At 55.9% G+C, this 49,573-nt stretch carries 53 protein-coding genes and 2 pseudogenes; 30 read left to right on the forward strand and 25 right to left on the reverse strand.

Annotation, left to right across the window (positions count from 1 at the left end; genetic code table 11):
* Both AC0TOF_RS01575 and AC0TOF_RS01580 read left to right on the forward strand, forming a co-directional pair.
* The coding region (locus AC0TOF_RS01575) for an autotransporter outer membrane beta-barrel domain-containing protein (RefSeq protein WP_473766966.1) at positions 1-234 on the forward strand (234 nt) is incomplete at its 5' end.
* A 613-nt stretch (positions 235-847) separates the two neighbouring features.
* A complete protein-coding gene (locus AC0TOF_RS01580; RefSeq protein WP_473766967.1) occupies positions 848-3,112 on the forward strand; it encodes an autotransporter outer membrane beta-barrel domain-containing protein in 2,265 nt (754 codons plus the stop codon).
* Positions 3,113-3,226: 114 nt separating this feature from the next.
* On the opposite strand, the gene AC0TOF_RS01585 is transcribed toward AC0TOF_RS01580, so the two are convergent.
* Positions 3,227-4,804 (reverse strand): ABC transporter substrate-binding protein, encoded by a 1,578-nt coding sequence (locus AC0TOF_RS01585; RefSeq protein ID WP_473766968.1) that lies wholly within the window; start codon positions 4,802-4,804, stop codon positions 3,227-3,229.
* 83 nt (positions 4,805-4,887) lie between these two features.
* Positions 4,888-5,466 carry a MarR family winged helix-turn-helix transcriptional regulator gene (locus AC0TOF_RS01590; protein ID WP_473766969.1) on the reverse strand — a complete coding sequence of 193 codons (579 nt, stop codon included), beginning with the start codon at positions 5,464-5,466 and terminating at the stop codon, positions 4,888-4,890.
* A gap of 191 nt (positions 5,467-5,657) precedes the next feature.
* Here AC0TOF_RS01590 and AC0TOF_RS01595 point away from each other — a divergent pair, with 191 nt between their 5' ends.
* From AC0TOF_RS01595 to AC0TOF_RS01610, 4 genes are all read left to right on the forward strand, one after another.
* A complete protein-coding gene (locus AC0TOF_RS01595; protein ID WP_473766970.1) occupies positions 5,658-6,359 on the forward strand; it encodes a creatininase family protein in 702 nt (233 codons plus the stop codon).
* Between the two features lie 213 nt (positions 6,360-6,572).
* The gene (locus tag AC0TOF_RS01600) at positions 6,573-7,544 is read left to right on the forward strand and encodes an ABC transporter permease (protein ID WP_473766971.1); all 972 of its coding nucleotides are present in this window, start codon (positions 6,573-6,575) and stop codon (positions 7,542-7,544) included.
* A gap of 1 nt (position 7,545) precedes the next feature.
* On the forward strand, positions 7,546-8,460 hold the full coding sequence (locus AC0TOF_RS01605; protein ID WP_162997287.1) for an ABC transporter permease: 915 nt from the start codon (positions 7,546-7,548) through the stop codon (positions 8,458-8,460).
* Positions 8,457-10,142: a dipeptide ABC transporter ATP-binding protein gene (locus tag AC0TOF_RS01610; RefSeq protein ID WP_473766972.1), complete on the forward strand. Its 1,686-nt coding sequence runs from the start codon at positions 8,457-8,459 to the stop codon at positions 10,140-10,142. The genes AC0TOF_RS01605 and AC0TOF_RS01610 overlap by 4 nt, the downstream gene beginning before the upstream one ends.
* 53 nt (positions 10,143-10,195) lie before the next feature.
* Here the strand turns inward: AC0TOF_RS01610 and AC0TOF_RS01615 are convergent, their stop codons facing one another.
* The 14 genes from AC0TOF_RS01615 to AC0TOF_RS01680 form a co-directional block, all read right to left on the reverse strand.
* Positions 10,196-11,596: a M20 family metallopeptidase gene (locus tag AC0TOF_RS01615; RefSeq protein WP_473766973.1), complete on the reverse strand. Its 1,401-nt coding sequence runs from the start codon at positions 11,594-11,596 to the stop codon at positions 10,196-10,198.
* Between the two features lie 736 nt (positions 11,597-12,332).
* Entirely contained in the window at positions 12,333-12,701 is a 369-nt protein-coding gene (locus AC0TOF_RS01620; protein WP_122000811.1) for a transcriptional regulator, read from the reverse strand.
* 132 nt (positions 12,702-12,833) lie between these two features.
* Positions 12,834-13,337 carry an RNA polymerase sigma factor gene (locus AC0TOF_RS01625; protein ID WP_473766974.1) on the reverse strand — a complete coding sequence of 168 codons (504 nt, stop codon included), beginning with the start codon at positions 13,335-13,337 and terminating at the stop codon, positions 12,834-12,836.
* Between the two features lie 69 nt (positions 13,338-13,406).
* Positions 13,407-13,592 carry a hypothetical protein gene (locus AC0TOF_RS01630; RefSeq protein ID WP_473766975.1) on the reverse strand — a complete coding sequence of 62 codons (186 nt, stop codon included), beginning with the start codon at positions 13,590-13,592 and terminating at the stop codon, positions 13,407-13,409.
* A gap of 116 nt (positions 13,593-13,708) precedes the next feature.
* Positions 13,709-14,338: a UdgX family uracil-DNA binding protein gene (locus AC0TOF_RS01635; protein WP_473766976.1), complete on the reverse strand. Its 630-nt coding sequence runs from the start codon at positions 14,336-14,338 to the stop codon at positions 13,709-13,711.
* Positions 14,335-14,550, reverse strand: a complete 216-nt coding sequence (locus tag AC0TOF_RS01640) for a hypothetical protein (RefSeq protein WP_473766977.1) — start codon at positions 14,548-14,550, stop codon at positions 14,335-14,337. Before AC0TOF_RS01640 ends, AC0TOF_RS01635 begins: the two co-directional genes overlap by 4 nt.
* Before the next feature lie 12 nt (positions 14,551-14,562).
* Complete coding sequence (locus AC0TOF_RS01645) at positions 14,563-15,168, reverse strand: hypothetical protein (RefSeq protein ID WP_122000806.1); 606 nt, start codon at positions 15,166-15,168, stop codon at positions 14,563-14,565.
* Positions 15,169-15,206: 38 nt separating this feature from the next.
* Positions 15,207-15,524, reverse strand: a complete 318-nt coding sequence (locus tag AC0TOF_RS01650) for a PepSY domain-containing protein (protein WP_122000805.1) — start codon at positions 15,522-15,524, stop codon at positions 15,207-15,209.
* 81 nt (positions 15,525-15,605) lie between these two features.
* Positions 15,606-16,334, reverse strand: coding sequence for an alpha/beta hydrolase family protein (locus AC0TOF_RS01655; protein ID WP_473766978.1), 729 nt, complete (start codon positions 16,332-16,334; stop codon positions 15,606-15,608).
* On the reverse strand, positions 16,324-17,403 hold the full coding sequence (locus AC0TOF_RS01660; protein ID WP_473766979.1) for a DUF3182 family protein: 1,080 nt from the start codon (positions 17,401-17,403) through the stop codon (positions 16,324-16,326). Before AC0TOF_RS01660 ends, AC0TOF_RS01655 begins: the two co-directional genes overlap by 11 nt.
* A gap of 38 nt (positions 17,404-17,441) precedes the next feature.
* Positions 17,442-17,945 (reverse strand): YciE/YciF ferroxidase family protein, encoded by a 504-nt coding sequence (locus AC0TOF_RS01665; RefSeq protein WP_121980902.1) that lies wholly within the window; start codon positions 17,943-17,945, stop codon positions 17,442-17,444.
* A gap of 118 nt (positions 17,946-18,063) precedes the next feature.
* A complete protein-coding gene (locus AC0TOF_RS01670; protein WP_473766980.1) occupies positions 18,064-18,204 on the reverse strand; it encodes a hypothetical protein in 141 nt (46 codons plus the stop codon).
* A gap of 21 nt (positions 18,205-18,225) precedes the next feature.
* Positions 18,226-18,414 (reverse strand): DUF3008 family protein, encoded by a 189-nt coding sequence (locus tag AC0TOF_RS01675; protein WP_473766981.1) that lies wholly within the window; start codon positions 18,412-18,414, stop codon positions 18,226-18,228.
* An 18-nt stretch (positions 18,415-18,432) separates the two neighbouring features.
* Positions 18,433-18,702 carry a hypothetical protein gene (locus AC0TOF_RS01680; protein ID WP_122000802.1) on the reverse strand — a complete coding sequence of 90 codons (270 nt, stop codon included), beginning with the start codon at positions 18,700-18,702 and terminating at the stop codon, positions 18,433-18,435.
* 166 nt (positions 18,703-18,868) lie between these two features.
* Between AC0TOF_RS01680 and AC0TOF_RS01685 the strand changes: the two genes are divergently transcribed.
* Positions 18,869-19,156: a DUF3175 domain-containing protein gene (locus AC0TOF_RS01685; protein WP_473766982.1), complete on the forward strand. Its 288-nt coding sequence runs from the start codon at positions 18,869-18,871 to the stop codon at positions 19,154-19,156.
* Positions 19,157-19,194: 38 nt separating this feature from the next.
* Positions 19,195-19,446: a chitin-binding protein gene (locus AC0TOF_RS01690; protein WP_473766983.1), complete on the forward strand. Its 252-nt coding sequence runs from the start codon at positions 19,195-19,197 to the stop codon at positions 19,444-19,446.
* Positions 19,447-19,473: 27 nt separating this feature from the next.
* On the opposite strand, the gene AC0TOF_RS01695 is transcribed toward AC0TOF_RS01690, so the two are convergent.
* Positions 19,474-19,686, reverse strand: coding sequence for a hypothetical protein (locus tag AC0TOF_RS01695; protein ID WP_473766984.1), 213 nt, complete (start codon positions 19,684-19,686; stop codon positions 19,474-19,476).
* A 180-nt stretch (positions 19,687-19,866) separates the two neighbouring features.
* Here AC0TOF_RS01695 and AC0TOF_RS01700 point away from each other — a divergent pair, with 180 nt between their 5' ends.
* From AC0TOF_RS01700 to AC0TOF_RS01710, 3 genes are all read left to right on the forward strand, one after another.
* Positions 19,867-20,223: a hypothetical protein gene (locus AC0TOF_RS01700; protein ID WP_473766985.1), complete on the forward strand. Its 357-nt coding sequence runs from the start codon at positions 19,867-19,869 to the stop codon at positions 20,221-20,223.
* 292 nt (positions 20,224-20,515) lie between these two features.
* Entirely contained in the window at positions 20,516-20,680 is a 165-nt protein-coding gene (locus AC0TOF_RS01705; protein WP_162997285.1) for a hypothetical protein, read from the forward strand.
* A 5-nt stretch (positions 20,681-20,685) separates the two neighbouring features.
* Complete coding sequence (locus AC0TOF_RS01710; RefSeq protein ID WP_473766986.1) at positions 20,686-20,940, forward strand: hypothetical protein; 255 nt, start codon at positions 20,686-20,688, stop codon at positions 20,938-20,940.
* Between the two features lie 11 nt (positions 20,941-20,951).
* Here AC0TOF_RS01710 and AC0TOF_RS01715 read toward each other — a convergent pair whose 3' ends face one another.
* The gene (locus tag AC0TOF_RS01715; RefSeq protein ID WP_473766987.1) at positions 20,952-21,239 is read right to left on the reverse strand and encodes a hypothetical protein; all 288 of its coding nucleotides are present in this window, start codon (positions 21,237-21,239) and stop codon (positions 20,952-20,954) included.
* On the opposite strand from AC0TOF_RS01715, the gene AC0TOF_RS01720 reads away from it, so the two are divergent.
* Positions 21,238-21,612, forward strand: coding sequence for a hypothetical protein (locus AC0TOF_RS01720; protein WP_473766988.1), 375 nt, complete (start codon positions 21,238-21,240; stop codon positions 21,610-21,612). The two genes, AC0TOF_RS01715 and AC0TOF_RS01720, sit on opposite strands and share 2 nt — an antisense overlap.
* A 228-nt stretch (positions 21,613-21,840) precedes the next feature.
* On the opposite strand, the gene AC0TOF_RS01725 is transcribed toward AC0TOF_RS01720, so the two are convergent.
* A complete protein-coding gene (locus AC0TOF_RS01725) occupies positions 21,841-22,923 on the reverse strand; it encodes a PAS domain S-box protein (RefSeq protein WP_473766989.1) in 1,083 nt (360 codons plus the stop codon).
* Between the two features lie 164 nt (positions 22,924-23,087).
* Here AC0TOF_RS01725 and AC0TOF_RS01730 point away from each other — a divergent pair.
* Positions 23,088-23,275: pseudogene (locus AC0TOF_RS01730) on the forward strand (IS6 family transposase); the annotation flags it as partial.
* Positions 23,276-23,498: 223 nt separating this feature from the next.
* Here AC0TOF_RS01730 and AC0TOF_RS01735 read toward each other — a convergent pair.
* Positions 23,499-23,612 (reverse strand): annotated as a pseudogene (locus AC0TOF_RS01735) (IS3 family transposase); the annotation flags it as partial.
* Between the two features lie 164 nt (positions 23,613-23,776).
* Positions 23,777-24,379: a class I SAM-dependent methyltransferase gene (locus AC0TOF_RS01740; RefSeq protein ID WP_473766990.1), complete on the reverse strand. Its 603-nt coding sequence runs from the start codon at positions 24,377-24,379 to the stop codon at positions 23,777-23,779.
* 206 nt (positions 24,380-24,585) lie between these two features.
* On the opposite strand from AC0TOF_RS01740, the gene AC0TOF_RS01745 reads away from it, so the two are divergent.
* Together AC0TOF_RS01745 and AC0TOF_RS01750 are read left to right on the forward strand one after the other, a co-directional pair.
* On the forward strand, positions 24,586-25,263 hold the full coding sequence (locus tag AC0TOF_RS01745; RefSeq protein WP_473766991.1) for a response regulator transcription factor: 678 nt from the start codon (positions 24,586-24,588) through the stop codon (positions 25,261-25,263).
* On the forward strand, positions 25,260-26,642 hold the full coding sequence (locus tag AC0TOF_RS01750; protein WP_473766992.1) for a sensor histidine kinase: 1,383 nt from the start codon (positions 25,260-25,262) through the stop codon (positions 26,640-26,642). Before AC0TOF_RS01745 ends, AC0TOF_RS01750 begins: the two co-directional genes overlap by 4 nt.
* Positions 26,643-26,717: 75 nt before the next feature.
* Here AC0TOF_RS01750 and AC0TOF_RS01755 read toward each other — a convergent pair whose 3' ends face one another.
* Positions 26,718-27,722, reverse strand: coding sequence for a DUF535 family protein (locus AC0TOF_RS01755; RefSeq protein WP_473766993.1), 1,005 nt, complete (start codon positions 27,720-27,722; stop codon positions 26,718-26,720).
* 2 nt (positions 27,723-27,724) lie between these two features.
* Positions 27,725-28,588, reverse strand: a complete 864-nt coding sequence (locus AC0TOF_RS01760) for a phosphatase PAP2 family protein (RefSeq protein ID WP_473766994.1) — start codon at positions 28,586-28,588, stop codon at positions 27,725-27,727.
* A gap of 201 nt (positions 28,589-28,789) precedes the next feature.
* Between AC0TOF_RS01760 and AC0TOF_RS01765 the strand changes: the two genes are divergently transcribed.
* The 3 genes from AC0TOF_RS01765 to AC0TOF_RS01775 all read left to right on the forward strand — a co-directional run bounded on the left by AC0TOF_RS01765 (position 28,790) and on the right by AC0TOF_RS01775 (position 31,140).
* Positions 28,790-29,482, forward strand: a complete 693-nt coding sequence (locus AC0TOF_RS01765; RefSeq protein WP_122000984.1) for a response regulator — start codon at positions 28,790-28,792, stop codon at positions 29,480-29,482.
* On the forward strand, positions 29,479-30,654 hold the full coding sequence (locus AC0TOF_RS01770) for an ATP-binding protein (protein ID WP_473766995.1): 1,176 nt from the start codon (positions 29,479-29,481) through the stop codon (positions 30,652-30,654). The genes AC0TOF_RS01765 and AC0TOF_RS01770 overlap by 4 nt, the downstream gene beginning before the upstream one ends.
* Before the next feature lie 315 nt (positions 30,655-30,969).
* Positions 30,970-31,140 (forward strand): hypothetical protein, encoded by a 171-nt coding sequence (locus tag AC0TOF_RS01775; protein WP_473767010.1) that lies wholly within the window; start codon positions 30,970-30,972, stop codon positions 31,138-31,140.
* A gap of 277 nt (positions 31,141-31,417) precedes the next feature.
* Here the strand turns inward: AC0TOF_RS01775 and AC0TOF_RS01780 are convergent, their stop codons facing one another.
* A complete protein-coding gene (locus AC0TOF_RS01780) occupies positions 31,418-32,392 on the reverse strand; it encodes a sugar-binding transcriptional regulator (RefSeq protein ID WP_473766996.1) in 975 nt (324 codons plus the stop codon).
* A 338-nt stretch (positions 32,393-32,730) separates the two neighbouring features.
* Between AC0TOF_RS01780 and AC0TOF_RS01785 the strand changes: the two genes are divergently transcribed.
* The 10 genes from AC0TOF_RS01785 (at position 32,731) to AC0TOF_RS01830 (ending at position 43,411) form a co-directional block, all read left to right on the forward strand.
* Positions 32,731-33,681: a sugar ABC transporter substrate-binding protein gene (locus AC0TOF_RS01785; RefSeq protein WP_473766997.1), complete on the forward strand. Its 951-nt coding sequence runs from the start codon at positions 32,731-32,733 to the stop codon at positions 33,679-33,681.
* Between the two features lie 92 nt (positions 33,682-33,773).
* Positions 33,774-35,288, forward strand: coding sequence for a sugar ABC transporter ATP-binding protein (locus AC0TOF_RS01790; RefSeq protein ID WP_473766998.1), 1,515 nt, complete (start codon positions 33,774-33,776; stop codon positions 35,286-35,288).
* Positions 35,285-36,289, forward strand: coding sequence for an ABC transporter permease (locus AC0TOF_RS01795; protein ID WP_473766999.1), 1,005 nt, complete (start codon positions 35,285-35,287; stop codon positions 36,287-36,289). The genes AC0TOF_RS01790 and AC0TOF_RS01795 overlap by 4 nt, the downstream gene beginning before the upstream one ends.
* 58 nt (positions 36,290-36,347) lie before the next feature.
* Complete coding sequence (locus tag AC0TOF_RS01800; protein WP_473767000.1) at positions 36,348-37,376, forward strand: thiamine pyrophosphate-dependent dehydrogenase E1 component subunit alpha; 1,029 nt, start codon at positions 36,348-36,350, stop codon at positions 37,374-37,376.
* Positions 37,376-38,350 carry an alpha-ketoacid dehydrogenase subunit beta gene (locus AC0TOF_RS01805; RefSeq protein WP_473767001.1) on the forward strand — a complete coding sequence of 325 codons (975 nt, stop codon included), beginning with the start codon at positions 37,376-37,378 and terminating at the stop codon, positions 38,348-38,350. Before AC0TOF_RS01800 ends, AC0TOF_RS01805 begins: the two co-directional genes overlap by 1 nt.
* Positions 38,347-39,960: an acetoin dehydrogenase dihydrolipoyllysine-residue acetyltransferase subunit gene (locus tag AC0TOF_RS01810; protein ID WP_473767002.1), complete on the forward strand. Its 1,614-nt coding sequence runs from the start codon at positions 38,347-38,349 to the stop codon at positions 39,958-39,960. Before AC0TOF_RS01805 ends, AC0TOF_RS01810 begins: the two co-directional genes overlap by 4 nt.
* Entirely contained in the window at positions 39,953-40,291 is a 339-nt protein-coding gene (locus AC0TOF_RS01815; RefSeq protein ID WP_473767003.1) for a carboxymuconolactone decarboxylase family protein, read from the forward strand. Before AC0TOF_RS01810 ends, AC0TOF_RS01815 begins: the two co-directional genes overlap by 8 nt.
* 62 nt (positions 40,292-40,353) lie before the next feature.
* Positions 40,354-41,847 (forward strand): FGGY-family carbohydrate kinase, encoded by a 1,494-nt coding sequence (locus AC0TOF_RS01820; RefSeq protein ID WP_473767004.1) that lies wholly within the window; start codon positions 40,354-40,356, stop codon positions 41,845-41,847.
* A 22-nt stretch (positions 41,848-41,869) separates the two neighbouring features.
* Positions 41,870-42,640: an SDR family NAD(P)-dependent oxidoreductase gene (locus AC0TOF_RS01825; protein ID WP_473767005.1), complete on the forward strand. Its 771-nt coding sequence runs from the start codon at positions 41,870-41,872 to the stop codon at positions 42,638-42,640.
* 15 nt (positions 42,641-42,655) lie between these two features.
* The gene (locus AC0TOF_RS01830; protein ID WP_473767006.1) at positions 42,656-43,411 is read left to right on the forward strand and encodes an SDR family NAD(P)-dependent oxidoreductase; all 756 of its coding nucleotides are present in this window, start codon (positions 42,656-42,658) and stop codon (positions 43,409-43,411) included.
* 69 nt (positions 43,412-43,480) lie between these two features.
* On the opposite strand, the gene AC0TOF_RS01835 is transcribed toward AC0TOF_RS01830, so the two are convergent.
* Positions 43,481-44,464, reverse strand: coding sequence for a TetR/AcrR family transcriptional regulator (locus AC0TOF_RS01835; protein WP_473767007.1), 984 nt, complete (start codon positions 44,462-44,464; stop codon positions 43,481-43,483).
* Between AC0TOF_RS01835 and AC0TOF_RS01840 the strand changes: the two genes are divergently transcribed.
* Positions 44,457-46,517: an oxidoreductase gene (locus AC0TOF_RS01840; protein ID WP_473767008.1), complete on the forward strand. Its 2,061-nt coding sequence runs from the start codon at positions 44,457-44,459 to the stop codon at positions 46,515-46,517. The genes AC0TOF_RS01835 and AC0TOF_RS01840 overlap by 8 nt on opposite strands.
* A 620-nt stretch (positions 46,518-47,137) precedes the next feature.
* On the forward strand, positions 47,138-49,573 hold a 2,436-nt coding region (locus AC0TOF_RS01845), incomplete at its 3' end, for an autotransporter-associated beta strand repeat-containing protein (protein ID WP_473767009.1).

The following is a 49,573-nucleotide window of genomic DNA, read 5'->3' on the forward strand; positions in this document are numbered from 1 at the left end:
GGCATTGCCAATCTCTATCAGGAGATGCTGGGTGGATCGTCGGTCAATGTGGCGGGCGTCGATTTTGACACCGACAATGACCGGACCTGGGGCGGCATCGGCGCTGGCGGTACCTATGCCTGGGCCGACAACAAATATGCCCTCTATGGCGAAGGCTCCATCAACACATCCCTCAATCACTTCGCCGACAGCTACACCCTCAAGGGCAATATCGGCTTCAAGGTCAAGTGGTAGACCAAAACATAGCCTCACACACATCAAGGCCCCGGTAACAACCGGGGCTTTCCTGCCGAAGCAAATCGGAACGTTCTGCCAGCGGCTCATATGTGATAGCTGCAAAAACCGGGCTGAAGTGGCCCGCATCGGTTTGTTGCGGTGAATGCATCCAGCAGTCGGCCAATATGCTAACTGTCTGCATGCTTGGCGGAATCTGGCCTGAATGAAGCGGGAATCGATAAAATTGTTCTTTTGAGAGAAAAGGCTAAAGCACCGATTTGATCCGATCAACCGCGCTCGGATGGTTGTCTATTATTCCAAAAGGGAGCATAAACAGGCGATTTGTATTAAAGTAATTATTAATTTAATTATTAATATTATACTGAAATTATTATCTTTTTACTTTACTTTGTTGCGTGATTTTGACATAAATAGATTACTTTAGTTTCGAAGTGGATTTTTATTTTCCATATTTTCGAGTTATTAATCGCTTCATTAGATCTATGGGTATCAATATTATTATATTATTGAATAATATATAGTTAATCATTTCTCTTGAAATGAAGGTTGAGTTCTATCTTATCATTTAAGGAAGATGAGAGAAATTTCTCAAGAAGGGTATATAATAGTTATGCATGTTTACAATCATCGTCATTCTCTGATCGCAATCGCTGCGGCACTTTTGCTCTGCTCCACGAGTTCAGCCGTGCTGGCGCGCGATCTTTCCAGAGGCAGTGCTGACGTCGAGCCGGGAGATCCGGTTGAAAACTGGATTTTGACCAACGGTGCGACCTTGAATGTGCATCCAGGCGGCGAAACTGACAGAATTCATGCCAATGCGTCGACGGTCAACATTGATGGTGGTATAGTTGACACTGAAGACGGCGTTCATGGCGGGGTAGATCTCGAAAATGGAAGTACCGCTAATATTTCTGGTGCGAGGATTTCCTCTATCGGTGGCTTAGGGACTGTGTCAGCCTGGCACGGGTCTGTCGCCAATATCGCCAACAGCAATATTTTCAACAGCACTGCGAACGCCGACTACGTTACTTACGGAACCGTGAATCTTTCAAGCTCCACCGCGCAGGGGACGTCCAACCCTGGTGTGGTGTTCACGAACGGCAAATTGAATGTCACAGATAAGAGCAGCCTTAAGGGCACTCAAGGTCTTTGGATTTTAACAGATCTACGTAATCGCGACCCTCTCGATATTGGGCGGAAGGCCGTTATCGATAATTCTACGGTTCAGGGGCAAGACGGCAGCGCAATTTTAGTGGAATCTCGCTATATACGTTCCAACACCAGTGCTGACATTCTGGTCGCCAATGGGTCTAAGCTGCTTTCCAGCAACGGGATTGCGCTGGAGGTAATAGGAGGCCGATGGTCAGACGGGACTCTTCTTCATTCTACTGTCAATTTCACGGTAGACAATAGCGCCATCGATGGCGATGTCGTTGTTGATGAACTTAGTACTGCGGACGTTACCCTTCGCAATAATGCGAGCCTGAAGGGGAAACTGTCGGGTGTCGGCAACCTGACGCTGAATTCGGGTGGAACCTGGAAGATGGTTGCCGACGGCGGCGTGACCAATCTTGCCATGAATGGCGGCGTGGTGGAAATCAGCGACGGGTCGGGCGACGCATTCCACACACTGACTGTCGGTACGCTGTCAGGTACAGGCACTTTTGCGGCGGGCACCCATCTCGGCGTAGCTGAGGGCGACAAGCTCGTCGTCACTGAGGCGGGCGGCGCTAACGGCGATTTCATGCTGCGCATTAAAAACAGTGGCGCGGAGCCGACAGTGGCAAATGCGCTGACCGTGATCGAAACCAATGGCGGCAATGCCAGGTTTGCCGTCGAAGGCGGCGCGGTTGATTTTGGAGCCTACAAATATTACCTGAACAAGGTCGGTGATAACTGGCAACTATGGGGTAAGAGGGGCGAGGGGCCGGTTGATCCTGTCGATCCAGTGCGTCCGGCAGAGCTGTCAGAAAGCGCGAAGACGGTCATAAGCCTGGATGCCGCGGCGGCCAACATCTGGTATGCAGAAACCGGGACGCTGCGCCAACGCCTTGGTGACGTGCGCATGGGCAAGGGCGAAAATGGCCTTTGGGGGCGTTCCTACGGCCGTGATCTCAACGGCAATGGTGCAGGCGGCACCGATTTCGATCAGTCTGTCTGGGGTCTGCAAGCCGGTGCCGAACGCGAAGTCAATCTTGGGGGCTTGCCACTCATCCTTGGTGTCTTTGGTGGTTACTCGAATTCCACCGTTGATCTGGACGGCGGCTCCAAGGGCGAAGTCGATTCCGGCTATGGCGGTCTTTATGCAACGTGGCTCGGTAATGACGGGCTCTATGTGGACGGTCTTTTCAAAGTCAATCGCTTCGCCAACGATGCGCGCGTGGTGATGAGCGATGGCGCGGGCGCGCAAGGCGATTACAGCGCCACTGGCGTCGGCGGTCAGATCGAGATTGGCAAGACCTATGAACTTGCTTCCGGCTGGTATGCCGAACCATTCGCCCAGTTGTCGGCACTGCGCATCGGCTCGTTCGATTATACCCTCGATAACGATATGTCGGCGCATGGTAACGCCTATGGTTCGGTGCAGGGCCGCATCGGCGCCACCTTCGGCCGAAATCTCAAGCTGGATAATGGCGGTATTTTCCAGCCCTATGTTCGTGTGGCCGTGGCGCAGGAATTCGTGGACTCCAACAAGCTGCGGATCAATACGGTCGACTTCAACAACGCCTTCAACGGCACGCGCGGTGAAGTTGGCGTGGGGTTTGCCTACCAGCTGCGCGATGCGCTGAGTGTGCATGCCGACATGGATTTCTCCGGCGGCAAGGATATTTCCCGTAATTGGGGCGGCAATATCGGCGTAAGCTACAAGTTCTGAAACCTGGCTCCCAAAGCGGGAGCCAATTCCATCCGCGCGGCTCCGGCGGGGCGGGGCGATATGCCGAAGCGCGGAGACTTCCGGCGGCCCTTAAGCCGCCGGCAGAGATTGTTCTTATTTCGGCTTGACGTCCATCGCCAAAGTGTCTTCATCAGAGCGCGGCGTATAGGAAATCTTGTCCTTTTTCACGCCCCATGCCGACATGTTCACGGCGAGCGGCAGGTCTGGCCTGTCTGTCGAAACAAGCAGATTGGCCTTTTCAAGGAGAGCACCGCGCTTGGCCTCGTCCATTTCACTGCCAGCATCTTCAATCAGTTTGTCCATTTCCGGGTTGGAATATCCACGCGTGTTGAAAGCGCCCAGTGATTTTTCCGGATCATTGGTATGCATCAGTGAAGAGAGCATGTAGTTGGATTCACCCGTCAGTGTGCCCCAGGAGGCCATGTAAAGCGAATAATCTCCACGCGTCTTGGCCGGATTGAACACTGCCGCAGGAACGCCGCTGACATCGACCTGAACATTGATCGCGGCCAACAACTGGGCGATTGTCGGTCCCAGTTCCATCGGCATACGGTCATTGGCATAGTTCAGCGACACCTTGAAACCGTCAGGATAACCGGCATCTGTCATCAACTTGGCAGCCTTCTCGACGTCATATGCAGCCGGAGCGATATCTTTGTTGTAGCCAAAGATATTGGAAGCCACCATTTGCGTCGGAACCGAGCCCATGCCTTCCAGCGCGACTTCCGTGATTGTCTGGCGATCAATGGCCAGATCGAATGCCTCACGCACACGCGGGTCGAGGAACGGATTCTTTTCCAGTTTCTTGCCGGACTTGTCCCATACCATCGGCGTTTCCTTGCGGAAATCGAACTCCAGATAGGGGATATAGACGGACTCATCCTTCACGACTTCCAGCTTCGGATCGGATTCCAATGCCGCAAGATCGGTCGAGGGGACCTTGGATATCAGGTCAACCTGCCCGGCCTTCAGCTGTGCGACGCGGGCGGCATCATTTGGAATCTCCTTGCGCACCACCTGGTCCCACGGCTGGACGCCACCCCAATAACCGTCGAACTTTTCCAGCACCAGATCCTGCGTGGGAGCCCATTTGACAAACTTGTAAGGGCCGGTGCCAATTGTAGCCTTGCCTGAATTGAAGCCGTCGGCAGCCGTTTCCTTGGTCGAATAATCTGCCGCAGCCTTGTGGGAAACAATAAACAGACGCACGAAATCATTTGGCAAAGTCGGCGCGGATCCAACTGTGGTCACACGGACAGTTAGCGGATCAACCACTTCCACACCCTTCACCCGGCGAACATAAATGGTGGAAGGATTTGGCCCTGTCACATTGGGAATGCGCTCAATCGAGAACTTCACGTCCTCGGCGGTGAAATCCGTACCATCATGGAATTTGACACCTTCACGCAGCTTGAATTCCCACGTCGTCTCATCGACTGGTTTCCAGCTCACAGCCAGTGATGGCTCCACTTCAAGCTTGTTGCCTGATTTCAAAAGCGTGTCGAAGACATGCTTGGTCGCTTCGGCGTTCGCGGAGGTTGCCGTAAAATGCGGGTCCATCGAAGCTGGCCCGGATTTCGTCGCAATGACGAGATCGGCTGCCATCGCAGACAGCGGCATCATCAGTGTTGATGCCAGCAAGGCGGTGTTGAATATCGCGCGAATGGTCATCCTATTCCCCTTTTCTCATTGTATTGATCATCAGTAAAATCCGCGGCCAGCGGGCTTGCCCTTATCGGTCGGTACAGGCTTTCTCAGCTATCTTCGCCCTCGGCCGCTTCTGAATCGGCAGCGAGCTGTTGCGGCCAGTTTTCAGAGGCCACCACCAGCTTGGTCAGAATTTCGGACAGGTTTAAACGTTCGGCGGGTGACAGGCATTCGAGCATGATCCGCTCGTGATCCATCATCCTGCCCTCGACAGCTTCAACGGCGGAGCGCCCTTTTTCTGTCAGCCTTAATGCAACGCGGCGCTGATCAATGGGGTCGAGATCGCGGCTGATCATACCCAGCGTGTCCAGCTTGTTCACGGCGCGGCTCAACGTATTTTTCGGAAAGCCGGACGAGCGCACGACTTCGGTCAGGGTCAGTTCGTCGCTCAGATAGAGCGACCAGAGCACAACAAATTCCGGTCGCAACAGGCCGAGCTGCTGCTGGATCAATCCGTAGACGGGATTGTTGAACCGCAACGCCAGATAGTTCAATCGGAAGGAAAGCCAGCACGGATTTCGCCAAAGCTTGGGATAAAGGGGGTCACCTTCCGAAAGGCTCGACAGCCCCGGTTCCTCCCTCCCGGCGCGCCCTTCATAAAGGGCTGTACGCAACAGATCGTCCATCGGCAAATCCTCGAAGATTTTCCAATTAGTACTATTTGGAACGATATTTAAAAATAATCTTGCGTCAACTCTATTTTTTTGTTCCTAATGGAACCGAATTAAAAATTAAAATATGGGGACGCCGTCGTACAGCCTCTTCTCAAGGGGTAAGCGCGCACTGGGTGCCAATCGGAAAATTGCAGGAGACGAAAATGCGTATTCAGGACATGCATTGGTCGCAGGTCGAAGCACGTGTGAAGGAGGATGATCGTTGTGTGATCCCGATCGGGTCCGTCGAGCAACACGCCTATCTGAGCCTTGCGACTGATATGATTCTGGCTGAACGGGTCGCCGTGGAGGCAGCCGAACCAACAGGCGTGCCGGTGTTTCCTTGCCTGCCCTATGGGATGGCCTCCGGCTTCGCTGATTTCCCCGGTACAATTACGTTGACGCTACGGACCTACATCAATGTGATCGAGGATATTCTGAACAGCGTTTACCATGCAGGTTTCCGCCGTATCCTGATCGTTAATGGCCATGGCGGCAATACGCCGATCAACCCGCTCCTTTCGGAATGGATGAACAGCCATCGGGATAGTTCGGTCAAGTTTCATGACTGGTGGCGCGCTCCGAAAACCATGACAAAAGTGTTGGAGATAGACCCTGCCGCCAGCCATGCCAGCTGGATGGAAAACTTTCCGTGGACCCGTCTGGAAGGTGCGCCGGTTCCCAATTTCCAGAAGGAGCGCATCGATTTTGCCGCGTCCGCACGGGTCGATGCAGGCAGAAAGCGCGAGCGTATTGCCGAGGGCAACTATCACGGCGTCTTTCAGCGGCCCGATCAGGACATGATGGAAATCTGGAAAGTGGCTGTTGAGGAAACTCGCCACGAGATCGAGCATGACTGGCATTAGGGCGCCATACGTCCATCTGGGTGTACGAATGTCGTTCCAGTTTTAAACCCATGCATCGGCTTTCCAAAATCGATCCCGATTTTGAGCTGGTGCGGCAGATCGGTTCCGGTCACCACGAAATCGCCGGAACCGGTCTGACTATTTGTTTTCGCATTATCCTACGCAAAGCCGCTTCGCACTTTTGCGGGAAATGCTCTAACCAGAGAAAAGCCAATGGCCTCATTCATTCTGCGCAGGTCAGGACAGGCGCTCATCGTCCTGGTAGTCATGTCCCTTCTCGTGTTCATTGGCGTTTACGTCATCGGCAATCCCATTGACGTGCTTATCTCGCCGGATGTGACGCAGGAAATCCGCCAGCGGGTTATCGAGGAATATGGTCTCAATCAACCGCTCTGGAAACAGTATGCCGACTTCGTCGCCAAGACCGTCAGCGGAGATTTCGGCAGATCATTCGTGTTCAACATGCCGGTCAGCGAATTGATTGCCCAGCGGCTACCCGCCACGCTGGAACTTGCTGTTATCGCCGTTTTGCTGGCCTCCCTGATCGGCATTCCTTTAGGCGTTTATGCTGGCTACAAACCGGACGGCATTGTTTCAAAGCTGATCATGGCCGGCTCGATACTCGGCTTTTCCGTGCCCACCTTCTGGATCGGATTGATGCTGATCATGGTGTTTGCGGTTCAGCTCGGTCTGCTGCCCGCTGGGGGCCGGGGAGCGACCGCCGATGTTTTCGGAATTCCGTTTTCGTTTCTGACCCGGGATGGCTGGTCGCATCTCCTGCTGCCGGTTTTCAATCTGGCATTGTTCAAGATGGCGATGATGTGCCGCCTGGCAGCAGCGGGCACCCGTGAAATCATGACCACCGACACGATTAAATTTGCCCGCGCCGCGGGCATCCCTGAACAAGTAATTCTGCGCCGGCATGTCTTGAAACTGATCTCCATTCCGCTCGTTACGGTGTTCGGTCTGGAACTCGGCTCGACGCTTGCATTTGCTCTCGTCACGGAAACCATTTTCAATTGGCCGGGACTTGGAAAGCTCATCGTCGACTCCATCGCGTCGCTCGATCGCCCTGTCATGGTCGCCTATCTGATGATGGTCGCCATACTTTTTGTCGTCATCAACCTGTGCGTCGATCTGGCTTATGCAGCCCTTGATCCGCGACTGCGCCAGAAAGGTCGCTGAGATGACTGAAACAGTATCAACTCAACCCATCGCTGCAACAGTCGGAACATCTCCTGTGAGGGAGTTCTGGCGGGCTTTTTCAAGAAACAAGGTGGCGGTTATCGCGCTGGCGGTGGTCACCATCATTGCATTGCTGGCCATATTTGCACCGTGGATTACGCCGCAAGATCCCTACGACCTCAAGTCGCTGGTGCTGCGCGATGCGCGCCGTCCTCCGGGTTATGTGGGCGCTGGCGGCATGCACTATCTGCTCGGTTCGGACAGCCAGGGACGCGACCTGTTGTCCGCTATCATCTACGGCTTGCGCATATCGCTCGAAATGGGGCTGATCGCAGGCGCTATCGCGTTCAGCCTCGGCGCGGTTGTCGGCTGCTTTGCTGCCTATCTCGGCGGAAGGACAGAGACGTTCATCATGCGTCTTGTCGATGTGCAATTGTCGTTTCCCGCGATCCTTTTGGCTTTCGTGGTTGCGGCTGTGCTCGGGCAGGGGAAATGGCAGCTTATTCTGGCCCTCGTCTTCGCCCAATATGCCTATTTCGTGCGCACTGCACACGGCGCTGCCTCTGCGGAACGGCAGAAGGATTACGTGCAGGCCGCGCTTTCGGTGCCAATGAGCGGCTGGCACGTGGTGACAAGACATATCCTGCCCAACTCCCTGCCGCCGCTTATTGTCGTTGCGACTGTGCAGGTCGCGTCAGCCATTTCGCTTGAAGCAACGCTCTCGTTTCTCGGCGTTGGTCTTCCTCCGACGGAACCATCCCTGGGCATGCTGATCGCCAACGGCTTCCAATATCTTCTGTCAGGCCGCTACTGGATTTCCATTTATCCGGGCGTTGCACTAATCGTTCTGATCATGGCCATCAATCTCATGGGCGACCAGATCAGGGATATATTGAACCCGAGGTTGCGCAAATGACCGCTCTGTTACATGTCGATAACCTGCGAACCTATTTCGAGACCGACCGCGGCATAGTGAAATCCGTCGATGGCATTTCGTTCCAGCTCGGCAGGGGCGAGATCCTCGGCCTGGTGGGAGAATCCGGGTCCGGCAAGTCGATCACCGGCTTCTCGCTTATCGGACTGATCGACAAGCCGGGCAAAATTCAATCCGGCAGCTCCATCCGGTTTGAAGGCAAGGAACTGGTCGGACTGCCGGAAAGCCAGTTGCGCCGCATGCGTGGCCGGGAAATCGCGATGGTCTTTCAAGACCCGATGATGACCCTCAATCCGGTTCTCAAGGTGATTGACCAGATCGCCATGGCGATCCGTGCCCATGAAAAGGCCTCGGATACGGAAGTGCGCCGCAGAGCCGTTGAAGCTCTGGCCCGCGTGCGCATCGTTGAGCCGGAAAAGAAGGTCGATCAGTATCCGCACGAATTTTCTGGCGGCATGCGTCAGCGAGTGGCGATTGCCATCGCTTTGCTTCACAAGCCGAAACTGGTCATCGCAGACGAACCGACGACAGCGCTCGACGTGTCTGTACAGGCTGAAATCCTGAAAGAGGTTAAGGCGCTCGTTGCCGAACTCGGCATTTCGATGATCTGGATCAGCCACGATCTCGCGACAATTGCCTCGATTTCGCAAAAGATAGCCGTCATGCGGCTTGGCAAGATCGTCGAGAAAGGTAATGTTGCCGATGTTCTGGGATCACCCCAACATCCTTACACAAAGGGACTGCTGGACGCCCTGCCGTCGCGAAAGCAACCCGGAGAGCTCCTGACCTCAAACGCAACCGAGAGCGTTGGGCATTTTTCTGCCGCGCAAGCAAAGATCGGCAAGCCGGCCGAACCCAATCCGAACTTCGTGACGGCCAAGGATGTCACAATGGTTTTCCAAAAGCCGGTCGGTTCGCTTGGCCGTTTCGCACAGCGGCTCGGTCTGGCGAAACCGCCGCACGCGGTCCGTGCAGTCCAGTCGGCAAATCTTACGATTGCGCGCGGCGAAGTGCTGGGTCTTGTCGGCGAATCCGGTTCGGGAAAGTCGACGCTGGGCCGCATCATTTGCGGCATCTCCACGCCCACATCTGGAAATGTTCAGGTAGATGGTCGCAAACTACGGGAGAATGAGCGCAAGATCGGGACGTCCGTCCAAATGATCTTTCAGGACCCCTTTGCCTCACTCGATCCGCGCCGCACCATATTTCAGTCGGTTGCCGAGGGACCCATCGCCCACGGGTTTTGCACCAAGAAAGACGCACGAGATTACGTCAATGGCTGGCTGAAATCGGTTGCCTTCGATCCTTCATTGGCCGACCGTTATCCTCACCAGTTTTCGGGTGGGCAACGACAGCGCATCGCCATAGCACGGGCGCTGGCAATGCAGCCGGAACTGATCGTTTGCGATGAACCCGTGGCTTCGCTTGATGTTTCGATCCAGGCGCAGGTTATCAACCTGCTGCTTGAGCTGCGGAAAAGCCTCAACCTGACTTTGCTTTTCATCAGCCATGATTTGTCCGTGGTGCGCCATCTTTGCGACCGGGTTGTCGTCATGCACCACGGCAAGATTGTCGAGGAAGGCGCTGTTTCTGATATATTCGCCGCGCCACGGCAACCATATACGCGCATGCTGTTGGACGCGGTGCCCAAGCTTGCCTGGTGACAAGCACACCGGGTCGAACGCAAGTTTCACATCGCAACCATGAGGATTCATGATTACGATGTTTGGAAACCGTCTGGGCCGATACGGGCTGTGTCGGTGGCGGCTCCGATATCGAGAAACAGATCCGTCATGATTTGCATGCCCTGTCGCGCGATCGAAAGTAGCGCATGTTCGTTTGGTCCGTGCTGACAGCACTCGGCATAACTGTGCGGCACCCATATGGTGGGCAAACCAAGAATATCGGTAAACATGTCATTTGGCAGTGAGCCGGCCAGATTGGGTAAAATATGTGGCCGTTGTCCGATGCTTCGCGCAATTGAGCTGCAGACGAAGTTCACCCAGGGGTGATCGAGCGCGGAACGCGTCGCCTTGAATGCTTCGCCACGGCACGAGACATCTACCCTGTTGAAGCCGTGTGCATCCAGATGACGTCTGAGAGCAGGCACGATGTCGTCCATGTCCGTTCCGACCACGAAACGCAACTGGCCGACAGCCCGCGCCGTTGTTGAAATTGCCGATTGGGGTGCATCGATCGTTCCCGAAGACAGGGCAAGAACCGCGAAGGAATTCCAGCCAAAGACCCGTTCTGAAGGGGTCAGGGCTTCTTCGCCCCATTCGGGATCATGCTGACGATAGGGTAGGTCTGCCAACGCAGCACGTACCTCGTTCGACAGGCTGTCTGGACGCCACTCGGGAATTTTTATCTGGCCCCGGCTGTCCGTAATGCTTGCCAGAGCATGCGCCAGAATGATCCCGGGATCGGCCAGAAGCCCGCCGAAGTTGCCGGAATGATGATCCTCGTCTCGTAGCCGCACCGTAAAGTCGATATCAACCGCTCCGCGGGAGCCCATGAAAACGGTTGGAATAGCAGGTGAAAGGCGCGGTCCATCGGAAGCGATCAATACATCTGCCGCGAGTTCGCCGCGCTTCATTTCAAGGAACTCTCGCAAGCCGGGAGAGCCGGTTTCCTCGCCCATTTCCAATATGAACTTGACATTGAATCCAAGCTTCCCCTTCGCCTTGAGCAGCAGGCCAAGGGCAGTGATGTTGATCAGATGCTGGATCTTGTTGTCAGCAGTGCCGCGCCCGTAGAGGCGGTCATCTTCCTGCACCAACTCAAATGGATGCAGGCCCGCGCGCCAGCGATGTGCTTCGCCGTTGCAGACATCCCCATGGCCGTAAACAAGGATGGTTGGCAGAGCCGCGTCCTCAAGATATCGGGCGATCATCAGCGGGGGACCGTCAGGCAGCGGATTATCGTAGACCGTCGTATCGAAGCCATAGCCTCGAAGCAGCGGGCTGATGTCGTCTGTCAGATAGGCGCGCAATGCATCTGGGGTGCCTTCGGATTGGCTGATGGAGCGGCGGGCCACCAGGCGCCCGAGGTCGCCTGCCAGTTGACCGCTTTCGACATAATTCAGGGCTTGGGCATGGTAGGCTTTTCGGGACGTCATGGTAGATACTCGGTGCTGGTAATAGGATTTGTAAGAACACAACAGGCGCGTCGGATCAATCCGGCGAAGCGAAAGCTTGTACTCAATCCCGCTCACAGAGGGGTGATATCGAAGCCGAACCATTTTTCAGAGAGTGCCTTATGGTGCCGAGACGCAATCGTCCTGGACATGGCGCGGCAATAAAAGGCGGTGCTCGATCAGCTGGAAGGTGTGTACCTACAATCGCTGAGGTCTCTTGGGGGAACCTTTCATCGACTTCGCAGCATCGGCCGGCAAACCGGAATCGATTTTCGGGCCGATGCACCAAACAGTCGAAGAAGACTTCTTTCTCCGAGTACGACGCAGGCCCTTTTTAGCGGTTTCTTACGCGCAAGATATGCGAAAAGGCCCCCGCGCGAGGGCGCAGGGGCGAATGGGTGCACAGATTAAAGGGAGGAAGCATCCGAGGGGAGGCGCTTCCCTGAAAATTAAACAAATGCAAATATTACTTTTTAGCCGACATTGGAGCCAAATGTTCTTCGTTCTAACAATAGAAATAGAAAGCATCTTTTGTCATTGCAAATCAATCGCAACAAGTAGATGGAGAAAAATTGGGACCATGAAATTTGCGATGGCAACGTCGTGACGAGAAGCCATGGTCTGTTGCAAACAGTCAGGCCATTTGCCGCCTGGGATGCGGGAAGAAAGGTCGCTTTAACCCTTTGCTTTGCCGAACCTTTTCTGATCTGGAAGAGCTCTATTGTTCCATAGTGCGGCGCAGGAACAATGCTTCGGCTATTGTAGAGAGGTCCTTGTGGCGGGCACTCAGCACGAATCCGGCAAAGCGCTGGCTATCCAGTCTTGGGTTCTCCGGCAGGGCGAATATAAAGGGTATGGCATCCAGTTCCAGTTGGGCGATGAGCGGCAGCACTGCGTCCGGCTCCAGCGCGACATCCATAACGACAGCGTCTACCGCCCCGGTTTCCAGATAATTCAGTGCCTGATTGGCCGTACTGACCGGGCCAAGCACGATAGCTCCGGCATTCACCAGTCTGGCGGCTGCTTCTTCCGATAGCAGAAACCCGTCTTCAAAAATCAGAATGCGCTTTCCCGAGAATAGACGCATAATATCATCACTTGACTTATTCATTAAAAACAGTTGGCCATGTCCAGGACCAAATGACAAGATGCCTCGTGCTGAATCCACATCACGAGCCACAGTGCGAGAGCGCGGGATACTGTGCCTGAATAACACTATCTAGGCTCCCTCCATGATATCGTGCAGTTTGTGACGAGCGCGATGCAGGCGGCTTTTCACCGTGCCTATCGAGCAATCGCAAAGCTCCGCGGTACGCTCATAGCTCTTCCCTTCCAACACAACCATCGCCAATACCCGGCGATATTTGTGGGGCAGGGTCGCCATGGCTGTCTGCACATCATGGGCTTCAAGGGTCAGTTCCTGCGATGCTTCGACCGAGGCTATTGGAGAGACACACTCGACGGCACCTGGTGCTTCGCGTTTCTGAATACGAATCCGGGTGCAGAATGTGTTGCGCATGATCGTAAAAAGCCACGATTTAAGCGGTGAATAGGGCGTATATTTTTCCCGGTTGGCCAGTGCCTTCATCAAGGTTTCCTGAACGAGATCTTCAGCATCTTCCTTCTGGCTGTAGAATGTGCGGGAAAAAGCGCGAAGAGCCGGTATCATCTCAACAAGCTGATCCGGCTGAAGCATGTAGTCGGGATCTGGGGTGAACGACATCGGTGTGGCCTTTCCGGATCAATGTCCGGGTTGAAAATGGGGCGGCACAAGGCCGCCCCTTTTGGTAAGTTACGAATTCTTATGGCTCTGCTGGCCTGCCTTCACATGCTGTTCGTGGGTTCCGCCACGGGAAGATGACTGCTGCTTGTCGCCGCCGCCTCGGCTGCTTGCTTGCTTGCCGTCGTTCTTGTGGCTCTGCTGGCCGGCCTTCACGTGTTGTTCGTGTGTGCCACCTTGCGTGTGATTCTGTGCCATTCTCTTTCCTTTCAGTGGTTCCAAACCAATGATTTTGGGAGTTGAGTTTGTCGCGCGTGACATAAACCTAACCTTGGGGCCTGAAGGATGTTCCAAGAAAAAGCCTGTAATAAACTTCACGTTTGGGAGGAGCGCCCGAACTCCGCAACTTCAGCGAGGTCCTTCAGGAATATCGCCCGTTCGCGGTCAAAACCGCTTCTGCCGCGTAAACGCAGCAGATAGGATGGGTGGATGGTTACAAAGATGCGGCGGTTTTCATGCTGCATGGGACGACCGCGCGCTGCTGCGATCTTCACGGGCTTGCCAAAAACGGCGCGTGCGGCGACTGCGCCCAGCGCCACGATGATATGCGGTGACACAAGTTCAATTTCCTGCTCGAGCCACCAGCGACAGGCTTCTATGTGGCTGGTCGACGGGCGCTGGTGGAGGCGTCTTTTGCCACGCTGGATGTGGCGAAAATGTTTGACCGCGTTGGTAACGTAGCACCGCTCGCGCTGGATGCCGACTTCGGCGAGACAGGCGTCAAAAACCTGGCCCGCGGGACCGATCAATGGTCGCCCGCCGATATCCTCCTTGTCGCCCGGCTGTTCGGCGACGAAGAAAATTCGCGCCCCGACCGGGCCTTCGCCGAAGACGGTCTGTGTCGCATCCTTGTAGAGCTCGCAACGCCGACAAGTCCGCGCTTCGGCGCAGACTTGCTCAAGGTCAGGCGGGTGATGTGTCGTTGCCGGGGCCGGGATCGTCATTGCCGCCCCGTGGCGGAAGGCGGCGGTTGCGATTCCGTGGATGCCGGTGGTTTGCTGTTGTCATCCATGAAACCACGTCCTGGACGCATCTTTCCGTAAAATTCCACCACGCCCCAGACAATCATTGCCAGCAACAGGCTCGAAAGGAGGATCGTCAGGATACGCCGTCCATTCAAACCCTGACGAGCCCTGCGCGGATCTACCTCTTTCATCGGTCGCTCCGCCTAGCCCCAGCGCTGACGTTCGCGTTCGATCTCGTCCGCCGTGTAGGGCGCGGCTGACGCATTGAAATTCTCCCATCCTTCTTCGAGATAAGCGTCTCGTCTCTGGCCTATATTGACGCGGCCCCAGTCTTCTAGAATGGCTTCGACCTTCCCGCGCTCGGCTTCGTCGCAACGAACCGCGACCAGAGTGCTGCCTCGGCGAACGGCTTCGCTGTAGGCTTGCGCTTCTTCTTCGGGTACGCCGGTGTCGACGAGAGCCCCAACGATACCGCCCGTAACGCCGCCAGCTGTGGCGCCGCCGACCAGCCCTACCAGTGTTGCGGTGAGCCAGCCGCCCGCCACGACCGGGCCGACGCCCGGAATCGACAGGAGACCCAGCCCCGTCAGCAATCCGGCACCACCGCCCGCGACCGCGCCGATACCGGCACCGGTTTCGACGCCGGTAACGGCGCCATCGTCGCCTTTCAGCGCATCGCCAGCATATCGGCCGTCTGTGTTGTTCGAAATCAGGCTGATATTTTCAGAAGAAATTCCCGCTTCCTCGAGGGCACGGACAGCATCGGCCGCTTCATCATAGTTGTCGAATAGACCTGTGATATAAGCCATTTTCATCTCCTTTAATTCGTTTGCCGGTTACAGCCGGGTCACTGCGTGGTGATGTTTCCCTGGAAATCGAAAAGAACCTTGACGGGCTGGCCGTTGCGCGCAGCGTCGGCGCGCCAGACGCCGTCCTCACCGAGCTGAAGGTGCATGATGTTGGTGTAGCCTTCTTCGGTAAGGCGTTCCTTCACCTGATCTTCGGTAAAGCTGTTCTGCCCCGGTACGGGCGCCTTCGGGTTTTTCTCTCCGGGTGTCGTAACAGCGGGCGTTTGCGGTTCTGCGGAAGGGGCGGTTTGGGCAAACGCTGCCGGCGTGACCAGCAGGAAAACCGCGCCTGCGACATATCGAATAGACTGTTTCATCGTTGGCTCCCTTGTTTCTGAGAGACTGTCCCAACCAACGAGCTCGATGAATGTTCCCTCGGGAATATTTCCCGTGGAAATTCAACGGGCACCGAGAACCATTTCTCTGATCCAGCGGGTCAGGAGCTGGTTGTAGGTCTTTTGATGACGCTCTTCGGAGAGCGCATGGTCAGCGCCGTCCAACATCCGAACGGTCAGCGAACGGGCATTGATGAACGCGGTTTGATAGCTCGCTACTGTCGGGTGAGGGACGATGACGTCATGCTCGGACTCGACCAGCAGCACATCGCCGCGAAATTCCCGCGCCTGCCGCAAGGCCCGATTGTCGTCATAACTAACCAGTGCCGAGCGATAGGATTGCAGGTCCCTGCGATCGAGCCTTGCCTTGGGAACCTGCCAGAGTTCGTCACGATAAAGGGCGGGAGCTCTGAGCGCCAGCCAGCGAACGGGACGAAACTCGGTCAGCAATGTCGCGAGATATCCGCCGTAACTGCTGCCTATGACAACAATCGAGTCGTCCTCAACCATTTTGAGGCTGGCCAGACTGTCATAGGCCGCGATTGCGTCATCCAGGTTTTCACCGCGCGTTACGGTCTTGTTGCTGGAGAGTAAATCCCCGTGGCCGCGCATATCGAAGGTGAGGCAGACGCAGCCGAGGGCGGATATCCCATTCGCCCTCTCGATATCGCGTTTCTGACTGCCGGCCCAGCCATGAAGAAAGAGAACGCCGGGAATGGTGGTGTCTGGAGAGATTACAGTTGCGGCCAGTTCATACTGGTCGACACTGACGGCGGTATCGTTACGGATCATGATAGATTTTCTCGATTCTCGCATATTTATGCAGGGGCTGCCCGAGATCATCCCCACCGGAATAAACGATGAAATCATCCTCCCGGAATGTCGGCGCTTCGTCGCGGCTCTCATGCAAAACGGCTTGCACGGCGGTAACGGTTTCATCCTGCATCAGTTTTTCCATCGCCAGAAGTTCGGCGGGGGAAGCGCCCCCCACACGCCACGACTGTTCCAGTACTCCACAACGCACGCCGTTTTCGGTTATCGGCCCGACAAGAACGTCATAGTTCCTGCGTGAAGCGACAAGTCCAAGATGCTCCTGTGCAGCCTCGTCGTAGCGCCGGGCATTCTCCACGACCTTGCGTGCTGTTGGCGATTGCAGAAGTTGAAGTAGCGCATCCCAGTCGCCACGCACCACGCGCAAGCGGCTGCCGGCATAAAGTTCATTCCCCGCCTTGTCGCGGGACGTATACTGACGGCCCAGATAGGTTGCGATATGGTTTTCAAGCCGGATCTGTCCGACGGAATAGGTGGTGGAATTTTCCACATCCTCTTCCAGAACCAGTCCCTTCGCGATATCGCCCTCTGAAACCGCGGCCAGAAAACAGTCGAGCGAACGAACCGTGTCTATGACGTTTTGGCCTGCACCGCCGGACGCGAATGGGTTCTTGAAGCGCACTTTATGCTTCTTCAGCAAGGTAGTTGCCGCGTCGAGGGCGTGGCGGTGTGAAAACACCGAGAAGCCCGGTAGAACGCAATCCTGCAAACATGCCGCGAAATGTCCCGTCCATCCTTCCGGCAGGTTGTCGTGGTCATGCCAGTGTGGATGGCTAACAAGCTTGGTTGCCATGAAACCGCGGTGGACTATGCCGCCATAGAAGCGGTCTACGGTCATTTCCGGGTTCCCCTCCCGCCGGACGAGGGCAAAGGTCGGGATGAAAAACGTTTCACCGTTTTCATCGAAGCTCTGCCGGGTGGGGAGTAATTGTCGATCCGTCAGGGTAGAGAGACGCGTAGCCAGCGCTTCCGCGCTGGCTACGGTATGGGGGCTGTCGGAAGCCCCGCAGACGACGCGAATTGTCCGCATGGGATCATGACCTCGCTGCAGACCTTGCAGGTCCCTCGTCAAGCCGCTTCCGCACGGAGATTGGCGGAGGACTCGGCAAGTTTCGTGAGGTCCTTGTCCGTCTGGCCTTCTTCCTGCAAAGTCTGGTCAAGGATTTTCGCCACGTCCTTGTATCCAAGAGTTTCAGCCCAGCGTTTCAGGGTGCCATAACGGGTGATTTCATAGTGTTCCACGGCCTGGGCTGCGGATATCAGACCTGCGTCCAGCGCCGGGCTGTTCGAAAATTCTTCGATGATTTCCTCGCCCTCGGCGATGATGCCTTCAATGGCATCGCAGGTCTTGCCCTGCGCACGCTTGCCGAGAATCTCGAAGCATTGCTGCAGGCGTTCCACATGACCTTCGGTTTGTTCGCGATGTTTTTCGAATGCGTTCTTCAGCTTTTCATCGGCAGCTGCACGCGACATTTTCGGAAGCGTTTTCAGAATCTTGCGCTCCGCATAATAAATGTCCTTGAGGGTATCGTAGAAAAGGTCTTCGAGATTGCGTTGCTTGGTGCTGGCCATTTCAGGCTCCTCCTATTGTTCCGAAACTGTCCTTGTCGTATGGCTGAAAATCCCCACGACGGCACATCTAACTCCGCAGCCATCATTTTGTTTCGCACCTTGGACAAAAATCAAAACGTCAGGGCTGCGTGGGTGAACCGGTCGGTGGTGTGGGGCTGTCCGGTGATACATCTCCCTTGTCCGACGTGATGAACAAGCTGCCCAACCCGAGCAGCGCCACCACAAACATCACGACGGCAAGCCATTTCAGAGTAATCATCGTTACTTCCCGTCTGCGTTGTCAGGATTTGGATTTGTGCTCAGGCTTCCCTTTCTGCTTGGTGGAAGCCATTTTCTCCAACTCTTTTTCACTCATGGATTTGGCCATTTCCTTGGACGCTCCACGCAGTTCGCTTTTGGCCTTGTCTCCGCGCTTCGCGGCCAGAGCCGCGCCGGCAGCCTGTTGCTGCGCTTTGGATTTCACAGGCATTTTCACCTCCTGTGGTAGTCAATTCTGTTCGGGTCCACGGCTTTCCCGCCGCAGTTCGCGCGCGCTGGGGTTCGCCAGATCATTCGGGCGCTCGCCGTTGGGGCTGTCGAAATCGAAGTTCCTTTGCGGGTCGTCCGGTTGCGGCTGGCGCGGGTTGCCCGGTGCGTTCGATTGCTCATGTGTCGGTCGCGCCTGATGGTCGCGTGGTTCGTGCTCGGACGGCTCGCCCGCTCCGACGCGATCCTTGTCGAAAAAAGGATATTTGATGCTTGAGGCATCGTAAAACATCGCGGTTCCTCCAGTTGGATGCCATGATGGCTGAACAGGCTCCCGAACCGACTTGCGGGCTTTTTGTTCCATCAAAGGTGACGAACCAGCCGACGTCGCGGACAGATGATAGGGAACATGGGCGGCCTTCGGCAGTTATCGAAGCTCTGAAGAGAGGAGTTTTGATATGGCCCAGACAAAGAAATGGTCGGCTGACGTAACCGAACACAGCGACGCGCTGGATCTGGAGCCGCATGTGTTCGAACAGGACGATCCGAAGAAAATTGCAGCTTCCTTGAAGCGCTCAGCCGACAAGAGCCGTAAGCGCAAGGCAGAGCCGTTTCGCTCGGCTATGTCCATGTTGACTTTCTACATCAACCGCGCGGGCAAGAATCTGCCGGAAAAACGCAAGCATGTGCTGGAAGCAGCCAAAGGCGAATTACGCAAGGCCTATGGCAAGCCGGATCACGCTTGACGTCCACTACGGGCGCTACTGGCAAAGGGAGAATTCGAATGAAAATCCATCTTGATGAAAACCGCGAATGGTTGATGTTCGTTCTGTCTGGAAATCCCGAACCGCCGGAGATACCCGAAAAGGAGCCGGATGGTATTCCGGTCGATCCGCCGGAAACCATTCCGCAACCGGACAAGGGGCCGTTCAGCCCCGATGAACCGGAGCAGGTCCCGCCGCTTCCCTTGCCCGAACATCCGTCACCCGGCCCGGTCAGTCCGGACCAGCCGACAATGCACCACGCCTTGTGGTGAGGAAGCGACGGTTTCAGGTGTTTCACTTCACCCGTCTTCCCCTTTTCGTCCCGCGTGCTTCGGCTCGCTCAGCGCATCGGAAAGGTTCTTGCGGTCGGGGTCAGACAGGTTATGCCCAGCGGCGTCGCGCTTTTTTGCCGGGTCGTCAGTGGCAGGTTCATAGCCCCGCGGCCGGTTTTCCGGCGGGCCTTCCCATTTTGGTTTCTGGTCGGTGGTGCCTGCTTTCGGGTCGTGTTTCATCGGAGCCTCCGTTTGCTGAAACTGACGGCCCAACCGTTCAAACGCCGGATTGTTTCATTGCCAGATTGTTTCATTGAACGACACGGGATGCAGCGTGTCGGAAGGCAAGCGGCGGGATTGGGCCGATAAGTTTTGGAACAATTGGCATGCCTCATGGTTGGACCCTGGAGGTCCAGAGCGATGAAACGAGTTTTAGCAGACAAAAGTATTGGCGCCCGCACAAGGGGCGCAATTCAACGGGGGGAGACCGGCGACAAGGTTCCCGGTTTCGATCCGGCGGCTGCTCCAATGGAAACGGATGCGGAGGCAGGCGGCAACTCCCAGCCTGACGACGAGCCCCAACCGCTGCCCGCAAAGGCTGATGACAGCAACGCTTCCAGCCATGCATCCGGCTTGCGGGAATGGCCCTCTGAAGGCAACGTGCGAACCGCAAGCGGAAACGCAACCCGGGGGGAAGGCCCAGCCTATCTCGTCTGGTGGTTCATCATCGCGATGGTCGTCATTGGCTATTTCATAATTTCATGGGTGTGGCGATGAATATGCAATCGAAACCTGAGCAAGACAAAAGGGTCGAGCCTTCGCGAACGCTTGGATACTTCCCCCGCTTCGCCTTGGTCATATTGGCGGTTCTGCTGCTTTTATTCCTTGGATGGAGCCTGACCGGAGGCGGATTGGTATCGCAGCAGCAGCAGGGAATACAGACGCCGCCGGCGACGGATTCCGGCGAACAGCCGGGACAAAATCCGCCGCTTGAAAACCAGCGGCCGCAGACGGGTACGGGAGGCGACCAGCCAGCCAATCCGTCAGAAGGTCAGAATGGAGGCCGATCATGAACGAGCAACCAACCACCCCGCTTACGGACGATGAAGACGTAAAGTTTCTCGCGGAGAATTCGGATATTTCCCCGTTGCAGGCACGCCAGTTGATCGAACGTTTTGGCAGGGACAGGCAAAAGCTGCTTGAGGAAGCGAAGAAGTTTAAAGCGGAAGGATAGGAACAATGGCTCAGATCACGCGAGATCACGACAAGATCCGCCGGTGGGCGGAAGACCGCAACGGGCGCCCGGCCATCGTGGATACAGGCAACCAAAGCGGCATATTACGCATCGACTTCGCGGAGAAAGACGAAAATCTGGAAGAGATCGAATGGGACGATTTCTTTGCCATATTCGACGACCGAAAACTTGCCTTCCTCTATGGAGATGCAGGCGACAGCCGCTTTAAAAAATTTGTGGACGCAGAGCAGAATGCTTGAGGCGACCGAAATCAGGGAGAGGGTTCTGAATCCGGCACGATGTTCAGGTTAGCGGCGGCGGGTGCCTCCAGATGGCGGTCCCGATATCTTTTGTGGGCAAGCCGGGACGCCAGTTCGGCAATGTAGTTCAGATCCCTCAGGCCGTTCTGGTAAAGCATTATGATTGCCGTCGAAAGATCCGTGGCAGCATATTCCCTGTCGCTTTCTTCAAGAATAATTGCGGCATGGGAAAAACAGCTGCGCATGAAGGACACTTCTTCCGGCTTGTAGATACGGCTCGCTTCGTTGAAGAGCGGCATGCGATCCTCCTTCGGGATACCTCAACAATACGCTTCTCAATTATTTAAAATAGGCGTGCTTGATCACTTCATGTTTCGATATTGCTTCGGCTCATGGCACCCGACCGCTTCCATGTTCCGGGTGGCGTTCAAGATTCTGGCGGTTAAGGCAATCGAAAACGCGCTTTGCCTCCTCCTCGGTCAGTGCGATCTGCAAGCGACCCTCGAACGTGATGGGGTGGCCTTTGAAAGCATCTATCACAGACCATGTGCCATCGCCGTTTTGCTGAAGTTTGTACCCGTTTTCTACCATGGTCGTCTCCCGTCGCGGCGTGTCTCCGGCAAACTTGATGGTTCCCCATGGTCGAATTTCCTGAGGCAACTCGGGTTCTGATGAAACCGACCCACCATTCATATAGATGCCGGAGAAAGGAGATTAACGAAACAATGGTTCGAATGGTTCCGTCCATGTTTGAATGTGCATCTGGTGCCTATCCGAAACCTGTCCGCCCGCCGGTCCGCCATGTCTTTCGATCAGAAGGTTGAAGGGGTTGCTACTGACATGGACACAAGCGCGGGACGGAAGCCAAGAATGGAGCTGGCCTTGTTGGCGGCTCCGGCTCTATTTTTCTTCCGTGTCCGATAACAGTATGCAAATTGGGATCGATACTTTGATTTCCAACCCGGTTGGCAGCCAGTTCCGATAAACTGTGGCGTTCAGGGCAGATGAAAGACCGGCTTCCAGACGCGTTCCAAATCCTTCCGCGCTTATCTGGCCGACTTTCCCCTCAACGCTTTCAGTCCACGATAATCTGACCATTCCGCTCGTCTCCTCGACAAAAATGTCGAGGCGCCCTGTCATTGATGAAAGCGCTCCATGTTTGGCCGCGTTCGTTGCAAATTCGTGCAACAGGAGAGACAGATTTGTCAGCGACTTCCCGGAAACAGACGGATTGGCTCCCGCAAGGCTGATATTACAGCCCTGATATGGATCAAGGATTGTATGTATAAGGGTCTGGATGGGAATAGCGGCCGACATGTCGGGATTTTCATCCCAGGCAGGCATCGTCAATTCGTGCGCTCTTGCCAGCGAAGACAGTCTGGACTGGACGCTTTGGCGAAATTCATCGACATTTTTCGCATCCCGCCCACTCAGCGATACGATCCCGTTTGCCAGTGCAAACAGGTTTTTAACGCGATGGTGCATTTCGCCCAACAATAGAAACAATTTTTCCTGCGCTTTGCGGCGCTCGGTAATGTCGCGGGCTATTTTGGAGGCGCCAACGATTACGCCTTGAGCGTTGCGGATCGGAGAGATTGTTAGAGAAATATCCAGATGCGTGCCATCCTTCTTCTTGCGGACAGTTTCGAAATGTTCGACACGCATTCCATCTCGGATTTGCGCCAGTATGGCTGGCTCCTCATTGAGACGATCTTCCGGAATAAGAATGGTGATGGGTTTTCCTATAACCTCTTCGGGATCGTAACCGAACAAACGCTGGGCTCCCCGATTCCAGGTCTTGATATTCCCGTGCAGGTCCTTGCTGATGATTGCATCATCTGATCCATCTACAATAGCCGCGAGCCAATCACGCAAATCCAGTTCGGTATCGTAGAAATTCGTCTGCCAGGCATAAGATCCGGTATAGGAGACGACGGGTATCTCCACATCTCTGCGCTGTCGATCATTATTTTCATTACTCATAATCGTCACCCGCGGAATCTCATTGTGGAGAATCTACTCTAATAAACTCCCAAAACGCCGTCGACCAATATGTTAGATATTCTGGCTGTTGCAACAATCGCTTTGATATTGGAAATAGCGCTGGTGATTTTCAGCGAGACTTTTAATGAGCGATTTCAAGTGGCCGCTATGGGATCAGCTGCCGCGACCTTGAGCAAATGATGGCGCGCGGGGTGTGCCTGTTGATCATTCGACGATTTACTGCCGGCTTCAAAGGTTCGCGCCGGAGATTGAAAAGCGGTTGCGCTGGAACTGGCGCCAGCTGCAGTCAACCAGCTGGCGCGTTGACCTCACAACTTATAGGGTCACCGGGGCTCTTACTTTATTTAAGATTGGCGCGTGTGCCGCAAAAGTCGAACCTTAGGTGACGATATTTGTGTTGCTAAACAGGAGGTTTCTTTCCGTCTTTCCAGATCGTGTCAAACGCTGAGGAAGGGACCCAAGATCACTTGAAAGCTATGGACAGCGACGTGCTGGCGATAGCTGTGAAGAAATATGCTCGATTGCCATCTCAAGGCGCTCCACGACTTCAACTGCGCTACTCCGACTTTATTTTCCAATTCCATCGGGCTGAGATATCCCAATGTCGAGTGGCGACGCTTCGGATTGTAGAAGCGCTCGATGTATTCGTCCGCCTTTGCATCGTCTCGTCGAGATGGCGCGCATTTTTCCTAGCGTCTTCGCCACTGAACTGGTCAAATGATTCGAAACAGGATCTGGTCGACAAAGATGCTTCCCATTCGGCCCCGCCAGATTTTATATTGCGCAAGCTTATCTGAAGGCGCTTAAGTATCGCGTTCTGTGCGCCCGTCGGCTAATTTTCTTTGCCAGCCGCGATCAAAACATCAGTTCTTCGTCTTTGAATCTTGTGCACGGATGCCGGTGGGATATTGAAAAAAGTCCGGCCCATCTCTTCGGATATCAGACCAAGCTTCGCGAGCAGTTCCGTCTTGACTGGACAACACATCGCATAGGTAAACTGGTAGAATGAACCGGATTGAGCCAGATAGTGAAAACTGCCACGCAAGATAGCTTCCACTTGCATGGGGTTCATTGCAAGAAGGCCCAGTCCGCTGATGATGCTTTTACACGATGCAGGCGGTAAAAGGTTGAGGCTGGCGAGCCGGGTCGCGTCTGCCTGGATGATCGTTGAACGCGGAAAGCGCTTGCGCAATATGCTTACGAATTCTGGATTGAATTCGATCAGGATCAGATCGCGGGGATCGACGCCGCGTTTGAGGAGAGCATAAGTGAATACGCCGGTTCCTGGTCCCAATTCGATGATGGGCCCCGTGCCTGGTTTGATTTCGCGTGTGATCAAGCGAGAAATGGACGGTCCCGACGGGGCAATTGCGGCAGTCAGCAGCGGGTTGCGCAACCAGGCTGCAAAGAAGGGAACGAAATCGGCGATTGGCATTTCAGCGGCTCCTCCAAGGGAATTGTTCTCCGGTCTGCCCGGCAGGACCGCTGAAATTTCCAAGCGCCACCTGTCAAAAGCCTGTCGCTGCGGCTGTTTGCCACCAATAAATCAGGTTCAGAAATTCTACTGGGCTGGCTGATGCCAGTCTCATGCCAGCCACAAATGTTACGTTGAGCAAATCTTGGCAAGAAAAGGCACGTTGGATGCGAATTCTGGTGGTGGAGGATGAAAGCGAACTGGCATCGATATTGGAACAAGTTCTGACATCCCAAAACATGGTCGCGGATATCGTCGCCACCTGCGGCGAAGCTGAACATATGCTTTCAGAAGATTGCTACGATGCGGTTATTCTTGATCGTCGCCTGCCTGACGGGGATGGATTGTCCGTGCTGCGGCGCCTGCGTGGGCGCGGCAATTCGGTTCCGGTTCTTGTTCTGACGGCCCACGGCGACCTGCCCGATCGCATCCACGGCCTCAATAGCGGTGCAGACGACTATCTTGGCAAGCCCTTCGCCTTCGATGAGCTGATGGCTCGGTTGCGGGCCATTTTGCGTCGCAATGGCGATCTTCGTCCAGACATTGTCCGGCTTGGTCGTGTATCTTTCGATTTCACTGCGCGTCAGGCTTTTGTCGGTGATGTTCCACTCACCATGCCACGCCGCGAATTGCTCGTGCTTGAAGCGTTGATGAGACGAAAGGGGCGCATGGTGCAAAGGCCGGTTTTGATGGAGGCTGTTTTCGGGATGAACGATGAGGTGGAACCGAACGCACTCGACACACATGTTTCCCGGGTGCGCCGCAAGCTGGCAGCGGCGGCGGCAGGGGTCACACTGAACGGCGTACGCGGTGTCGGCTATCTCTTGCGCGAGACCCCTAATTGAGAAAGACTCCTTTTTCCTTAAAGTGGCAGCTGATTACGCGTATCGTTCTCGCGCAGGCAGCGATCGTTCTATGCGCGCTGGCGTTCTTCGTTGCATTTCTCTGGCTGTCTGGCTTTGTTCACGAACGTTATGATCGAGGCATAATCGACGTCTTGAAGGGGGCGATAGCCCGTGATCCGGAAGGGCATCTGGCCTTGAACAACACGCCCGAACTGGCGGTATTGCGTCGAGAGGAAAAATCCCTCTGGTTTGTTATTCAGGATGTTTCTGGCAACCAGCTTGCGGAAGGCACTGTGCCCGACGCCTACCGGCCATTTCGTGCTGCCATGCCGGATGTGCTTGAAGCCCGGCTTGGCGACGATAAAGCTGGATCACTCCGGCCCTATGCCCTCATAAGATGGGAAGATACACCCGTTGGGCGCGTCCAGATCATGGCAGGTACGGGAGGCCGGCTGACCTTTGGACGGCTGGCGGAAACGGTCGGGGAAGGGTTCAAGGCGCTCATTCTTCCCTGCCTTCTTCTCGCCGCGCTGGGAGCGTTGCTGGTCATACCGCTGGTGGTGCGTATTACCTTGAGAGGAACATCCGAAGTTGCTCTCAAAGCTGCACAGATTGAGCCTGAGCGGCGTGGAATTCGCCTGTCCGCAAAGACTGTTCCAGTCGAGCTTTCGCCGTTGGTGGAGGCTTTCAACGGCGCTCTGGAGCGCCTCGATAAAGGATATTCCCGCCAACAGCGTTTTTTGGCGCAGGCAGCCCATGAGCTGAGAACTCCCATCGCTATCCTCTCTGCCCGACTGCATGCCCTACCGGAAAGCGAGTTGAAATCTGGCCTCATGCGTGACGTGTCCCGGCTGGGAACCCTGGCGGGCCAGCTTCTTGACCTCCAGCGTCTGGAGGGGCAGGCGAGCAGGTTTCATACCGTGGATATAGTCTCCGCTGCACGGCAGGTAATTTCTGATCTGGCGCCCCTTGCTTTCGCAGCTGGCTATGATGTGACTTTCGATAATGATGCTGAAGTCATCAACGTCCTCGGCGATAGCCAGTCGATCGAGCGCGCCATCACCAACCTGTTTCAAAACGCGATTGACCATGGGGACAAGAGAGGAACAATTGCGATAAGCGTCATGAAACCGGCTGTGATTGAAGTGACCGATGAGGGTAGCGGCATTCCTCCAGAAATGCGCCAAAGCATATTCGAACCGTTCGCCCGCCTTGAGGATCAAGGTCCTGGCGCTGGCCTTGGTCTTAATCTTGTACAGCAGATCATGGTGCTTCACGGTGGAAGCGTTGAGGTGGGCGAAAGTCATTCGGGCGGAACACGCATGAGGCTTGTCTTCCACCCAATTGGTGCAATGCCGACAGATGGTCCGAACCTGTGAATTGGCCTGCACCCTTCAAACGTGGGATCGTTAAAAGGGCGCCAGAAGCAATCGCCCTGCACGGATTGAGAGCCATCAGCTGGGCTGCCGATTATCACCCCGATGAATGATCAGTTTCGCCCCAATCTTCCAGAACGCGATTTTTGTGTTACTGCGGCGGCTGCCACAACTGTCATTGATGGCCGGATCTGCGGGGATTCGAAAGCCGAAAGGCGGAAACGGAACGCCGCCGCGATCCAGCCAATACGCATCCAGGTTCGGCAGTTTCAATTTACGCCGCTTGGAGGCACGGTAATTGATCACGTGGCTGGAATTGCCGACGGCAATCAAATAGGCGGTGGCGCTGTGGGCTATCAATCCTTTCAGAACCAGCATGACTGCATCTTTCGGCCGCAACCCTCCGAGATCGCGGGTCGCGGATATGACCGTACGTTTGGCGTCCGGATGAGCGGACCCTTGCAATCCACCGACAATGAGACTGTATGAATCGCCGGGACGGCGCACAAATACGAAGCTCGCCATGCACAGCAGCGCCTGATCTGCCGCGTCCACCAGACGCACGGTAAAAACGCCTTCGTGCCGGCTGCCGCATTGATCGGAAAGCAATAGCTGGAGCCGATAACGATGATCCCTGCCGCAAATGGTTCCAAGTTCGATTATTTCCCCCTGCCACAGTGCCTGCAATACATGCGGGCACAATAGCTGGCGCGCCAGTTCGAAGTGCTGGGTAAGAATGTTGAGCCGGGTTCGCCATGCAAGTCGGTGCACAAGAAAGGATGACAGGGACTTCCGGATAAGATCATCGTGAGGCGGAGCGAAAGTGTGCTGTTCCGTGAACTCGTCGAGGAACCGGAGCCAGCGGAAGGTCAGCCACGGCGACAGCATGCTTCTCGTCAGGAAAGCCAAGGTTTTGCGAAACTTCAGCCGTGAAGCAATGCCGATAGTTTGCCGCAACATCGAATGGGAAGCTGCCAGATGTTTCAGGGGCACATTCTGATGGTTTGTTTCCGCATGGCTGGCCGAACCCGGCTCTGGTTGCCTTTGGCTGGGCGCGGAATGGGAAATCTGTTCTGCAAGCATGATCATGGTCCGTTGCGGCTGGGAGGTAGCGGGCCGGACTTTTCTTCAGCTATGTCAAGATTTTGTGGAGAATTTCCGTGTGCTCGGCGAGCGCTACGCCGCGTGGAAATTCGCGTGCCGAAATGGCTCACGCTGGCGTCTATCGCCTCCGCCTGGCTGGAGATCCTTCGCCAGAGCCACATCATCACACACAGGACCAGACCCCATGCGACGATGACATCGGACAGGAAGTGGGCGCCGAAGATAACCCGGTTGAAGGACACAAAGAACAGGATCGGGACCGCAATAACGGTTGCGGTGGATCGCCACCGCACAGGCACGAAGACGATTACCGACAGTGTTGCGGCTGCGACGGCGGCCTCGCCGGAAGGAAAAGAGCAACTATGCCTGCAGGCCGCAGCATATTGCCAAACGGGAGAAAAATCGGCTGTCCCGCCAAACTCGACAATATTGCGCGGCCGGGCCCTTCCGATGATGTTCTTCAGAGACTGTACTGCAATCAATGGGCCGAGCAGAAAGCTCAGCAGCACGAAGAGGGACTTGTGCGGCGGGCAGAAGGCATATTTTTTTGGCAGGAAAGCATGAAGCCCGATGGCGAATACCATGAGCGGCAGAAGATAGACCAAACCCTGCCGGTTTATGTCGCGCACGCCCTTCAGAAATGGATTTTCGGATAGCGGGAAGCCATGTCCGTCAGCAAAGAGACGGGAAATGGTCAGATCGACTGACGGAAACACCACGAGGACGAAGCTTGCAGCCAGAACGGAAGGAACCAGCAGCTGCGTTTGCCATGAGGCGGTTTTGTAACGTCTGGTGACGCCGACCGCCGAACGGGATTCGCTTGAGCCTAGGACGGTTTCTTGCATGCCGACACCTCGAAAGAGTTGAACGACTGCGATTTGAAGGCCGATTATCAAGACTCTGCGAAGATCGAACCGGCACTGTGTTTAAAACCGGTCTCTGGATGGTGCGAGTATTGTTTGGAAATTGCACGTTGAGAATTTGCCAGTCATAGTCCGTGCAGCTTTTGCCCAAGATAACGATCTCAAGAACATTTGGAGCCGCTCGTGGATAACAGCCTCGTTCTTATTGTGGAGGATGAGCCGGAAATTGCGCAGATTTTGGATGCCTATCTGGTGCGTGAAGGCTATCGCACGGTGCGTGCGTCTGATGGCGAAACGGCGCTGCAACATCATGCGCTGCTGTCGCCGGATATCGTTCTGCTCGATGTCCGCATTCCAAAGCTGGATGGTTTTGCAGTGCTTGCGCGCTTGCGGCAGACCCGAAATACACCCGTTATCATGGTGACAGCATTGGCCGAAGATATCGATCGGCTCAGCGGTCTGCGTCTTGGTGCCGATGATTATGTCGTCAAACCATTCAATCCCCAGGAAGTGGTTGCGCGCGTCAAGGCGGTGCTGCGGCGTACAAAGGGCGATCAGGAGGAAACGCTGCGGCGGTTCGGCGCAATTGAAGTTGACTTCAATGCCTACGCGGCTTTCGTCAACCGCGACGGGGAGCGGATTGCTCTCCAGCTCACTCTCAGCGAATTCAGAATCCTTGCTTATATGGTCCGCCGCCCCACGCACGCCTTCGACCGCGCTGATATTCTCGATGCCTGCCTGCCGGAAAGCGATGCGCTGGTCCGCACGGTGGACACGCATATATCCAATCTGCGAAAGAAGCTTGAAACGCTCGGGCAGAAAGATTTCTTCCCCGCAGTTCGCGGCATCGGTTACCGTCTGGCGGATCCCAAATGAAATTACCCACGCTGCCGCTTGCCACACTGACCGCGATCATAATCGCTGCCATGCTTCTGCTCAGCGTCGGTCTGGCTTATCTGGGGGTCACCTCTTACGCCGCCTATCTTGAAGAAGGGGTGATCAAAAGTCTGCCTGCCAATGCCGCCCAAGCCTATCGGGACATGAATTCCGGCATCGTACCCGAACCGGCAGCGATAAAGGAATTGTTCGCGCATCTCGATAGCCTTTCCGATCCGGTCGATTTTCAACTCTATATTTCCGTACTCGTCTGCGGACTGGTCTCTGCGCTTATTTGCAGCATCATCGGAATATATCTGGCCAGGAGGATCGCACAGCCTCTGGAGCAGCTGACGCTGGTAGCGGAAGGGCTGAAGTCCGGAGATTTTTCCGTCCGGCTCAAGGAGTCGCACACAAGTACGGTGGAGGTTAAAAGCCTCATTGAAAGCTTCAACGCCTTGGCAACCAGCCTCGAAACTATGGAGGAGAGGCTGCGCTTCAACAATATGGCTGTCGCACACGAGTTGCGCACACCGCTTACCATATTGCGCGGATCGATGCAGGGTATGGTGGATGGCGTTTTCCCTATGGATACGAAAACGGTGGCAAGCCTTTTGCTGCAGGTTGAGGGTTTGTCGCGACTTGTCGAAGACCTGCGCACCCTCTCGCTGGCGATAGGACAGAAACTCGTCATGGATCGCGAGCATTTTGTGCTGTCGGAGCTGGTGGAGACCGTGCTCGACGCAGCCAAGCCCATGCTTGAGGCAAGCAAGCTTGTCGTTGAAAGGGATTTGTCGCCAAGGACAGCGGTCGCTGACCGCCAACGCATCCGGCAGGCCATACTCGCGCTTCTCGAAAATGCCTGCCGGTATGCTGCGGACGGCGGAATATTGCGATGCCAGACGGAACTGACCGCCGATGGTTTCATCGCCATCCGCATTCTCGACCGTGGTCCGGGGCTTCCCGAAAATATAGGCGATATAAGCGTTGCTCCGTTCTGGCGCGGAGATGCATCTCGTTCAAGGGCAACTGGCGGAACGGGGCTTGGCCTGTCTGTCGTACAGGCGATAGCGGCGGCTCATGGTGGCAAACTTGAACTCCGTAACCGGGCAGGCGGCGGCGCTATCGTATCCATTCTCATTCCAGAGAATTTTACGGAATGCTCTGCATGAGCGCGAAGTTTAGTGTGCAGCCTTTGTCCTTTCCGCGAGCTACTGCTTTCGCGTGTATTGACGGTGGTAGAGCCAATGTCCCATTCGTTCTCATGCAAACGAAACATTGGCGCTTAATCGGTGCTTGCTCACACTCTTTTGGGCCTGACCTCGATATTTGTGGAAGAGGGGATAAATGGAAAGTCAGCTAGCTTCCCCCAGACGAATCCGAGTAATCAGCATTGGATTATTGCTTGGCTTTTGGGGGCAGCGTCACCCCTGATATATGTGTCGTATCTGTCACCAAGCTGAAAAGAGCAATCCTTCTTCTCGCAAATCGTTGAGCACGCAACGTTCCGGGCAAGAACAACTTTTCAAGATGCTCGGCAAGTAGTGGCGGTGATGGAGCAAACGGCTTTGCCTCTCTGTTCGGAAGGGCACATTGCACTGATGCGGAACCAGACCCTGAATAACCCCTGCCGTATTTCATGGGGGCTCGTATCGTGAGAAATTGTAGACCAACCCGCCGATTTCATAACCCCAGATGGCATGTCGGTTGTTTTTGTGTACCACCTGACGTAAGTTTCGAGCAGCAAACAATTGCGAACCACCCAATTGGTTTTGATCCTATGGCGCATGCCTGATTGGTCGGAAGAGCGGGAAGGGCAGTTTGATCTAAAGACGCATTTATCTGGTAGCATGCTGAGAAGAATGGCTAGGAGGTTCACTCTCCCATTCGGGGCGCGACTTCCCATCGAAAGGTGGGCCTCATCCCGTTATGACGTTATAGAACAGCTAATAGTGCCTCGGCTGCGTCTCCGTCTATGATCAGGCCGTTCACGATCCCGCTTTTGAGCAGTGCTTTGGCAGCGACGGCCTTCTCCTGCCCGGCGATCAGCAGGACCACCTGAACCTTCTTTAACTCGGCGAAGCTCAGAGCAATCGTGCGCTGGTTCATCTCGTGTTCGACTTGCTGCCCGTTCTCGTCGAAGAAGATGCCGTTGGTGTCGCCGATAGCTCCGGCAGCACGCAGGCTATCCAGTTCGGATTTGCTCAACATGTTTTGGCGGCGCAGCAGCGAATCCTCTGTCAGTTCACCGGCACTGATGAAGCACACGGAAGCGGTGCGGGCAATTTCTAGCGCGCGTGCCACAGAACGTTGGGAGATAAGGACTTTTCGATCTTCAGCGGAATCTGCGATGAAGGGAACAGGAAGGAAGAAGCCTTGTCCGCCCGTCCGCCGCGCCAGCATGTGCACAACTTCGAACGGATTATAGGCCGAGTTTGCGGTCAGCGACCCCATCACGGAAATGAAGCGCGCTTGCGGCGCACGTACACCGGCAAGTTGTAGCGTCATTTGTTCTATGGTTCGCCCCCATCCAGTGCCGATAGTCGCATCCTCATGGTCGGCCAGAAAGCTTTTCAGATAGGTGGCGGCTGCAACGCCGACAGCTCGGAACGATACCTGTTTGCGGATTTCAGAGGCTGTGTCGTCATCGGAGTGAAAGCCAAATGGCGGCGTTGAAATACAAAAATCTAGACCGTACTGGCCCATCAGCTCATTTTCCACGGGCAAGGTGCCAGCGTTCTGATGGTCGATGGAGATGCTGACGAGACCGCTTTCGCGGGCCTCGCCTAGTATCTTGTTTACGCGTGCCCGGGTGAGGCCCAGTCGGGATGCGGTCGCCTCCTGGTTGAATCCTCCAACATAGTAAAGCCACGCCACGCGCACCATCAGGCTGTCTTCGGATTCGCTCATCTGTCTCTCTTTCGTTTTTCAGCCACATAATTACAAATGTATTTTCATTTGACATTTGTAATTATGTGGCACTTAATGCCAATCGTTCCGGCGGACAAGAGCGCGAAAGGGCAGTGAGGTCAATCGGAAACGAAACTGGCGCAAGGCGACGGAATGGCGGTTCTGGAGGAACAGAAACAGATATTCGCCGATGCGACAGAAGGGGAGAAACGGCGAAGTGGCGATGGCGTCTTTCGCGATGGTCACCATCCAGTTCGACGTCAAGTGAACTGAACGTGTCCGCGAGTAGCAATCAAAGTCAGATGTGGAATCAACCACATGGCTTTTGGGAGGAAAAAATGGGTTTCGGATGTTTCAAGAAAGCAGCGACTGTTACAGCTCTTGCCATGCTCATGGGCACGGCGAGCGCTTCGGCTACAAATGTCGCCTGGGTGCATTCCAATGCTGCCGCGCAGTCCGAGCAGCGCGCAAAAGCGGGCTTTGATGCCTGGCTCAAGGCGACAAACAAGGACTGGAATATCAGCGTGCTTGACAGCGGTGGCTCCGGTGAACGCACGGCGTCGAACATTCAAGATGCGGCCTCTCGCGGGGTGGATGCGATCATCGTCAGCATGTCGGATTTGCGCGCTTCACGCGCTGCAATCGATTCCGCTGTTGCGGCCAAAATTCCAGTTTTCGCGATCGATAGCGGTCAAGTCGACGGTGTGGTGGTCGATGTAACCACCAATAATTGGGCAATGTCGGCTGACGTGTCGCCCTATTTGCTCAATGAAATGGGCGCCAAGGGTAATCTTGTCTTCCTGCGTATGGCTGAGCACCATGGCACGCGCAAGCGCGGCGACGTGATGGAAACGGTGCTGAAGGAATACCCGGAAGTGAAGGTAATCGCCGAGCACAATATCGATTATACAGCGTTCTTCGAAGACACAACCAAGACTATGCAGGACTATGCATCGCGTTTTGGCGAAGAGATCAATGCTGTCTGGGCACCGTGGGATGAGCCCGCACAAGCTGCGATCAACGCGCTGAATGCTGCTGGTCTGAAGAATGTCAAAGTGATTGGCATTGACGGCCATCCGCAGGCCATCGAAGAAGTTTGCAAGCCCGACAGCCTGATGATTGCGACGGTCTCGCAGCCATTCGAAAAGATGGGCGCACAGACTGGCGAATGGATTGAAAGCATCGTGGTCAAAAAGGAAGACACAACAAAGGTCATTCCGTCCAAAACCGTGTATCTCGATGCGCCACTCGTAACCAAGCAGAACTGCAAGGACTTCCTCCCGAAGTAGTAGGCAAGCCCCAAGTGGCCTGCTTCTGGCCGGAGCGCAACGTTCCGCGCTCCGGTCCCTTTAAAGTAGATTGAATTCGTTGGAGTTTTCCGATGGCCGTAAGCCTGTCGCAGATCGTTATGTCCTATCCAGGAACGCTGGCGCTGGATCAGGTGAACGCCGAGTTTCGGTTTGATGAGGTGCATGGACTGATCGGAGAAAACGGTGCTGGAAAGACCACTCTGGTCAGTATTCTTGGTGGTAGTAAAAGTCCGACTTCGGGTACAATCACCATTGATGGCACTGACGTAAAACTATCGAGTGCTGGGGATGCGCTACGCAAGGGCATTGCGCATGTATCACAGGAAGGCAGTCTCGTGCCCGGACTGACCGGTGCGCAGAATATTCTGCTTGGTGATGAGCCTCGCCTGGGGCTAGGTGTCATTGACAAGCGCAGACTGTTGTCGCGTGCCTGCGAATTACTCAAGCGTTGGTTTCCGCAAGTTTCTATTGATCTTGACCAGCAGGTCGACATGCTGCCCATGGCTGACCAGAAGATCATCGAAATTGTTCGCGCATTGCGTGGCGATGTCCGGCTGCTCATCCTTGACGAGCCCACGGCCACTTTGCCTGCACGCGAAAAGGAAAGTCTCTGGGAGATTATCAGGGCTTTGCCGCGGCAAGGAGTTGGCATCGTCTTGATCAGCCATTTCCTCTCGGAAATTAGAGCACTGAGCGATAGAATTACGGTCCTGCGTGATGGCCGTCATGTTGCGACGCTTCAGGTCACTGAAGCGAGCGAAGCCGGGCTGATCGATCTGATGCTGCAACGCACTGGCAGCAAAACGGCGATGGTCTCGGAGGGAAATCAAAATCGCAGTTTCGGTCGCGTGGTTTTGGAAGTGAGTGACTGGCGTGCAGGTAATGTCGAAGTTGACAAATTTTCCATCCGTGCCGGTGAAATCGTCGGCCTGATCGGTTTGACCGGCGCCGGTCATTTTGGCTTCGCCCGTTCGCTCTATGCGGGGAGTGGCGTCACCCGCGGCATCTGCCGTTTTCAGGGCGACGTCATCGCCCGGATCGATGCGCGTACCATGCAGAAAAAGGGCGTCGCTCTGGTCCCCGATCACCGCATGGAATATTCGCTGATCGGCGAATGGGATGTGCGTGAAAACCTTGCCATGGTGCATCCGTCATTCGCGGCCTTGGGCGGTACGGGCGTGCTGTCGATGCGCCGTGAAGCGCAGGAAGCCGACCGCACTATGCAGCTTTTGAACGTGAAGGCGCATTCGCGCAATCAGTTCGTGAAGGACCTGAGCGGCGGCAACAAGCAAAAGGTTTCTATCGGCAAGTGGTTGTACGGCGCAGACGACCACTACCGGTTGATGATTTTCATCGAACCCACTGAGGGTGTCGACATCGGGGCCAAGCGTGAAATTCATGCTCAGATGCGCCGGCTCGCCGACAAGGGCGTGGCAATTCTGGTCACGTCGTCCGACCTACTGGAAGTTGCTGACGTGGCAGACCGCGTCATCCCGTTCGTGAACGGTTCTCCGGGGGCTGAAATTCCGCGAGAGGCCTTTTCCGAAGCGAAGTTCATTGCCGCAATGGCAGGAGTCATCCAATGAATACACAAAACCTCGCGGTTGCTCCGCAATCGTCGCGTCACGCGCAGAGCTTTGGCAAGAAGCTCAAGGGTGAATGGCTGCTGAAATATTCTACCCTCATTGTATTGCTTTTGCTGTTTGCCGGGTTCTCGTTGACAGTGGATCGCTTTCTGACAGCCAACAATCTGCTCAACATCCTCCAGCAGATCGCCATGCTCACCATTGTTGGCGCGGGTCTGACTTTCGGCTTCGCAGCACGTGAAATGGACCTTTCCGTCGGTTACATGGTCGGTATGGCTGGTATTGCGGTACCGCTGCTGTTGGTTGCGGGCACGCCTTTGCCATTGGCGTTGCTGGCCGGATTGGGGGCAGGATTTGTTGTCGGTGCCGTCAATGCGGCGCTCGTCACCCTGGTCGGCGTACCCTCATTGATTGCGACGCTGGCGGTAGGCTCCATTCTGTATGGCATCAATTTTCTGATGACCGGCGGACGGGCGATTTATGGCGGTCTTCCGGCCAGTTATCTCTGGCTGGGACAGGGGCAGCTCTTCGGCGTTCCCGTGCTTGCCTATGCCATGGTCGTTGTGGTTTTCGTCGCCTGGTTCCTGATGGAGCGCACTGTCTTCGGTCGTTACATTTACGCTGTCGGCGGCAACCTCAAGGCTGCGGAGCTGTCAGGCGTGAACGGTCGCTTCTATCGCGCCGCTGCCCTGATCGTCTGCTCGATTTTCGCAGCCGTTGCAGGGGCGCTTCTGGCAGCGCGCCTAGGCTCCGGCCAGCCGAATGCTGGCGAACGCTATCTCCTCGACGGTTTAGCTACGGTATTCATCGGCATGACCATGTTCCGTCCCGGTACGGCAACGATTGCCGGAACCTTCTTCGGCGCGCTGTTTATCGGCGTCATCAATAACGGCCTCAATCTGATTGGCATGGATACGTATATCCAGAGCATCGTGAAGGGCCTCATCATTCTCGTAGCGGTCGCGGTTGTCTCGCGTACCACCAAACTAAAGCTCCTGTGAGGGCATCGAACCGGACATCATGAAACATTTGCAACAGACAGGTCTGTCGGAGGCGCACGTGCAAAATCCGAGTAACTCCAATCTTCTCGAACTCTATCGAACGATGCGCCGCATCCGCACCTTTGAAGAACGCGTTGGCGAACTCTTCGTGCGAGGTCAGACGGCAGGTTCGATGCTTCACCTTTCCATTGGCGAAGAAGCAGCTGCCGCTGGTGTGTGTGCCGCCATGCAGCCGCAGGACACATTTACAACGCATCATCGCGGCCACGGCATCTTTCTGGCCCGCGGCGCTGATCCCAGGCAGATGATGGCTGAAATCGGCGGCAAGGAAACTGGATATTGCCAGGGCAAGGGCGGCTCCATGCACATTGCCGACATGGCACTCGGCCATCTTGGGGCCAACGCTATCGTGGGTGGTGGTATCCCATCTGTGGTCGGTGCTGGACTGTCGAGCAAATACCTGAAGAAAAATTCCGTTTCGCTCGCATTTTTTGGCGACGGCGCAATGCAACAGGGTATTCTCTATGAGAGCATGAACATGGCCGCCCTATGGGGTCTGCCGGTGGTTTTTGTCTGCATCAACAATCAGTACGGCATGGGAACGCGCGTCGATCAGGCGACCGCCAACACTGCCTTTGATCAGCGTGCCCACGCATTCGGCCTCAATGGAAGGGTTGTCGATGGCATTGATGTTGAGGAAGTCAAGCATGCGGCCCAAGGGTTGATCGATGATGCGCGGCTCGGCAAGCCGGGTTTCCTGTCGGTCACCTGCTATCGGTTCTTTGGTCATGCGCGCATGGATAAGAGTCCATACCGCGCAGAGGCGGAAGAACTCGAAGGTCGCAAGAAGGACCCTGTGAAATTTACGCGCGACCAGCTCCTAACCTCCGGTTTCGCGCAGGAGGCCGCACTTGACGCCATGGATAGCGATATTGCGGCCGAGATGGACGCCACCATCGATTTCACCGTCGAATCCAAGGCGCCGCCGCTAACTTCCATGTTCAAGGATGTGTATGCCTTAGGCGAGCCTGAGCCCGAACCTGTCCGCACCCGTATCGACCGCGTACTTTCCAAGGATGAAGCATAATGGTTGCCATGACTTACCGCGACGCGCTGCGCAAAGCGCTGGATGACGCCATGGCGGTGGACAACACCATCGTCGTGATCGGCGAGGAGGTCGGGCGCTATGGCGGCGCCTATGGCGTTACGAAGGACCTTATCGGGAAGTACGGTCCTGAACGCCTGATCGATACGCCAATATCCGAACCGGCTATTGTTGGTGCGGCGGTCGGGGCTGCGATGACCGGGCTGCGGCCAGTTGCCGAGCTGATGTATATCGATTTTCTTGGCATGACGATGGACCAGCTTGCCAATCAGGCAGCAAAGATACGCTACATGTTCGGTGGGCAAATCGGCGTGCCGATGGTGCTGCGCACCCAAGGCGGCACCGGGCGTTCTGCAGGTGCCCAACATTCCCAGAGCCTTGAAGCATGGATAATGCATACGCCAGGTCTGCGCCTTGCCATGCCCGCCACGATCCAGGATGCCTATCATCTACTGCGCCAGAGCCTGACGAAGCCTGATCCCGTGGTCTTCATCGAGCACAAGGCGCTTTATACCCGCAAGGAAGAAGTCGATCTCGACGCCGAGCCGCTCGAATGGGGTAAGGCTGCGGTCCGTCGTACCGGCAAGGATCTAGTCATTGTCACCTATTCGCGCCAGCTTCATTATGCACTCGATGCCGCCGAGAAGCTTTCCACGAAGGGGATCGAAGCGACGGTCATCGATCTGCGGACGCTTAATCCGCTCGATTTCGACACAGTGCGTGAACATGTCGAGCGTGTCGGCAAGGCAATGGTGGTTTCCGAAGGCGTCATGACTGCCGGTGTCGCCGCGGAACTCGCTGCTCGCATTACCGAGGAATGCTTTGACTATCTCGAACAGCCGGTGGTGCGTGTCGCCGGTGAAGATATTCCAATTTCGGTTTCGCAAGAATTGGAAACCGGAAGCGTTCCAACACCCGATTTCATTCGTTCCGTTGCCGAGAAGATGCTGTCATGACTGAACGGATTCTCAAAATGCCACGCCTTGGCGAGACGATGGAGGAAGGCAGGATTGTCGGCTTCCTCGTCAAGCCAGGGGACAGTTTCAAACGCGGGGATTCCATAATCGAAATCGAAACGGACAAGACCGTGGCTGAGTTTCCAGCCTTGGGTGACGGTACGTTGAACGAATGGATCGGCACTATTGGTGATCAGGTCATGGTTGGTGCGCCATTGGCGCGTATCGATATCGGCGATGGTCCCGACTGGACGGATGAAGGTGGCGAAAGCGCGCCTTCTCCTGAAGAACCGGCTGCGTTGCACCCCGCACGCGCAGCCGGTTCGCAGAACGAACGCGTTGTCACCGACCTCGATATGCCTCGTCTTGGTGAAACGATGGAAGAAGGCCGTATCGTTCGCTGGCTGAAAAACGCAGGCGAGAGCTTTGAACGCGGCGAAGCCGTGCTAGAGATCGAGACAGACAAAACCGTCGCGGAGTTTCCGGCGCTGGCGAGTGGAACGCTTGTCGATATCTTGCGCGGGGAAGGCGAAATGGTCACGGTGGGCGAGACCATAGCCCGTATTGAAGTAGCCGCTGCAGATATCGCAACGCCTGAAGTGGCGGTTCTAAAGGCTGAGCCAATCCCGTTTGAAGCCAAAACGTCGACTGCCAGGCAGGCGACTCCGGCAAGAGAGGGCGGGCGGGTTCGGGCCACGCCGCTTGCTCGCAAAGTTGCGCGCCAGAATGGCGTCGACATCAGTTTGCTTTCGGGCAGTGGTCGCCGGGGACGGATCGAGAAAGAAGATGTGCTGGCAGCGTCGAGCAATTCGAAATCGAACAGCGCTGTGCACTTTACCGATCTTGCGAATGGCCGTGTCGCCTATCTGGATCAGGGTCCGAAAAATGGCCGCACAATCCTGCTGCTGCACGGTTTCTCTGGTGACCGGACGACCTGGACCGGTATTGCATCGGGTCTGCGCCGGGCGAATTTCCGGGTAATTGCGCCCGATCTTCCTGCTCACGGACTAACGACCATCAACGCGACGAACGCGGATGAACTCGGCGCATTCCTGCCCGCATTCCTCGACGCTCTGAGGGTTGCCGAGGTCGATGTCGTTGCGCATTCTCTCGGAGCAGTCGCAGCTACACAATTTACGGCTGCGCATGTAAGCCGTGTTTCGAGCTTGACGATGATCGCTCCTGCCGGTCTTGGTTCTGACGTGGACGGAGGATTCATTTCTGGCATGGCCCATGCAACAACGGCAGGCGAAGTCAGCCATCTGCTGCGTCGTATCGCTGCCAAGCCCGTCGAGCTTTCGCCGGAACTGGCTGCGGAGTTTGCAAAAACCATGGCCCAAGGGCGTCTCAAGGCGCTGGCAGCAGCCATTGTTGGCCCTTCAGGGCAAATGACCGACATTGTTCCGGCACTGGAAAAGCTTTCTCGCGCGAAACCGGTACGTGTTCTGGTTGGACTTCTGGATCGCATCATCCCATGGCAACAGGCGACGACACTTCCGCCTTCAATCGCGGTGCATTTTCTCAGCCAGTCTGGCCATATGCCGCAATGGGATCAGGCGAAGGATGTTCTCGATCTGATTTTGAATTCCATCGGAGGTGCCCATGACTGAGGACGTCAGGCTTCGTCTCAAGACAGCGCAGGCACGGCTCGGCGCTTTTGCGAAAGCTGCGCCCGAATTGATGACTGGCTTCGCCAAGGTCAGCAAAACCGCAACCGCTGCCGGCGCGTTTTCATCCGCTCAGCGCGAATTGATCGCGGTCGGTATTGCCGTCGTGAAGGGATGCGAAGATTGCATCTATTACCACGTGGATGCAGCGATCCGGCATGGAGCAAGCGAGCAGGAACTGGTCGAGGCGCTTGAGGTAGCCGTTGAAATGGGCGGCGGACCGGCTGTCATGTATGCGGGCAAGGCGCTGGAAGTCTTTCGAGGCCTGAGTTGAAACGTGCGCGATGAGGTATGCGAAGACGGAGGAGTTTTCGCATCTGCCTCGGGAGGAGTTGAATGACTTATTTTCTCACCGCCGATGGAGGAACGGAAAGTGTCCGCGCGCGGGTTTACGATCTTTCGGGCATGTGCCTTGCAAGTGCCGCAGTTCCTTATGAGACCAAGTTTTCCAGCGGCGCTCGTGCCGAACAGAACCCCGAAGACTGGTGGTCAGGCTTTGTAAAGGCTGCGCGCAAGGCGATTGCGGATTCGTCCGTCGATCCGTCGGCCATAGAAGCGATCACGCTCGCCACGACCAGCTGTACGGTCGTGGCTCTGGACGTGGACGGAAAGCCGCTGCGTCCATCGATCATCTGGATGGACGTTCGAGCAAGTGCCGAGGCCGATGCTGTCCTCGCCACTGCGGATATTGCCCTGCAGGCCAATGGCGGCGGCCGAGGACCGGTTTCGGCGGAATGGATGATCCCGAAAGCACTGTGGCTCGCGCGGAATGAGCCTGAGATATTCGACAAGGCAGATACGATCTGCGAGTATCAGGATTTCATGACACTGCGCCTGACCGGCGAAAAAGCCGCCAGTCTGAACAATGTGTCGCTCCGCTGGCACTATTCGACGGATCGTGGCGGTTTCCCGGTCACACTTCTGGGGAAACTTGGCCTCGGTGATGTACTGCAGAAATGGCCTTCTCGCGTGGTCGCGCCCGGAGAGGTCATCGGAGGGCTTTGTGCATCCGCCGCTTCCGAACTTGGCCTCTCGCAGAGCGTAAAGGTAGTGCAGGGGGGCGCCGACGCACTTATCGGCATGATAGGACTGGGCGTGGCCAAGCCCGGTCAGCTTGCGCTGATAACCGGCTCGTCCCACTTGCAATTTGGTGTTGCGGACAAACCTTTGCACGCGCCGGGCATATGGGGCAGCTATCCCGATATGGTCTATCCCGGACGCTACATTATCGAAGGTGGGCAGACGTCCACCGGCTCGATCATCGCATGGCTCGGACGCCTGATGAACGGGACCATGGACATGGAAGCGCTCAACGCCAAGGCGGCTGCGCTGGAGCCGGGCGCTGAAGGGCTTCTGGTACAGGATCATTTTCAGGGCAACCGCACGCCCTATACCGATGCCTTGTCTCGTGGTGCAATCGTCGGACTGACGCTGGCGCATGAACCGCATCATATCTTCCGTGCCATTATGGAAGGTATCAGTTTCGGCACCCGTAGCATTCTTGATGCCATGGCTGAAGCCGGTTATCGCGGCCAGGAAATCACCGTCGGCGGCGGTGCGAGCGCGTCACCGCTCTGGCTGCAAATCCATGCCGACACTGCGGGCTTGCCCGTCTGTGTGCCGCAGTCACGCGATGCGCCTTCAGTGGGGGCTGCGGTACTCGCTGCGCATGGAGCAGGCCATTTCGCAACCATCGATGAGGGTATTGCCGCCATGGTGAAGCCCGGCAAGCGCATAGAGCCGCGTCTGCGCGAGATGGCTCTCTACAATGAAATCTATCAGCAATACCGGGCGCTTTATCCGGCATTGAAAGCGGTTCGGGCTGCCTGAGGCATTTTTGCGGGAGGACAGAATGCTCAAGGATTTTCAACTGACTGGTAAGCGCGCTGTCATAACCGGCGGCGCAAGGGGTATCGGGCGAGCCATTGCCGAGCTTCTCGTTGAAGCCGGCGCGACGGTCATCATTACCGACCGCGATGAAGTGGCTGCCAGGCAGACGGTCGCGGAACTCACCGTCCGTCGTCTTTCTTCTGCGAGCCTGTACATTCTGGATGTCACCGATCGTGACGCAGCGGAACGAACAGCCAATGCTATTGCCGCGGAGTTCGGCGTTCCGGACATCCTGGTCAACAATGCGGGCATCGTTCGCAACAGTCCCGCGAGCGAAACGTCCGAAGCGGACTGGCGCGCTGTAATCGACGTCAATCTTAACGGCGTCTTTTATTGTGCCCAAGCCTTCGGCAAGCGCATGGCAGCTGTCGGGCGCGGCGCTATCGTCAATATTTCGTCAATGTGCGGCGAGATCGTCGTCTATCCGCAGCCGCAGGTTGCCTACAACGCGGCTAAAGCCGGAGTAAACCTCATTACCAAGTCTTTGGCTGTGGAATGGGCAAAGCAAGGCGTTCGCGTCAATGCGGTTGCACCCGGCTACACCGCGACGGAACTGACACTTGCTGGCCGCAGCAATGAGGAATGGTTCTCAACCTGGATGCGCATGACGCCACAGGGACGGCTGGGAGAGCCGAGAGAGATCGCGAATGCCGTTCTGTTTCTGGCCTCCGATGCTGCAAGTTTTGTGACCGGCACCGTGCTTGCCGTGGATGGCGGCTATACCGCGCTTTGATTTTGGGAGGATGACATGACAGAACAGGCAAGAATCGCCCTCATTACCGGTGCAAGTCGCGGTATTGGCCGAGCCATTGCAATCGGCATGACCAAACGTGGCTTCGATGTTGCTATCAACGACATCGAGCGCCAACAGGATGCCTTGCAGGAGGTGGCACGCGCGATTGAGGCCACAGGCCGGGAGGCTCTGACCCTCTATGCCGATGTGAGCAACAAAGCCGACGTAGAAGCGATGGTCAGCAATGTTGTTGATGTGTTCGGTCGCATCGATGCTCTCGTAAACAATGCCGGGATTCTGATCGCCGGTGACGTCGAGCACCTGAAGGAAGAGCACTGGGATAGTGTGCTTGATGTCAACGCAAAGGGTACGTTTCTGGTCGTTCAGGCAGCGCTTCCTCACATGAAGCGGCAGAAATACGGTCGCATCGTCAATATCGCCTCCATCGGCGGCAAGCACGGTGCGCCCGAACAGGCCCATTATTCCGCATCCAAGGCTGCCGTCATGGGCTTCACCCGCGTTCTGGCTCAGGAGGTTGGCACGTATGGGATCACCGCCAACTGCATTTGCCCCGGGATTATTCTGACGGACATGGGACGGGTCAACCTCGATGATGCCGTCGTGCGCCAGGCGTGGCAGGAGAAGACGGCGATGCGTCGTATCGGCGACCCGGAGGACGTCGTTGGTCCGGTCGCATTTCTGGCATCTGATGATTCCGCTTTTGTTACAGGACAAAGCCTCAACGTCGATGGCGGTATAGTGTTGAGCTAGAAGAGCATTGGAAACGACAAGCTTCTTGAGGCAGTCAGCAAGCCCGTATCGCGAAATGATTCACCTCGCTTACTCGTCAGAAAGAGAAGTATCCAGAATTTTCTCGATCATTTCGGTGGCGAGCTGCACAAACATATCCGTTTTCTTGCGCGTCTGATCGAGGCAAGCTTCGAGCCACAGACCATCCAGGATGGCGTGGACACAAATGGCGGCGCGCTCGATCTCCGCAGGCGTAAGCTCTCGCCCTTCGGCTATGAAAACTTCGGCGAGAAGCGGTTCGGTTGCCCGGCGAAGATTTGCATAGCTTTCATCGCGCACCGCCATAATCATCGGGTCCACGCGATTCTGGCTGATGAACGTGGCCCAAAGCGACAGCATCCGATCATCGGATGCTTGCCCTTCAAGCGTTGCCTTGATGAATTGCAGTAGCCGCTGCTGCGGTTTCCCCTCTCGCCCTTCCAATATTGCCATGCTGGAGGCCGTGATCAGCTCCATCGTGCGCCGATATGCTGCGACAATCAGATTGGCCTTGTTTTCAAAGTGGTGGCGTATCAGCCCGTTTGTCACGCCCGCGCGAGCCGCAACGGCACGCACGGTCGTCGCTTGAATGCCGACCTCGGATATACATTCCAATGTCGCTTCAATCAACTCGCGGCGGCGTTCGCTTTCTGGGGCGCGTTTGAACAAGCCTGTCATGAAGCGCAAATTCTCCTTCGCTACATCTGTCGCATATATGGCGGCAAAGGCAAGGACGGCGTCCGTAATTATGCACTTGCATAATAACTTTGGATATGTATAGCTTCCGGCATAGGCGATTGCCCAACAAGAGTGCCGGCAAGGCAGCAGGGGAATACGATCAGGCGGAGGAGCATTTTCAGTAAAAGTGCGAAGCGATGCGCGGCGGCAAAGGTCGCGGCCCTGCCTTGCAAACCTGTCAATGCCTGCCGGTCGATCAGCCAGGCTGAAAACCTCACCCGACACGCCATCGATAGTCATGAGCCGGCGAGGGCGGACCCCACGGTCCGCTTTCCGGAACAATGGAACAATGCCCATGCGCGAGCCACGTTACGATATATTGTTCGAACCCATAAAGATTGGTCCGGTCACCGCGCCCAACCGCTTTTATCAGGTGCCGCATTGCAGCGGCATGGGGCATCGCTATCCTGACGCCGACCGCCATATGCGGCGGATGAAGGCAGAGGGCGGCTGGGGCGTCGTCGCCACGCAGGAAACCGAAATCCACCCCACCTCCGATATCACCCCGTCCAATCAGGGCAGGCTGTGGGACGACAAGGACATTCCGCGCCTTATCCAGTTGACCGATGCCGTGCATGAACAGGGAAGCCTCGCAGCGATCCAGCTTGTGCACAACGGCATCCATATCGCTAACCGCTTGACGCGGCTTTCGCCGATTGGACCGTCGGATATCATGGTCGATGTGGAAGATCCGGTTCAGGCGCGTGCCATGGATAAAAGCGACATAGCCCAATTTCGCAAATGGCATCGCGATGCCGCATTGCGCGCCAAGCGCGCGGGCTTCGACATCATTTATGTCTATGCCGGTCATGACATGACCCTGCTGCAGCATTTTCTGCTCAGCCGTTACAACAAGCGCACTGATGAATATGGCGGCAGCTTTGAAAACCGCCTCCGCCTTTTCCGCGAGGTAATCGCTGATACGCGCGACGCCGTGGGCGATAAATGCGCCATTGCGGTGCGTTTTGCCGTTGAGGAGTTTTTGGGCGCCGATGGTCTGACCCACGATGGAGAAGGGCGCGATGTTGTAGCGGCGCTTGCCGACGAACCCGATCTCTGGGACGTCAACCTCTCCAACTGGTCGAATGACAGTCAAACCTCCCGGTTTTCGCAGGAGGGCTTTCAGGAGGAGTTCGTCTCCTTTGTAAAACCTCTCACCTCAAAACCCGTTGTGGGGGTAGGGCGTTATACGTCTCCCGACGCGATGGTGCGTGCGATCAAAAAAGGCATTTTCGATCTGATAGGCGCGGCTCGCCCGTCGATTGCCGATCCCTTCCTGCCAGCGAAAATTCGCGATGGCCGCATCGACGACATACGCGAGTGCATCGGCTGCAACATCTGCACGGCCAGTGACAACACGGTGGCGCCGATGCGCTGTACGCAAAACCCGACCATTGGCGAAGAATGGCGCAAGGGCTGGCACCCGGAAATTATCCCGCCTCTTGAGGCGCCGCAATCCGTACTCGTCATCGGCGGCGGGCCCGCCGGGTTGGAAGCGGCGCGAGCCACGGCGCAGCGCGGCGCCGATGTGATGCTGGCTGATGCGGCACAGGAATGGGGTGGCCGCGTTGCGCAGGAATGTCGCCTTCCTGGCCTTGCTGCCTGGGGCCGCGTGCGCGACTGGCGTCTTGGCCAGTTGCGACAGGCGCCCAACGCGCAACTCTATCTCGATAGCCGGCTTAGTGCAGAAGATGTTCTTTCTTACGGCATCCCGCATGTGGCGATTGCCACCGGCGCGCGCTGGCGGGACGATGGAGTTGGCCGGATTCATCGTGACCCGCTCGGTTATCTTGCCGAGGGTGCGATTGTCAGCGTCAACGCGCTGCTCGAAAGCGGCGTGGATGCGCTTGCGAACGATGGGCCGGTCGTGATCTTCGATGACGACCGCTATTATATGGCGAGCGTTCTCGCAGAACTCATCGCAGCGTCGGGACGAGCCGTGACTTTTGTCACTCCTGCCGCGATTGTCGCGCCCTGGACCGAGCACACGCTTGAACAAGGTCGCGTGCAGCGCCGCCTGATTGAAAGGGGCGTCGAGCTTGTCCCGTTGCATCAGCTTGCCGGACGCCGGAAGGATGCGCTTGATATTGCCTGCGTTTATTCCGGCAAAATCCGCACTGTCGATTGCGCGATACTGGTTCCGGTCACGTCGCGCCTGCCAAACGATCAGCTCTGGCACGATCTGGTAGTCTTGAAACATCAATGGATGGATCACGGTTTGGAAACGGTCGAGCGCATCGGTGACTGTCTTTCTCCAGGTATAATTGCTGCGGCAACCTATGCAGGGCATGGTTATGCGAGAAGCCGCAACCAACTGTCGCCGGAAGACAATTACGATATTTACCGGTGAGGAATTAGAGCATAATCCGACCGGAGTGAAACGAGGATCGATAAGATTATGCTTGAAATTGAATAAGTTAGAGCGCCGATCTGATCCAATCAGATCGAAACGCGCTCTAACGAAGAACGGCCATTTGTTCCTGCATTGACGCGCAGGATCATGCGGCGAACTCAACATTCGGAGGGAGCGGGAGACCGGGCAACAGGCATCGCCGCATTGACTGCGTCGATCTTGATCTCATGCTCGTGCAACCAGGTCTTCAGCTTTGCCTGCGGGTTTTAAGCATTCCCTAAATTGAAATCCTGTTGATGCGTGATTACGATAGTAATAGTATCGAATTATCATCATGTAATCATAAATAATTTAGCTTCTTCTAAACTAAATATTATCAACAATGTAAATAGAAATTGCACTGATTAATTGATATTTATTGTATTGAGTGTATAAGCTGCAAATCGGGACAGAAATTTTTATTGTTCTTGCGTGAAATGACGCGCCTTGTCTGGCAGATGCAGGTGGGGGCGATGTTTTCGCAAATTGCAGCCGGTGATGGCTGGCTCGGTAAGAGCCATCTGCCGGCTGAACATTCATGCGCATCGATTTTTTTTGAAGCAAGTTTGGAAGACAAGATGATTGACCGTTCGAGACAGCCAGCACTGTCAACCCGTTCGCCTTTGGCGGTTCCGTTCAAACGCAGCTTGCGCACAGGCGCTTCCGTGCTGGCACTCGTGGTCGGCAGCGTCGGAGTAGTCAGCGTTTCTGCCCTTGTCCAGCCGACTCCGTCTTTCAGCCAAACCTTTGGCGGTAATGGAGGGGACAGTGGATATGTAACCGCTCTTGGAGCGCAAGGAGGAGGTGTCGGACAGAATGGTCGCGATGGCGTTTCCGGAACTGGGGACGGCGGTGGCGGCAGTGGTGGCGGCGGCGGTGGCGCTGGCGGCGGGAATGGCGGGAAAGGGGGCCCCCGTCAGAATACGATTCTCGTGGGGGGGGATGGCGGAGACGGTGGCGACGGCGGCAACCACGCGCAAACGACAGCGGAGAATTTGATCAATCCGCAGAACTTGCTGGCTGAGAATGGAAAAGATGGTCATGGCGGAGGGGCTAGTCCCTCGAGATTTTCCGGTGGCGGTGGCGGTGGCGGTGCTGGTGGCTATGGCCTGCTGGCAACGAAAATCGTTACGCTTACAAATACCGCAAAGATTGCCGGTGGCGCTGGCGGCAACGGCGGCAACGGCGGAGGAGATGCGCTTCTGAATCGCTACTTAGACACTTCCGGTAGCGGCGGTGACGGCGGTGATGGCGGTTTTGCTGTTCTTTATCAGGTCTCCGGAGGAGGCATCGATAATTCGGGGACATTGCAAGGCGGCAAGGGAGGTGACGGGGGCAATGTTCCAGCCTGTTGTTCTATAGACCCTGACGGCAGCCAGACTGGCGGCTCAAACGGCAATGGCGGGAAGGGTGGCGCGGGCATCAGTGCTTCGGGTGCGACCATTGACAATACCGGCATAATTCGGGGTGGCGATGGCGGGAAGTCTGGCACGGGCGGTGTGGATCTCCCAATCTATATTTCCAGACAGAGCAAGCTTGGCAACGGCGGTGATGGCGGCGATGGTATTGTCGGTTCTGATCTGGCGGTTATGAACAGCGGTGGGATCAGCGGCGGCAAAGGCGGCACGCCGGGAAATGGTGTGGCCGGTCAAGACGGATATGCAATCCGCTTTCAAGGCGGAACGAACAGGCTTGAGCTTCATGCCGGTTCGGATATCACCGGAATTGTTTATGGATCGACCGCGAATGGTGCGCAGAACACATTCATTCTTGGCGGTGATGAGGATGCGACATTCGCCGCAAACATTACCGCTGGGACAACAATAGACGGCAATGCACAATATTACGGTTTTCGGATCAATGAAAAAACCGGCACGAGCACATGGTCGCTGACCGGCAGTTCTGAGAGCTGGACGATCAAGCAGGGTGTGCTGCAGATCGGCGATGGCGGTACAGCGGGCATCATCACAGGGAATGTCAATACCGGCCTTGATGCAACCGCGAAGGGTATGCTGGCCTTTAAGCGCTCCGATACGATGACGCTTGGCGGTGTCATTTCCGGTACTGGCAATGTTTCTCAGAGAGGGAGCGGCACGACTGTTCTGACCGCCAACAATACGTATTCCGGTGGCACCATTCTGGATGGCGGGACGCTGTCTGTTTCGTCTGAGGGCAATCTCGGTGACCTATCGGGTGGGCTCACTTTCAACGGTGGCACTCTGCAGATCACGGGCACGACATTCAAAAGCACCGGCCGCACGATCAATTGGGGCAGCCAGGGCGGCGGGTTTGACATTGCCGATGCGGGCAACACGTTTACGGTCGGCCAGAAACTTGCTTCAGGCGGCGCGCTGACCAAATCCGGTGCTGGCACATTGGTCCTGACGGCGAATAACAGCTATACGGGCGGGACGACGGTTTTGGGCGGCATTCTGCAGCTGGGCGACGGCACCAGGGATGGTGCGATTGTTGGCGATATCGCCCTGACGGGCGGCGATCTTGTGGTCGATAACACTGGCACAACCGCGCTTTCCGGCGCGATTAGCGGCACGGGCAGCGTGACGCAGATGGGCACCGGCACGCTGGTGCTTTCGGGCAACAACAGCTATGGCGCTACTTATCTTAACGCTGGCGTGATTTCGGTCGAACAGCAAGAGAACCTTGGCACGGGCGCACTCAATTTTGATGGCGGCACGCTGCGGGTGACCGGCACGGCTTTCAACCGTACCACCAAGTTGATCAACTGGGGCACCAATGGCGGCGGCTTCGACATTGCCGATGCCAACAATGTGTTTACGCTGTCGAATGTCTTCACCGGTTCGGGCAGCTTGACCAAATCGGGTGACGGCACGCTGGCACTTTTGGGTGACAGCAGCGGTTTCAAGGGCAACACGAATATCAATGCCGGGAGGCTGCGCCTTGACGGCGGCAAGCTTGGCGACGGCACCGGTACGGTCAATGTCGCGTCCGGCGGTTGGTTTGGCGGTCACGGCACGGTTGGCGGCAACACCACG

The organism is Ochrobactrum sp. PL_is501 (genome assembly GCF_055816895.1).

Bases quoted from the DNA above. Each gene is read 5' to 3' on its own strand.
- AC0TOF_RS01790 (WP_473766998.1), top strand. From the start codon at position 33,774: ATGGCCGTAAGCCTGTCGCAGATCGTTATGTCCTATCCAGGAACGCTG.
- AC0TOF_RS01655 (WP_473766978.1), bottom strand. From the start codon at position 16,334: ATGATCCGTAACGATACCGCCGTCAGTGTCGACCAGTATGAACTGGCC.
- AC0TOF_RS01675 (WP_473766981.1), bottom strand. From the start codon at position 18,414: ATGCCTGTGAAATCCAAAGCGCAGCAACAGGCTGCCGGCGCGGCTCTG.
- AC0TOF_RS01600 (WP_473766971.1), top strand. From the start codon at position 6,573: ATGGCCTCATTCATTCTGCGCAGGTCAGGACAGGCGCTCATCGTCCTG.
- AC0TOF_RS01825 (WP_473767005.1), top strand. From the start codon at position 41,870: ATGCTCAAGGATTTTCAACTGACTGGTAAGCGCGCTGTCATAACCGGC.
- AC0TOF_RS01745 (WP_473766991.1), top strand. From the start codon at position 24,586: ATGCGAATTCTGGTGGTGGAGGATGAAAGCGAACTGGCATCGATATTG.
- AC0TOF_RS01720 (WP_473766988.1), top strand. From the start codon at position 21,238: ATGCGATCCTCCTTCGGGATACCTCAACAATACGCTTCTCAATTATTT.
- AC0TOF_RS01700 (WP_473766985.1), top strand. From the start codon at position 19,867: ATGAAACGAGTTTTAGCAGACAAAAGTATTGGCGCCCGCACAAGGGGC.
- AC0TOF_RS01695 (WP_473766984.1), bottom strand. From the start codon at position 19,686: ATGAAACACGACCCGAAAGCAGGCACCACCGACCAGAAACCAAAATGG.
- AC0TOF_RS01640 (WP_473766977.1), bottom strand. From the start codon at position 14,550: ATGAAAGAGGTAGATCCGCGCAGGGCTCGTCAGGGTTTGAATGGACGG.
- AC0TOF_RS01595 (WP_473766970.1), top strand. From the start codon at position 5,658: ATGCGTATTCAGGACATGCATTGGTCGCAGGTCGAAGCACGTGTGAAG.
- AC0TOF_RS01685 (WP_473766982.1), top strand. From the start codon at position 18,869: ATGGCCCAGACAAAGAAATGGTCGGCTGACGTAACCGAACACAGCGAC.
- AC0TOF_RS01740 (WP_473766990.1), bottom strand. From the start codon at position 24,379: ATGCCAATCGCCGATTTCGTTCCCTTCTTTGCAGCCTGGTTGCGCAAC.
- AC0TOF_RS01580 (WP_473766967.1), top strand. From the start codon at position 848: ATGCATGTTTACAATCATCGTCATTCTCTGATCGCAATCGCTGCGGCA.
- AC0TOF_RS01830 (WP_473767006.1), top strand. From the start codon at position 42,656: ATGACAGAACAGGCAAGAATCGCCCTCATTACCGGTGCAAGTCGCGGT.
- AC0TOF_RS01755 (WP_473766993.1), bottom strand. From the start codon at position 27,722: ATGCTTGCAGAACAGATTTCCCATTCCGCGCCCAGCCAAAGGCAACCA.
- AC0TOF_RS01840 (WP_473767008.1), top strand. From the start codon at position 44,457: ATGCCCATGCGCGAGCCACGTTACGATATATTGTTCGAACCCATAAAG.
- AC0TOF_RS01690 (WP_473766983.1), top strand. From the start codon at position 19,195: ATGAAAATCCATCTTGATGAAAACCGCGAATGGTTGATGTTCGTTCTG.
- AC0TOF_RS01835 (WP_473767007.1), bottom strand. From the start codon at position 44,464: ATGGGCATTGTTCCATTGTTCCGGAAAGCGGACCGTGGGGTCCGCCCT.
- AC0TOF_RS01610 (WP_473766972.1), top strand. From the start codon at position 8,457: ATGACCGCTCTGTTACATGTCGATAACCTGCGAACCTATTTCGAGACC.
- AC0TOF_RS01585 (WP_473766968.1), bottom strand. From the start codon at position 4,804: ATGACCATTCGCGCGATATTCAACACCGCCTTGCTGGCATCAACACTG.
- AC0TOF_RS01795 (WP_473766999.1), top strand. From the start codon at position 35,285: ATGAATACACAAAACCTCGCGGTTGCTCCGCAATCGTCGCGTCACGCG.
- AC0TOF_RS01710 (WP_473766986.1), top strand. From the start codon at position 20,686: ATGGCTCAGATCACGCGAGATCACGACAAGATCCGCCGGTGGGCGGAA.
- AC0TOF_RS01665 (WP_121980902.1), bottom strand. From the start codon at position 17,945: ATGGCCAGCACCAAGCAACGCAATCTCGAAGACCTTTTCTACGATACC.
- AC0TOF_RS01660 (WP_473766979.1), bottom strand. From the start codon at position 17,403: ATGCGGACAATTCGCGTCGTCTGCGGGGCTTCCGACAGCCCCCATACC.
- AC0TOF_RS01760 (WP_473766994.1), bottom strand. From the start codon at position 28,588: ATGCAAGAAACCGTCCTAGGCTCAAGCGAATCCCGTTCGGCGGTCGGC.
- AC0TOF_RS01780 (WP_473766996.1), bottom strand. From the start codon at position 32,392: ATGAGCGAATCCGAAGACAGCCTGATGGTGCGCGTGGCGTGGCTTTAC.
- AC0TOF_RS01815 (WP_473767003.1), top strand. From the start codon at position 39,953: ATGACTGAGGACGTCAGGCTTCGTCTCAAGACAGCGCAGGCACGGCTC.
- AC0TOF_RS01785 (WP_473766997.1), top strand. From the start codon at position 32,731: ATGGGTTTCGGATGTTTCAAGAAAGCAGCGACTGTTACAGCTCTTGCC.
- AC0TOF_RS01705 (WP_162997285.1), top strand. From the start codon at position 20,516: ATGAACGAGCAACCAACCACCCCGCTTACGGACGATGAAGACGTAAAG.
- AC0TOF_RS01715 (WP_473766987.1), bottom strand. From the start codon at position 21,239: ATGCCGCTCTTCAACGAAGCGAGCCGTATCTACAAGCCGGAAGAAGTG.
- AC0TOF_RS01625 (WP_473766974.1), bottom strand. From the start codon at position 13,337: ATGTCGTTCACCCCAGATCCCGACTACATGCTTCAGCCGGATCAGCTT.
- AC0TOF_RS01680 (WP_122000802.1), bottom strand. From the start codon at position 18,702: ATGTTTTACGATGCCTCAAGCATCAAATATCCTTTTTTCGACAAGGAT.
- AC0TOF_RS01645 (WP_122000806.1), bottom strand. From the start codon at position 15,168: ATGGCTTATATCACAGGTCTATTCGACAACTATGATGAAGCGGCCGAT.
- AC0TOF_RS01605 (WP_162997287.1), top strand. From the start codon at position 7,546: ATGACTGAAACAGTATCAACTCAACCCATCGCTGCAACAGTCGGAACA.
- AC0TOF_RS01630 (WP_473766975.1), bottom strand. From the start codon at position 13,592: ATGGCACAGAATCACACGCAAGGTGGCACACACGAACAACACGTGAAG.
- AC0TOF_RS01635 (WP_473766976.1), bottom strand. From the start codon at position 14,338: ATGACGATCCCGGCCCCGGCAACGACACATCACCCGCCTGACCTTGAG.
- AC0TOF_RS01615 (WP_473766973.1), bottom strand. From the start codon at position 11,596: ATGACGTCCCGAAAAGCCTACCATGCCCAAGCCCTGAATTATGTCGAA.
- AC0TOF_RS01590 (WP_473766969.1), bottom strand. From the start codon at position 5,466: ATGGACGATCTGTTGCGTACAGCCCTTTATGAAGGGCGCGCCGGGAGG.
- AC0TOF_RS01820 (WP_473767004.1), top strand. From the start codon at position 40,354: ATGACTTATTTTCTCACCGCCGATGGAGGAACGGAAAGTGTCCGCGCG.
- AC0TOF_RS01725 (WP_473766989.1), bottom strand. From the start codon at position 22,923: ATGAGTAATGAAAATAATGATCGACAGCGCAGAGATGTGGAGATACCC.
- AC0TOF_RS01650 (WP_122000805.1), bottom strand. From the start codon at position 15,524: ATGAAACAGTCTATTCGATATGTCGCAGGCGCGGTTTTCCTGCTGGTC.
- AC0TOF_RS01770 (WP_473766995.1), top strand. From the start codon at position 29,479: ATGAAATTACCCACGCTGCCGCTTGCCACACTGACCGCGATCATAATC.
- AC0TOF_RS01810 (WP_473767002.1), top strand. From the start codon at position 38,347: ATGACTGAACGGATTCTCAAAATGCCACGCCTTGGCGAGACGATGGAG.
- AC0TOF_RS01805 (WP_473767001.1), top strand. From the start codon at position 37,376: ATGGTTGCCATGACTTACCGCGACGCGCTGCGCAAAGCGCTGGATGAC.
- AC0TOF_RS01670 (WP_473766980.1), bottom strand. From the start codon at position 18,204: ATGATTACTCTGAAATGGCTTGCCGTCGTGATGTTTGTGGTGGCGCTG.
- AC0TOF_RS01620 (WP_122000811.1), bottom strand. From the start codon at position 12,701: ATGCGTCTATTCTCGGGAAAGCGCATTCTGATTTTTGAAGACGGGTTT.